Annotated in this window: 51 protein-coding genes and 1 pseudogene (1 of these 52 only partly in view); 27 read left to right on the forward strand and 25 right to left on the reverse strand. The window is 74.0% G+C overall.

The window, feature by feature from the left end; genetic code table 11:
• The coding region (locus ACFXAM_RS07035) for a L,D-transpeptidase family protein (protein WP_380288216.1) at positions 1 to 807 on the forward strand (807 nt) is incomplete at its 5' end.
• Between the two features lie 163 nt (positions 808 to 970).
• Positions 971 to 1915 (forward strand): beta-ketoacyl-ACP synthase III, encoded by a 945-nt coding sequence (locus tag ACFXAM_RS07040; RefSeq protein ID WP_380288218.1) that lies wholly within the window; start codon positions 971 to 973, stop codon positions 1913 to 1915.
• A gap of 261 nt (positions 1916 to 2176) precedes the next feature.
• On the opposite strand, the gene ACFXAM_RS07045 is transcribed toward ACFXAM_RS07040, so the two are convergent.
• Complete coding sequence (locus ACFXAM_RS07045; RefSeq protein ID WP_266311629.1) at positions 2177 to 2824, reverse strand: TetR family transcriptional regulator; 648 nt, start codon at positions 2822 to 2824, stop codon at positions 2177 to 2179.
• A gap of 457 nt (positions 2825 to 3281) precedes the next feature.
• On the opposite strand from ACFXAM_RS07045, the gene ACFXAM_RS07050 reads away from it, so the two are divergent.
• Positions 3282 to 5615: a PQQ-binding-like beta-propeller repeat protein gene (locus tag ACFXAM_RS07050; protein WP_380288220.1), complete on the forward strand. Its 2334-nt coding sequence runs from the start codon at positions 3282 to 3284 to the stop codon at positions 5613 to 5615.
• 46 nt (positions 5616 to 5661) lie between these two features.
• Here ACFXAM_RS07050 and galE read toward each other — a convergent pair whose 3' ends face one another.
• Entirely contained in the window at positions 5662 to 6645 is a 984-nt protein-coding gene (gene galE, locus ACFXAM_RS07055; protein ID WP_380288222.1) for a UDP-glucose 4-epimerase GalE, read from the reverse strand.
• 297 nt (positions 6646 to 6942) lie between these two features.
• Here galE and ACFXAM_RS07060 point away from each other — a divergent pair, with 297 nt between their 5' ends.
• The gene (locus ACFXAM_RS07060) at positions 6943 to 8022 is read left to right on the forward strand and encodes a S1C family serine protease (RefSeq protein WP_380288348.1); all 1080 of its coding nucleotides are present in this window, start codon (positions 6943 to 6945) and stop codon (positions 8020 to 8022) included.
• A gap of 108 nt (positions 8023 to 8130) precedes the next feature.
• On the opposite strand, the gene ACFXAM_RS07065 is transcribed toward ACFXAM_RS07060, so the two are convergent.
• Complete coding sequence (locus ACFXAM_RS07065; RefSeq protein ID WP_380288224.1) at positions 8131 to 9354, reverse strand: sensor histidine kinase; 1224 nt, start codon at positions 9352 to 9354, stop codon at positions 8131 to 8133.
• 300 nt (positions 9355 to 9654) lie between these two features.
• Between ACFXAM_RS07065 and ACFXAM_RS07070 the strand changes: the two genes are divergently transcribed.
• The 11 genes from ACFXAM_RS07070 (at position 9655) to htpX (ending at position 20766) form a co-directional block, all read left to right on the forward strand.
• Complete coding sequence (locus tag ACFXAM_RS07070) at positions 9655 to 10071, forward strand: NADH-quinone oxidoreductase subunit A (RefSeq protein WP_380288226.1); 417 nt, start codon at positions 9655 to 9657, stop codon at positions 10069 to 10071.
• The gene (locus tag ACFXAM_RS07075; protein ID WP_380288228.1) at positions 10062 to 10769 is read left to right on the forward strand and encodes an NADH-quinone oxidoreductase subunit B; all 708 of its coding nucleotides are present in this window, start codon (positions 10062 to 10064) and stop codon (positions 10767 to 10769) included. Before ACFXAM_RS07070 ends, ACFXAM_RS07075 begins: the two co-directional genes overlap by 10 nt.
• Entirely contained in the window at positions 10766 to 11866 is a 1101-nt protein-coding gene (locus tag ACFXAM_RS07080; RefSeq protein WP_380288230.1) for an NADH-quinone oxidoreductase subunit C, read from the forward strand. The genes ACFXAM_RS07075 and ACFXAM_RS07080 overlap by 4 nt, the downstream gene beginning before the upstream one ends.
• On the forward strand, positions 11863 to 12822 hold the full coding sequence (gene nuoH, locus ACFXAM_RS07085; RefSeq protein WP_380288232.1) for an NADH-quinone oxidoreductase subunit NuoH: 960 nt from the start codon (positions 11863 to 11865) through the stop codon (positions 12820 to 12822). Before ACFXAM_RS07080 ends, nuoH begins: the two co-directional genes overlap by 4 nt.
• The gene (locus ACFXAM_RS07090) at positions 12819 to 13430 is read left to right on the forward strand and encodes a NuoI/complex I 23 kDa subunit family protein (RefSeq protein WP_380288234.1); all 612 of its coding nucleotides are present in this window, start codon (positions 12819 to 12821) and stop codon (positions 13428 to 13430) included. Before nuoH ends, ACFXAM_RS07090 begins: the two co-directional genes overlap by 4 nt.
• Positions 13427 to 14143, forward strand: a complete 717-nt coding sequence (locus ACFXAM_RS07095) for an NADH-quinone oxidoreductase subunit J (RefSeq protein WP_380288236.1) — start codon at positions 13427 to 13429, stop codon at positions 14141 to 14143. Before ACFXAM_RS07090 ends, ACFXAM_RS07095 begins: the two co-directional genes overlap by 4 nt.
• Positions 14143 to 14520, forward strand: a complete 378-nt coding sequence (gene nuoK, locus ACFXAM_RS07100) for an NADH-quinone oxidoreductase subunit NuoK (protein ID WP_380288238.1) — start codon at positions 14143 to 14145, stop codon at positions 14518 to 14520. The genes ACFXAM_RS07095 and nuoK overlap by 1 nt, the downstream gene beginning before the upstream one ends.
• Complete coding sequence (locus tag ACFXAM_RS07105) at positions 14517 to 16538, forward strand: NADH-quinone oxidoreductase subunit L (protein ID WP_380288240.1); 2022 nt, start codon at positions 14517 to 14519, stop codon at positions 16536 to 16538. Before nuoK ends, ACFXAM_RS07105 begins: the two co-directional genes overlap by 4 nt.
• 53 nt (positions 16539 to 16591) lie before the next feature.
• Entirely contained in the window at positions 16592 to 18148 is a 1557-nt protein-coding gene (locus ACFXAM_RS07110; protein WP_380288242.1) for a NuoM family protein, read from the forward strand.
• A gap of 47 nt (positions 18149 to 18195) precedes the next feature.
• A complete protein-coding gene (locus tag ACFXAM_RS07115) occupies positions 18196 to 19740 on the forward strand; it encodes an NADH-quinone oxidoreductase subunit N (RefSeq protein WP_380288244.1) in 1545 nt (514 codons plus the stop codon).
• 162 nt (positions 19741 to 19902) lie between these two features.
• Complete coding sequence (htpX, locus tag ACFXAM_RS07120; RefSeq protein WP_380288246.1) at positions 19903 to 20766, forward strand: zinc metalloprotease HtpX; 864 nt, start codon at positions 19903 to 19905, stop codon at positions 20764 to 20766.
• A gap of 20 nt (positions 20767 to 20786) precedes the next feature.
• Here htpX and ACFXAM_RS07125 read toward each other — a convergent pair whose 3' ends face one another.
• Positions 20787 to 22241: a PLP-dependent aminotransferase family protein gene (locus ACFXAM_RS07125; protein ID WP_380288247.1), complete on the reverse strand. Its 1455-nt coding sequence runs from the start codon at positions 22239 to 22241 to the stop codon at positions 20787 to 20789.
• Here ACFXAM_RS07125 and ACFXAM_RS07130 point away from each other — a divergent pair.
• Positions 22240 to 23202, forward strand: a complete 963-nt coding sequence (locus ACFXAM_RS07130; protein WP_380288249.1) for a DMT family transporter — start codon at positions 22240 to 22242, stop codon at positions 23200 to 23202. The genes ACFXAM_RS07125 and ACFXAM_RS07130 overlap by 2 nt on opposite strands.
• Positions 23203 to 23258: 56 nt before the next feature.
• Here the strand turns inward: ACFXAM_RS07130 and ACFXAM_RS07135 are convergent, their stop codons facing one another.
• A complete protein-coding gene (locus ACFXAM_RS07135) occupies positions 23259 to 23735 on the reverse strand; it encodes a hypothetical protein (protein ID WP_380288251.1) in 477 nt (158 codons plus the stop codon).
• A 211-nt stretch (positions 23736 to 23946) separates the two neighbouring features.
• Between ACFXAM_RS07135 and ctaD the strand changes: the two genes are divergently transcribed.
• The 5 genes from ctaD (at position 23947) to ACFXAM_RS07160 (ending at position 28370) form a co-directional block, all read left to right on the forward strand.
• On the forward strand, positions 23947 to 25665 hold the full coding sequence (gene ctaD / locus ACFXAM_RS07140; RefSeq protein WP_380288253.1) for a cytochrome c oxidase subunit I: 1719 nt from the start codon (positions 23947 to 23949) through the stop codon (positions 25663 to 25665).
• A 36-nt stretch (positions 25666 to 25701) separates the two neighbouring features.
• Positions 25702 to 26121, forward strand: a complete 420-nt coding sequence (locus tag ACFXAM_RS07145; RefSeq protein WP_380288255.1) for a BlaI/MecI/CopY family transcriptional regulator — start codon at positions 25702 to 25704, stop codon at positions 26119 to 26121.
• A 10-nt stretch (positions 26122 to 26131) separates the two neighbouring features.
• Positions 26132 to 27082 carry a M48 family metalloprotease gene (locus ACFXAM_RS07150; protein ID WP_380288257.1) on the forward strand — a complete coding sequence of 317 codons (951 nt, stop codon included), beginning with the start codon at positions 26132 to 26134 and terminating at the stop codon, positions 27080 to 27082.
• 109 nt (positions 27083 to 27191) lie between these two features.
• Positions 27192 to 27851, forward strand: coding sequence for a hypothetical protein (locus tag ACFXAM_RS07155; protein ID WP_380288259.1), 660 nt, complete (start codon positions 27192 to 27194; stop codon positions 27849 to 27851).
• Positions 27852 to 27965: 114 nt separating this feature from the next.
• Complete coding sequence (locus tag ACFXAM_RS07160) at positions 27966 to 28370, forward strand: YccF domain-containing protein (protein ID WP_380288261.1); 405 nt, start codon at positions 27966 to 27968, stop codon at positions 28368 to 28370.
• Positions 28371 to 28434: 64 nt separating this feature from the next.
• Here the strand turns inward: ACFXAM_RS07160 and ACFXAM_RS07165 are convergent, their stop codons facing one another.
• Entirely contained in the window at positions 28435 to 29103 is a 669-nt protein-coding gene (locus tag ACFXAM_RS07165) for an FMN-dependent NADH-azoreductase (protein ID WP_380288264.1), read from the reverse strand.
• A gap of 75 nt (positions 29104 to 29178) precedes the next feature.
• Here ACFXAM_RS07165 and ACFXAM_RS07170 point away from each other — a divergent pair, with 75 nt between their 5' ends.
• Positions 29179 to 30099 carry a sigma-70 family RNA polymerase sigma factor gene (locus tag ACFXAM_RS07170; RefSeq protein ID WP_380288266.1) on the forward strand — a complete coding sequence of 307 codons (921 nt, stop codon included), beginning with the start codon at positions 29179 to 29181 and terminating at the stop codon, positions 30097 to 30099.
• Here ACFXAM_RS07170 and ACFXAM_RS07175 read toward each other — a convergent pair.
• Complete coding sequence (locus ACFXAM_RS07175) at positions 30080 to 31966, reverse strand: FtsX-like permease family protein (RefSeq protein ID WP_380288268.1); 1887 nt, start codon at positions 31964 to 31966, stop codon at positions 30080 to 30082. The genes ACFXAM_RS07170 and ACFXAM_RS07175 overlap by 20 nt on opposite strands.
• Before the next feature lie 127 nt (positions 31967 to 32093).
• On the opposite strand from ACFXAM_RS07175, the gene ACFXAM_RS07180 reads away from it, so the two are divergent.
• Together ACFXAM_RS07180 and ACFXAM_RS07185 are read left to right on the forward strand one after the other, a co-directional pair.
• Complete coding sequence (locus tag ACFXAM_RS07180; protein WP_380288270.1) at positions 32094 to 33362, forward strand: sensor domain-containing protein; 1269 nt, start codon at positions 32094 to 32096, stop codon at positions 33360 to 33362.
• Positions 33363 to 33373: 11 nt separating this feature from the next.
• Positions 33374 to 34006 carry a response regulator gene (locus ACFXAM_RS07185; protein WP_380288350.1) on the forward strand — a complete coding sequence of 211 codons (633 nt, stop codon included), beginning with the start codon at positions 33374 to 33376 and terminating at the stop codon, positions 34004 to 34006.
• A gap of 4 nt (positions 34007 to 34010) precedes the next feature.
• Here ACFXAM_RS07185 and mug read toward each other — a convergent pair whose 3' ends face one another.
• The 7 genes from mug to ACFXAM_RS07220 all read right to left on the reverse strand — a co-directional run bounded on the left by mug (position 34011) and on the right by ACFXAM_RS07220 (position 41941).
• Complete coding sequence (gene mug / locus ACFXAM_RS07190; RefSeq protein WP_380288272.1) at positions 34011 to 34574, reverse strand: G/U mismatch-specific DNA glycosylase; 564 nt, start codon at positions 34572 to 34574, stop codon at positions 34011 to 34013.
• Positions 34571 to 35650 (reverse strand): phosphatase PAP2 family protein, encoded by a 1080-nt coding sequence (locus ACFXAM_RS07195; protein ID WP_380288274.1) that lies wholly within the window; start codon positions 35648 to 35650, stop codon positions 34571 to 34573. Before ACFXAM_RS07195 ends, mug begins: the two co-directional genes overlap by 4 nt.
• 181 nt (positions 35651 to 35831) lie before the next feature.
• The gene (locus tag ACFXAM_RS07200) at positions 35832 to 36950 is read right to left on the reverse strand and encodes an aminopeptidase P family protein (RefSeq protein WP_380288276.1); all 1119 of its coding nucleotides are present in this window, start codon (positions 36948 to 36950) and stop codon (positions 35832 to 35834) included.
• Positions 36951 to 37008: 58 nt separating this feature from the next.
• Positions 37009 to 38361, reverse strand: a complete 1353-nt coding sequence (locus ACFXAM_RS07205; RefSeq protein ID WP_380288278.1) for a dipeptidase — start codon at positions 38359 to 38361, stop codon at positions 37009 to 37011.
• A 35-nt stretch (positions 38362 to 38396) separates the two neighbouring features.
• Complete coding sequence (locus ACFXAM_RS07210) at positions 38397 to 38834, reverse strand: hypothetical protein (protein ID WP_380288280.1); 438 nt, start codon at positions 38832 to 38834, stop codon at positions 38397 to 38399.
• A complete protein-coding gene (locus tag ACFXAM_RS07215) occupies positions 38831 to 40447 on the reverse strand; it encodes an APC family permease (RefSeq protein WP_380288282.1) in 1617 nt (538 codons plus the stop codon). The genes ACFXAM_RS07210 and ACFXAM_RS07215 overlap by 4 nt, the downstream gene beginning before the upstream one ends.
• A gap of 177 nt (positions 40448 to 40624) precedes the next feature.
• The gene (locus ACFXAM_RS07220) at positions 40625 to 41941 is read right to left on the reverse strand and encodes an MFS transporter (RefSeq protein WP_380288284.1); all 1317 of its coding nucleotides are present in this window, start codon (positions 41939 to 41941) and stop codon (positions 40625 to 40627) included.
• A gap of 136 nt (positions 41942 to 42077) precedes the next feature.
• Between ACFXAM_RS07220 and ACFXAM_RS07225 the strand changes: the two genes are divergently transcribed.
• Both ACFXAM_RS07225 and ACFXAM_RS07230 read left to right on the forward strand, forming a co-directional pair.
• The gene (locus ACFXAM_RS07225; protein WP_380288286.1) at positions 42078 to 42812 is read left to right on the forward strand and encodes an ArsR/SmtB family transcription factor; all 735 of its coding nucleotides are present in this window, start codon (positions 42078 to 42080) and stop codon (positions 42810 to 42812) included.
• A 41-nt stretch (positions 42813 to 42853) separates the two neighbouring features.
• Positions 42854 to 43351: a hypothetical protein gene (locus ACFXAM_RS07230; RefSeq protein WP_380288288.1), complete on the forward strand. Its 498-nt coding sequence runs from the start codon at positions 42854 to 42856 to the stop codon at positions 43349 to 43351.
• Between the two features lie 303 nt (positions 43352 to 43654).
• On the opposite strand, the gene ACFXAM_RS07235 is transcribed toward ACFXAM_RS07230, so the two are convergent.
• From ACFXAM_RS07235 to ACFXAM_RS07250, 4 genes and pseudogenes are all read right to left on the reverse strand, one after another.
• Positions 43655 to 43903, reverse strand: a complete 249-nt coding sequence (locus tag ACFXAM_RS07235) for a hypothetical protein (RefSeq protein ID WP_380288290.1) — start codon at positions 43901 to 43903, stop codon at positions 43655 to 43657.
• Positions 43904 to 44320: 417 nt separating this feature from the next.
• Positions 44321 to 45487 carry a glycoside hydrolase family 1 protein gene (locus ACFXAM_RS07240; RefSeq protein ID WP_380288352.1) on the reverse strand — a complete coding sequence of 389 codons (1167 nt, stop codon included), beginning with the start codon at positions 45485 to 45487 and terminating at the stop codon, positions 44321 to 44323.
• A 216-nt stretch (positions 45488 to 45703) separates the two neighbouring features.
• Positions 45704 to 46420: pseudogene (locus ACFXAM_RS07245) on the reverse strand (tyrosine-protein phosphatase); the annotation flags it as partial.
• Between the two features lie 289 nt (positions 46421 to 46709).
• The gene (locus ACFXAM_RS07250; protein WP_380288292.1) at positions 46710 to 48272 is read right to left on the reverse strand and encodes an ABC transporter substrate-binding protein; all 1563 of its coding nucleotides are present in this window, start codon (positions 48270 to 48272) and stop codon (positions 46710 to 46712) included.
• 219 nt (positions 48273 to 48491) lie between these two features.
• Between ACFXAM_RS07250 and ACFXAM_RS07255 the strand changes: the two genes are divergently transcribed.
• Positions 48492 to 49160 carry a TetR family transcriptional regulator gene (locus ACFXAM_RS07255; protein WP_380288294.1) on the forward strand — a complete coding sequence of 223 codons (669 nt, stop codon included), beginning with the start codon at positions 48492 to 48494 and terminating at the stop codon, positions 49158 to 49160.
• 21 nt (positions 49161 to 49181) lie between these two features.
• On the opposite strand, the gene ACFXAM_RS07260 is transcribed toward ACFXAM_RS07255, so the two are convergent.
• The 7 genes from ACFXAM_RS07260 to ACFXAM_RS07290 form a co-directional block, all read right to left on the reverse strand.
• The gene (locus tag ACFXAM_RS07260) at positions 49182 to 49346 is read right to left on the reverse strand and encodes a hypothetical protein (protein WP_380288296.1); all 165 of its coding nucleotides are present in this window, start codon (positions 49344 to 49346) and stop codon (positions 49182 to 49184) included.
• A gap of 273 nt (positions 49347 to 49619) precedes the next feature.
• A complete protein-coding gene (locus ACFXAM_RS07265) occupies positions 49620 to 50147 on the reverse strand; it encodes a hypothetical protein (protein ID WP_380288298.1) in 528 nt (175 codons plus the stop codon).
• 522 nt (positions 50148 to 50669) lie between these two features.
• The gene (locus tag ACFXAM_RS07270) at positions 50670 to 53237 is read right to left on the reverse strand and encodes an ABC transporter permease (RefSeq protein WP_380288300.1); all 2568 of its coding nucleotides are present in this window, start codon (positions 53235 to 53237) and stop codon (positions 50670 to 50672) included.
• 53 nt (positions 53238 to 53290) lie between these two features.
• Complete coding sequence (locus ACFXAM_RS07275) at positions 53291 to 54064, reverse strand: ABC transporter ATP-binding protein (RefSeq protein ID WP_380288302.1); 774 nt, start codon at positions 54062 to 54064, stop codon at positions 53291 to 53293.
• A 703-nt stretch (positions 54065 to 54767) separates the two neighbouring features.
• Positions 54768 to 55070, reverse strand: a complete 303-nt coding sequence (locus tag ACFXAM_RS07280) for a DUF202 domain-containing protein (RefSeq protein ID WP_380288304.1) — start codon at positions 55068 to 55070, stop codon at positions 54768 to 54770.
• Positions 55067 to 55462 (reverse strand): YidH family protein, encoded by a 396-nt coding sequence (locus ACFXAM_RS07285; RefSeq protein ID WP_380288306.1) that lies wholly within the window; start codon positions 55460 to 55462, stop codon positions 55067 to 55069. The genes ACFXAM_RS07280 and ACFXAM_RS07285 overlap by 4 nt, the downstream gene beginning before the upstream one ends.
• Positions 55459 to 56175, reverse strand: partial view of a formylglycine-generating enzyme family protein gene (locus ACFXAM_RS07290; protein WP_380288308.1) — the 3' portion only. 294 nt of this gene lie beyond the right edge of the window; 717 of the gene's 1011 nt are visible here — the last part of the coding sequence; the start codon falls outside the window, past its right edge — the gene reads right to left on this strand; the stop codon is at positions 55459 to 55461. Before ACFXAM_RS07290 ends, ACFXAM_RS07285 begins: the two co-directional genes overlap by 4 nt.

Genomic DNA, 56175 nt, shown 5'->3' on the forward strand with positions numbered 1-56175 from the left:
GGCTGGTACACCGTCGGCCAGGACGCCGCCAAGCCCGGGGTGACCACCGCCGACGGCCCCGGCCCCGAGGGCGTCGCCACCCCGGACCTCGCCCCCGCCGCGCAGCCGGCGGCCGACCAGGCCTCGCCGACCGCCGCCCCGGCCGCCCGGGCCGCCGACGCCCGGCAGGCCGAGACCCCCGCCGCCGGCCGCAGCGAGGCCCGCGCCGACGGCTCGGTCGAGGCGATCCCCGGCCTCGGCGCCGCGTTCACCGGCCGGATACCCGCCGACACCACCCAGGTCGTGGTGGCCACCGGCGAGGGCAAGGACACCAACCGGACCGGTGTCACGCTGTGGACCCGCACCGCCGACGGCCGCTGGCTGGCCGGCGAGACCTGGCAGGGCCACAACGCGTTCAAGGGCTGGACCACCGACCACAACGAGGGCGACCTGCGCAGCCCGATCGGCGTCTTCTCGCTCACCGACGCCGGCGGCCGCAAGGCGGACCCGGGCAGCCGGCTGCCCTACGACAAGGACGCCAACTTCGTGGTCTCCGGGACGGGCTTCGCCGGCGAACAGCTGGCCGGGTCCTTCGACTACGTCGTCGCGATCAACTACAACCGGGTGCCCGGCAACTCCCCGCTCGACCCGCGCCGCCCGAACGGCTCGACCAAGGGCGGCGGGATCTGGATCCACGTCGACCACGGCGGTCCGACGCACGGGTGCGTCTCCATCCCGGAGGAGAAGATGGCGCAACTGATCCGCACCCTCGACCCGGCCGCCCGCCCGGTGATCGTGATGGGCGACGCGGCCTCGCTGGCGGCCTGACCGGCCCCGCGAGGGCGGAATCGTCCGTCCGCGTCGCATCCGCGCGCCGGTCGGCGACCCGTCTGCCGCAACGCCCCTTGTCGGCCTCCTACAGCATCCCGGCGTGGATCCTGTAGCCGGTCGCGACCCGCTGACCAGCGGGTAACCGGGTTGAGTTGGCAGTATGAGCGGTTCGCGCATCGTGGCACTCGGCCACTACCAGCCCCCCAAGGTCCTCACCAACGACGACCTGGCCAAGCTGGTCGACACCGACGACGAGTGGATCCGCAGCCGGGTGGGCATCCGGACGCGGCACATCGCGGAGGGCGAGACCGTCGTCGACCTCGCCGCCGAGGCGGCGCAGAAGGCGCTGGCCAACAGCGGCCGGTCGGCGTCCGAGGTCGACCTGGTCGTGGTCGCCACCTGCACCGCGGTGGAACGCAGCCCCAACACGGCCGCCGCCGTCGCCGCCCGGCTCGGGGTGCGGGCGCCGGCCGCCTACGACATCAACACGGTCTGCTCGGGCTTCTCGTACGCGCTGGCCACCGCGGACCACGCGATCCGCGCCGGTGCGGCCCGGACGGCCCTGGTGATCGGCGCCGAGCGGATGTCGGACACCCTCGACTGGACCGACCGGTCGACCTGCGTGATCTTCGGCGACGGCGCCGGCGCGGCGCTGGTCGAGGCCCAGGAGGAGGGCGCCGAGCCGGGGATCGGCCCGGTGGTCTGGGGCTCGGAACCGGAGAAGGGCGACGCCGTGGTGATCACGGGCTGGGACCCGGTGATCAGCCAGCAGGGCCAGTCGGTGTTCCGCTGGGCGACCACCCAGATCGCCCCGCTGGCCCGCCAGGCCTGCGAGCGGGCCGGGATCGACCCCTCCGAGCTGAAGGGCTTCGTGCCGCACCAGGCCAATCTGCGGATCATCGACGCCATCGCGACCAGGCTCGGGGTCACCGACGCGGTGGTGGCCCGGGACGTCGTGGAGTCCGGCAACACCTCGGCGGCCTCCGTGCCGCTGGCCTTCTCCAAGCTGGTCGAGCGCGGCGAGCTGTCGCCCGGCGACCCGGTGCTGCTGTTCGGCTTCGGCGGCGGCCTGGCCTACGCCGGGCAGGTCGTCCGCTGCCCCTGAGGCTCCTGGCGCGCTCCTGGCGCTCCCGGCGCTCCTGGGGCCTCCGAGGCCCCCGGGGCGCCCGAGGACGGCCCCGGCCGCCCCTCCGCCTCCCGGCATGCCTGTGGGCGGTCACCCGACGTGGGTGACCGCCCACAGGCGTGTCATGGCGCGCTGCGGACCGCCGGCGGACCTCCCCCGAGGACACGGCCGCCGTCCGTCGTACCCCGGACAGGAGGCCGGGGCGCACGCGAAGCGGAAGGTGGGTCGGAGCGGATCGGTCTACTTGGGCGCCTTCTTGCCGGTGACGCCCAGGTACACCAGGGGAGCGAGGTTGGGCTTGAGGTCCTTGACCTTGACGCCCCAGGAGGTGAAGGCCTTCTGGTGCTCGGCCGCCGAGGCGAGCAGCGAGACCAGTGACCCGGCGACGGCGGCCGGATCCAGCGACTTGTCGGCCTGGCCCTTCGCCTGGAGTTCCTTGACGGCCTCCGTGAGCGGCTTGGCGACCGCGTTGAGGACGGTCATGCGGATCTTGAAGAACCGCTTGTCCCCTTCGGCGGCACCGAGCGTGACCACGCGGAGAATGGCGTCGTTCTTGCGCCAGAAGGCGAGGAATCCGTCGACCAGTTCTTCCGAAGTGGCCGTGCCGGACTTCCCTGCCCAGGACTTTCCGGCCACCAGCTCTTTGAGCGTGTCGGCGTCCTTGGCCATTTCCTCGGCGATTTCGAGGACGGCGCCCTCGACATCCGGGAAGTACTGGTAGAAGGTCGCGGGGGAGGTACCCGCCATACGGGCGACGTCGATGACCTTGACGTCCCGATAGGGCGACGTGCTGAGCATCTCGCGGAGGCAGTCGAGCAGCTTCTGCCGCGTCTCCTGTCCGCGTCGCCCGGCGACGCGACCGTCGACGGTGCGAACTTGTCCTGTCATGCCGTCAGCTTACCGTGGCCCGATCTTGGCGCGATTCGGTGATGTGACAATTACTCCGCCCGGGGGTTGGTATAGCCGTCCGGGAGGCTTCCGAGGGATATTCATTCGGCCCCCGCGGCCCCTCTTGACGCCCCCCCGTGCACCGGCGACCCCACAGGGTGACGAACCCTTCGCTGAGGGGTTGTCGAGTAACGGAGCGTGACGACCCGATCGGTGGTGTGACCTGCCCCTCCCAGTACTCCCGGGCGTGTCGGGCGCAAGCCGGAGCCGGAGCGGACGTCAGAATCCGGCCGTTCCGGAGCCGCTGACCGGGCGGTGGAGCCTCCCCCCGGGCGGACACCGCTCTGGGCGGGGGAGGTTGGAGATGCACCGGGCGGCATTGGAGAATCGGGTCCGGCACCACGCGGCGGGTGTCCGGCACCCGCGGGCGGTGCACAAGACGGGGAGGTGGCAGCGGGTGGACCAGCTGACGGCGCACGATCCGAGGCGGATCGGGCCCTTCGAGGTGCTGGGGCGGCTCGGGGCGGGCGGCATGGGCCTGGTCTACCTGGCACGATCGCCCGCCGGCCGGCGGGTGGCGATCAAGACGGTCCGGGGGGAACTGGCCGAGGACGAGCTGTTCCGGGTCCGCTTCGCGCGGGAGATCGCGGCCGCCAAGACGGTCGGAGGCTTCTACACGGCGGCCGTGGTCGACGCCGACCCGGACGCCCGGGTGCCCTGGCTGGCCACCGCGTACGTCCCGGCGCCGTCCCTGGAGGACCTGGTCACCGAGTGCGGGCCGCTGCCGGTCGGGGCGGTGCGCTGGCTGGTGGCCGGCATCGCCGAGGCCCTGCAGTCCATCCACGCCGCCGGGCTGGTCCACCGCGACCTCAAGCCGTCCAACGTGCTGGTGGTCGAGGACGGCCCCCGGGTGATCGACTTCGGCATCGCCGCCGGGGTCTCCAGCACCCGGCTCACCATGACCAACGTCGCGGTCGGCACCCCGGCGTACATGTCGCCGGAGCAGGCCCGGGACAGCCGGGGCGTGACCGGCGCCAGCGACGTCTTCTCGCTCGGCTCGCTGCTGGTCTTCTGTGCCACCGGCCACCCGCCGTACCGGGGCGCCAACCCGGTGGAGACGGTCTTCCAGCTGCTGCGCGACCAGCCCGACCTCTCCGGCCTGCCGGTGGAGCTGGCCGACCTGGTGCGCGCCTGCATGCGGCCGGCGCCCGAGCACCGGCCGACCCCGGAGCAGATCCAGGCCGAGCTGGCCCCGCACCTGTTCTCCCGGGACGACGCCTCGGGCGAGGCCGGGGACTGGCTGCCGCCCGACGCCCTCGCCCTCATCGAGCACAAGCGGGGCCGCCGCCAGCCGCCGCCGGCCGTCCCGCCGCAGCCCGCTCCGCCGCCGGTCCCGCAGCCGCACCCGGCGCCGCACCCGGCCCAGGACGACCCGCGCACCCGGGCGGTCGCCGGGCACGCCCCGCCCGCCGGCCCGGTGCACACCCGGCCCCCCGGACCGGACACCGAGGCCGCCACCGAGAAGCTGGCCGCCCCCAGCCGGCACCGCCGGCCGGCCGTCGGGGAGGGCGACGAGGTACGGCTGCCCGGCGCCTCGGTCCGGATAGGGCCGGGGCCGCGCGCGGAGCAGGCCGGCCCGGGCGCGGCGCCCGCCGAGACCGACTGGGTCCGGCGGATCACCCCGCCCCCGGCCCGGGCCGCCCGCTGGCGCCCGTGGCGGTTCCGGATGTCCAACGAGGTCTGGGGCACCCCGGTGGTCGCCGACGGCACCCTGTTCGTCTCCAGCTTCGAGGTGCACGCCCTGGACATCGCCTCCGGGCAGCGCCGCTACAAGACCAGGGACGTCGCCTGGGCCCTCGCGGTGGACGCCGGCCGGGTGCACGCGGCCGACGGCCCGCACCTGTACACGGTGGACGTCGCGGACGGCACCGAGCGCTGGCGGCACTCGCTGGACGGCTGGGTGTACTCGCTGGACGCGGCCGAGGGCGTGCTCTGCTGCGGTGTCCGCGGCGGCGGCGTCCAGCTGCGCTCGGCGGCCACCGGGGCCGAGCTGTGGCGCGCCGACGACGCCCAGCAGGACTTCGAGAACCCGCAGTCCGGCCCCGCCCTGGTGGGCGGCTCGGCGTACTACTACGGCGGACGGCGGCTGCGCTGCGTGGACCCGCGCGGCGCGGGCCTGCGCTGGTCGGTCCCGGTGGGCGAGGACGTGCCCTCCCGCCCGGTCGAGCGCTCCGGCGTGCTGTACGTGACGGCCGGCACCCGGGTCTACGCGCTGGACGCGGCGAGCGGGGCCGAGCGTTGGCGCTTCGAGGCCCCGGTGGTGCTCTTCACCCCGCCGGCGCTGGACGGCGACGCGGTCTACGTCGCCGACTACCTCGGCACCGTGTACGCGCTGGACGCGGCCACCGGCCGGGACCGCTGGCGCGCGGTCACCGGCACCCGGCAGGGCGCCGAGCCGGTGGTGGTCGGGGACGGCATGGTGCTGGTCGGCAGCGGCGAGGTGCTGTACGCGTTCGAGGCGGGCAGCGGCCGGGAGCGCTGGCGCTACACCGCGCGCGGCGAGATCGTCGGCTCCCCGGCGGTCGCGGACGGGCTGGTCCACCTGGGCAGCCGGGACCACTCGCTGCACACCGTGGACCTGGCCAGCGGTCAGCTGCGCTGGGAGCTGGGCACCAAGGGCGAGCTGACCGGCTCACCGGTGGCGATCGGCGGGAAGGTCTTCGTCGGCAGCAAGGACCGCTGCGTCTACGCGCTGGACGCCTTCTACGGCACGGCGGTGCCCTCGCACTGACCCGGGGTACGGGCGGCGGGAGCCCGGGGCTCCCGCCGCGGACGCGCTACTTCCGGGCCTCCGGGTGGCGGCTGCACCAGCCCTCCCAGGCCGAGGCGACCATGGACTCCACGCCGTGCCGGGCGGTCCAGCCCAGCTCGCGCTCGATCAGCTCGGCCGAGGCGACCACCCGGGCCGGGTCGCCGGCCCGGCGCGGGGTGATCTCGGGGGTGGTGTCGTACCCGGTGACCTTGCCGATCACGTCCAGCATCTCGCGGACGCTGACGCCCTCGCCGCGGCCGATGTTGAGGACCAGCGAGGTCTCCCCGGCCGGGTCGGCCGCCAGCCGCTTCGCCGCGGCCACGTGGGCCGAGGCGATGTCGGAGACGTGGATGAAGTCACGGACGCAGGTGCCGTCCGGGGTGGGGTAGTCGTCGCCGAAGACCCGCGGGGCCTCGCCGGCGGTGAGCCGCTCGAAGACCATCGGGATCAGGTTGAACACCCCGGCGTCGGAGAGCTCCGGCGAGGCGGCGCCGGCCACGTTGAAGTAGCGCAGGGCGACGGTGGACATCCCGTGGGCCTTGCCGGCCGCGGCCACCAGCCACTCGCCGGCCAGCTTGGTCTCGCCGTACGGGCTCATCGGGGCGCACGGGGTCGACTCGGTGACCAGGTCGACGTCGGGCATGCCGTAGACGGCGGCGGAGGAGGAGAAGAGGAAGCGCTTCACGCCGCCCTCGGCCGCGGCCTCCAGGACGGTCTGGAGGCCGATCATGTTCTCCCGGTAGTACAGGAAGGGCTGCTCGACCGACTCGCCCACCTGCTTCTTGGCGGCGAAGTGCAGGATGCCCTCCACCCGGTGCTCGCGGATGGCCGCGTCCAGCGCGGCGCGGTCCAGGGTCGACCCCTCGACCAGGGCGACCCCCTCGGGCAGCCGGGTCCGGTCTCCGGTGCTCAGGTCGTCCAGGACGGCCACGCGCTCGCCCGCGTCGAGGAGCTGCTGCACGACGTGCCCGCCGATGTATCCGGCACCGCCGGTGATCAACCAAGTCATGGCCGAATCCTAGGGCCCGCCCTCGAACTCCCGTCGTCCGCCCGGAGGGCGGGTGGGAGTTCGAGGACGGGCCCTGGGGGCGTGGGGATTTCGCGGTGGTGCCGTGGGCGCGTCGGAGCCGGGAACCCGGACATTTCGGTGAAATGCTGACAAATATCTCTGCGTCGCGTTCGGGCGGCCCTCCGCGGCCGCGCGCTGAGGAACCCGGAGGCCGTCACGGTGAACCGCACGAAGGAGCCCACCCGTCCGATCCCGGCCGGATCGCGCCCGACCGGGCCCGGGACGTCCGGCGCGCGGCTGCTCGCGCCGGGCACCCTCGCCGTGCTGACCGCACTCGCACTGGCCGGGTGCAGCAGCGGGTCGTCCTCGGACTCCTCCTCGCCGCAGAGCGGCTCCCCGGCCGTCACCGCCGCGGCCACCGGCAGCCCCTCCCAGCCGGGCGGGGCCAACCAGCTCCAGTCCGACTACCAGCGGGTGATCGGGGACGTGCTGCCCTCGGTGGTGCAGATCACCACCGGCAGCGGCCTCGGCTCCGGGATCGTCTACGACGACAAGGGCGACATCGTCACCAACGCCCACGTGGTCGGCACCGCCACCACCTTCACCGTCACCCTGGCCGGCAGCACCAAGCCGCTGGACGCCACCCTGGTCGCCAGCTACCCGGACTCCGACCTCGCGGTGATCAAGCTGAGCAGCCCGCCGGACGGCCTCAAACCGGCCGCCTTCGGGGACTCCACCAAGGTCGAGCTCGGCCAGATCACCCTCGCCATGGGCAGCCCGCTCGGACTCTCCAGCAGCGTCACCCAGGGCATCGTGTCGGCCACCGGCCGGACCGTCTCCGAGCCGGGCACCCAGGGCTCACCGGGCGCCGTGATCGGCAACATGGTGCAGACCTCGGCCGCGATCAACCCCGGCAACAGCGGCGGCGCGCTGGTGAACCTGGACAGCCAGGTGATCGGCATCAACACGCTGGCCGCCACCGAGCCGGAGTCCAACGGCGCCGCCGCCCCGGGCATCGGCTTCGCCATCCCGGCGTCCACCGTGACCAGCATCGCCGACCAGCTGATCAAGGAGGGCAAGGTCACCAACTCCGGCCGGGCCGCCCTCGGGATCACCGCCCGGACCTACTTCGACCAGAACTTCCGCCCGGCCGGCGCCGTGGTGGTGGCCGTCGCGCCGGACGGCCCGGCCGGTTCGGCGGGCCTCCAGGTCGGGGACGTGATCACCAGGATCGGCGACACCCCGGTCGACTCGCTGAACTCGCTCACCACCGCGCTGGCCTCGCTCGCGCCGGGCAGCAAGGTGACCGTCACCTACACCCGGGACGGCCGGAGCAGGAGCGCCGACGTCACCCTCGGCACCCTGGAGACGCCCTGACCCCACCAGCCCCCGGACGGCGGGCGGCCCGCACAACCGCGCAAGGGTTCCGCGGGGCCGCCCGCCGTCCGGGCCCGGGGGGTCGTCGACGAGGGGGCCGCGCCGGCGTCAGCGGCGGGCGGCGCGGGTCCGCCAGGGGAGCTCGACGGTCACCGTGGTCGGTCCGCCGTCCGGGCTCTCCACCAGGAACACCCCGTCCACCGCGCGGATCCGCTCGGCCAGCCCGGCCAGCCCGCTGCCCGGGTAGGGGGCCGCGCCGCCCCTGCCGTTGTCCTGGACCAGCAGCATCAGCTGCTCGTCGGCCCGCCAGACGTCCACCGTGGCGGAGCGGGCGCCGGAGTGCTTGGAGATGTTGGTCAGCAGCTCGCTGACCGTGAAGTAGGCGATGCCCTCCACCGCCGAGTCCGGCCGGTCGGTGCTGCCGTCCCGGGCCTTCAGGTCGACGTGCACCTTGACCCCCTCCGGCACCGTGCAGCGCGCCGCCACCGAGGAGAGCGCCGCGTCCAGGCCGCGGTCGGTGAGCACCGCCGGGTGGATGCCCCGGGCCAGGTCGCGCAGCTCCTGGAGGGCCAGCTTCACCTCGCCGTGGGCGTTGTCGACCATCTTCGCGGCGACCGCCACGTCCTCCGGGGTCTCGGTCTCCTGCAGCCGCTCCTTGGCCATGCCGAGGTCCATCGCCAGCGCCACCAGCCGGGCCTGGGCGCCGTCGTGCAGGTCGCGCTCGATCCGGCGCAGGTCGGCGGCGGCGGTGTCGACCACGGTGCCGCGGTCGTCCTCCAGCTCGCGGACCCGCTCGGACAGGGCGCCCGGGTACAGCAGGGTCTCCACCAGCATCCGGTCCACCGCCGACTGGGCGCGGACCGCCCACGGCAGCAGCGGCCAGCCGACCAGCACGAAGACCAGGGTCAGCGCGAAGCTCAGCACGCCCCAGGGCAGCATCAGCACGTTGTAGAGGGCCGAGCGCCAGGACAGCGCGTCGGTCAGGTGGGCGATCGCGTAGCCGGTGATGCCCGGCCGGCGGCGCTGCACCGGCTCCGGCTCGGGCACCTCGGAGCCGTACAGCGCCCGGGCCCGGCCGCGGGCGAAGCCGCCCATCGACCGGCAGCCCGCCAGTCCGGCGGCGAGCAGCGGCAGGCCGATCACGGTGATCGACAGGGCGAGGCCGATCGACAGCGTCGCGATCGTGAAGAGGAAGCCGGCGATCCCGAGCGGCAGGTTCAGCAGCAGCTGCCCGACCTGCCGCCACATCCGGGCGCCGTACAGCGGGGTGGGTCCGGCGGCCGTCGCCGGCTCCTGGCCGGCGCCCTCGGCCGTGCCGTCCGTTCGCGTCATCTCGGTCTACCGTCCTTCTCCGGTCAGGCTGTGCTCCTAGCTTGGCCGGTCGGGGGCGGGTGGGGCCATGGGGGTGATACGTCTCCCCGTGCGGGGGTTATCCCCACCCCGCCCGGGGTGCCTCCGGCGGGGCGTGCGGTGTCCACCGGCTGTCCACCGGGTGTCTTGCGGATCGGGCAGGATGCGGGGTACCCATGCCGTGCACTTAGACTCACGCACTGGCGATGGTTATGAGCGTGTAAAGGAACGTCGTAGAACCGGCCCGAGGGCGGGTTCCGTGGCCGATGTGGAGGCGAGGGCATGGTGGGGCAGCGGGCGGCTTCGGTCGCGGCCGACCCGGCGGCCGGCAGCGGCTACTTCGACGCGTACGCCGCGATGGGCCTGCTCGCCGTCGTCGGCGTGCTCTTCGTGACGGTGGCGTTCACCGCGAACCGCCTGCTGCGGCCGGTGGTGTACTCGCCGGAGAAGCTCCTCGCCTACGAGTGCGGCGTGGACCCGGTGGGGGAGGACTGGGCCCACACCCAGATCCGCTACTACGTCTACGCCTTCCTGTACGTGATCTTCGCGGTCGACGCGATCTACCTGTTCCCGTGGGCGACCGTCTTCGCCTCCGCCGGGTACGGCGCCGGGACGCTGGTCGAGATGTTCGTCTTCATCGGCTTCCTCGCGGTCGGACTGCTCTACGCCTGGAAGAAGGGCGTTCTGGAATGGACGTGACGCACACCCACTCGCACGGGCACGACGCCTCCGGCGGCCCGGTTCCGCTGGGCGTGCCGGACCCGTCGCGCCCCGGTGCCGCCGTCGAGCGGCGGAGCATCGGCCCGCTGGCCCGGCTGGCCCCGGACCCGGTGAAGGTCGTCCTCAACTGGGGACGCCGCTACAGCCTCTGGTGCTTCAACTTCGGCCTGGCCTGCTGCGCGATCGAGTTCATCGCGGCCTCGATGGCCAAACACGACTTCATCCGGATGGGCGTGATCCCGTTCGCGCCGGGTCCCCGGCAGGCCGATCTGATGATCGTCTCGGGGACGGTGACCGACAAGATGGCGCCCGCCGTCAAGCGGCTCTACGAGCAGATGCCCGAGCCGAAGTACGTCATCTCCTTCGGCGCCTGCTCGAACTCGGGCGGGCCCTACTGGGACTCCTACTCGGTGACCAAGGGCGTCGACCAGATCATCCCGGTCGACGTCTACGTGCCCGGGTGCCCGCCGCGCCCGGAGGCGCTGCTCCAGGGCATCCTCAAGCTCCAGGAGAAGATCGCCGCCGAGTCGCTGCCCGGCCGCTACACCGCGCCCGCTGCGGCGCTGCGGCGTCCGCCGGTGGCCGGGCCCGGTGCGGCCGGTGGCGGTGCCGATGCCGCCGGTGCCGCCGGTTCCGGTGCCGCCGGTTCCGGTTCCGTCGAGGGAGGGGTCTCGTGACCACGGCCGAGCAGTACGCGGCGTCGGTCGGGGAGTGGGCGACCGGCGCCGAGGCGTACGGGCTGATCACCGTCGACGTGCCGGCGGAGCACTGGACCGAGGCGCTCACCGCCGCCCGGGACACCCTGGGCCTCACCTTCTTCGACTGGCTCAGCGCCGTCGACGAGCTCGCCGACGGCTTCTCGGTGGTCGCCCACCTCGCCGCGGTCGACGCCCCGGGCGTGCGCCACCTGGCGCTGCGCACCCGGGTGCCGCGCGACGCGGCCGCGCTGCCGAGCGCCGTCACGGTGTACGCCGGGGCCGCCTGGCACGAGCGCGAGACGCACGAGATGTTCGGCATCGACTTCCCCGGGCACCCCCACCTGGTCACCCTGCTGCTGCCGGACGGCTTCGAGGGGCACCCGCTGCGCAAGGAGTTCGTGCTCGCGGCGCGGGTCGCCAAGGCCTGGCCGGGAGCCAAGGAGCCTGGCGAGTCCGACCACGGCGACGGGCCGGCGCGGCGCAAGATGCAGCCGGCCGGCGTGCCGGACCCGAACGAGTGGGGACCGCTGAAGGGCACCCTGCCGCCGGTCGCCGAGCGGCCGGCCCGCGGGGCCCGGGCCGCCGGCGCGGCCCGGACGCCGCGGGCGGCCGCCGCAGGTGCGGCCGGTGCCGGCGGTGCCGAGGGCACCGCTGCGGTGCGGGCGGACCGGCCGCGCCGGACGCGTTCGGTCTCCGAGGGGTCGGCGAGCCAGACGGCCGGCGAGACGCCCGCCGAGGCGCCCGCCGAGACGCCCGCAGCGGCGGCCGCCGCGGAGGAGAGGCCCGCGGTGCGGGCGGACCGGCCGCGCCGGACGCGTTCGGTCTCCGAGGGATCGGTGAGCCAGGCACCCGGCGAGGCCGCCCCGGCGTCGGCCCCGGCCCGCACGCAGTCCTCCGACGCGCCGTGGCACAACCCGGTGCCGGCGCACGACGAGCCCGCGAAGCCGGCCGCCGAGGAGCCGGTCGCGGAACGGCCCGCCGCCGAGGAACCCGCCGCGGAGCGGCCGGCCGCCGAGGAGAAGACGAGCGAGACGCCGCCGGCCGAGTCGGCCGGCCAGGACGGAGACGGCGCGTGAACCTGTTCGACACGGTGCTGCGCTGCGTCGCCACACTGGTCGTCTTCCTCGTCCTCCCCCTGGTCATCGGCCAGACCGAGCACAAGGTGATGGCGCACATGCAGGGCCGCCTGGGCCCGATGTACGCCGGTGGCTTCCACGGCTGGGCGCAGCTGATCGCGGACGGCGTGAAGTTCGCGCAGAAGGAGGACATCGTCCCGGCCGGCGCGGACCGGCGGATCTTCCAGCTGGCGCCCGCCGTCTCGCTGCTGCCGTACCTGCTGGTGCTGCTGGCGATCCCGGTCGGACCGGGCGGTTTCGTCGGGCAGGCGGTGGACGCCGGCCTGTTCTTCGTGCTGGCCGTCATGGGCGTCGGCGTGATCGGCAAGCTGATGGCCGGCTGGGCCTCGGCCAACAAGTTCTCGCTGCTCGGCGGTCTGCGGACGGCCGCGCAGCTGATGTCCTACGAGCTGCCGATGGTGCTCGCCGCCGCCTCCGTGGCGATGGCCGCCGGGACGCTCTCGCTGCCCGGGATCATGGACGCCTGGGAGTGGTACTGGATCCCGTGGCAGCTGATCGGCGGTTTCGTGTTCTTCACGGCCGGCCTGGCCGAGCTGCAGCGCCCGCCGTTCGACATGCCGGTCGCCGACTCCGAGATCATCTTCGGCGCGTACACCGAGTACACCGGTCTGCGCTTCGCGCTGTTCCTGCTCTCCGAGTACGCGGGCATCCTGGTGGTCTCCGCGCTGACCGCGGTGCTGTTCCTCGGCGGCTGGCACGGCCCGCTGCCGGACCAGCTCGGCTGGCTGTGGACCCTGCTGAAGACCTTCGCGCTGGCCTTCGTGGTGATCTGGCTCCGGGTCACCTACCCCCGGCTGCGCGAGGACCAGCTGATGCGCTTCGCGTGGACCGTGCTGATCCCGCTCGCCCTCGTCCAGCTGGCCCTCACCGGCATCATCAAGGTGGCGATCTCATGAGTTTCCCCGGAGCGGGCCTGGCCAAGGGCCTGGCCGTCACCCTGCGGACGATGACGAGGAAGAGCGTCACCGCGCAGTACCCCGACGTCCAGCCGAGCCTTCCGCCGCGCTCGCGCGGTGTGATCGCGCTGCTGGAGGAGAACTGCACGGTCTGCATGCTCTGCGCCCGTGAGTGCCCGGACTGGTGCATCTACATCGACTCCCACAAGGAGACGCTGCCGGCCGCCGACCCGAACGCGCGCGCCCGCACCCGCAATGTGCTCGACCGGTTCGCCATCGACTTCTCGCTCTGCATGTACTGCGGGATCTGCATCGAGGTGTGCCCGTTCGACGCGCTGTTCTGGTCGCCCGAGTTCGAGTACGCGGAGACCGACATCCTGGAGCTGACCCACGAGCGGGACCGGCTGCGGGAGTGGATGTGGACGGTGCCGGTGCCGCCGGCGCTGGACCCGGCGGCCGAGGAGCCCAAGGAGATCGCCACCGCGCGCAAGGCCGCCGACAAGCTGGTGGCCGCCGCGGCCAAGGCGGCCGCCGAGGCCGCCGAAGCGTCGGAGGCGTCGGAGGCGCCGGCGGCGCCGGACGCGCCCGAGGGCGGTGGTGACGCGTGAAGGGCGCAGCCACCCTGCTCGCCGCGACCGGGTCGCTGGACCCGGCCGCGCGCTCGTTCCTCTCCCCGACCGGGGTGGAGATCGTCTTCCTGCTGGTCGGCATCGCCGTGCTCGGCTCGGCCCTGGTCGCCGTCACCACCAAGCAGCTGGTGCACGCCGCGCTCTGGCTGGTCGTCGCGCTCGGCGGGCTGGCGGTGGAGTTCCTGCTGCTCACCGCCGAGTTCATCGCCTGGGTGCAGGTGCTGATCTACCTCGGCTCGGTGGTCGTCCTGGTGCTGTTCGGGCTGATGCTCACCAAGGCGCCGATCGGGCGCTCGCCGGACGCCGACTCCAAGAACCGCTGGGTCGCCCTGGTGGTCGCGCTGGCCTCGGCCGGCACGCTGGTGACGCTGGTCGTGGACGCCTTCCGGACCTCCTGGATCGACCTCGGCGCGGGCGGCGGCTCCGCCTCGGTGACCGGCGCGAGCCTGTTCCGGACCTGGGTGCTGCCCTTCGAGGCGCTCTCGGTGCTGCTGCTGGCCGCGCTGGTCGGCGCGATCGTGCTCTCGCGCGGCGACCGGCGGAAGGTCCCGGCGCCGCGGGCCGGACGGATCCGGGCCGGACGGCCGGTGGGCTCCAACGGGACGGTCGCGCAGAGTGCGCCGCCCGCGCCCGTCGCCGCTCCCGGGGCCGGGCCCGCGACTGCTCCGACCACCACCGAGCAGGAGGGCTGATGCACCTCGCCTACCCCGTCGTCCTCGCCGCGCTGCTGTTCAGCGTCGGCGTCTACGGCGTGCTCGCCCGGCGCAACGTCGTCCTGGTGCTGATGTCCGTCGAGCTGATGCTCAACGCCGTCAACCTCAACCTCGTCGCCTTCGACGCCTGGCTGCGCGACTCGCTGCACGCCGGGCAGGCGCTGACCCTGTTCACCATCACCGTCGCCGCCGCCGAGATCGGCCTCGGACTCGCCATCGTCCTGCTGCTGTTCCGGGCTCGGGGCACCGCGGACATCGACCGGGTCACCGCGCTCGGCGATCCGGCCGAGTCCACCGCCGACACCGGGCCGGCGCCGGCCGGAGCCGAGGCGCTGAAGGGCCGGGCCACCGCATGAACCTCGCCCTGCCCGCCCTCGTCCCCGCGCTGCCCGCGCTCGGCGCGGCGGCCACCCTGGCCACCGGCAAGCGCGCGCCCGGCCTCGCCCGGCCGCTGGCGATCGTCCCGGTCGCCGTCTCGGCGGTGCTCGCCCTGGTCGTCGCGATCCAGCTCGGCAGCGGCCAGGCGCTGGACGCCGCCACCCGGCTCACCCCGACCGGCGGGCCGGACATCGCGCTCGCGATCCACCTGGACGGCTTCAGCTCGCTGATCTCGGTGCTGGTCGGCCTGGTCGCCACCTGTGTGCAGGTCTACTCGACCGCGTACCTCAAGGACGACCCGCGCTACCCCTCGTACGCGGCGCTGGTCTCGCTGTTCACGGCGGCGATGTTCCTGGTCGTCTACTCCGGCGACCTCGTCGTGCTGCTGGTCGGCTGGGAGGTCATGGGCATCTGCTCGTACTTCCTGATCGGCCACCACTGGGAGACCGAGGACGCCCGCTCCGCCTCGCTGAAGGCCTTCCTGGTCACCAAGCTCGGCGACGTGCCGTTCCTGTTCGGCGTCTTCCTGCTCGGCGCCGACGCCGGGAGCTTCCGGATCGAGGACGTGCTGCGGGCCGCCACCGAGGGGCGGCTCGGCCACCCGACGCTGGTCGCGCTGCTGCTGCTGGCCGGTGTGGCCGGCAAGAGCGCGCAGTTCCCGCTGCACACCTGGCTCCCCGACGCGATGGCCGGTCCGACGCCGGTCTCCGCGCTGATCCACGCCGCCACCATGGTCGCGGCCGGCATCTACCTGGTGGCCCGGCTGCTGCCGGTCTTCCTGCTCTCCGGCGCGGCGCTGGTCGTGCTGGCGGTGATGGCCGCCGTGACGATGATCGGCTCGGCGCTCTGCGCACTCGCCCAGGACGACCTCAAACGGGTGCTCGCCTACTCGACCGTCGGCCAGCTCGGCTACATGGCCGGCGCGCTGGCCGGCGGCGACCGCCAGGCCTCGGTCTTCCACCTGGTCAGCCACGGCGCGTTCAAGGCGCTGCTGTTCCTCGCGGCCGGTGTGGTGATCCACGCCGCGCACACCAACTCGATCTCCGCGATGTCCCGGATGCCCGGGCTGCGCAAGCGCGTCCCGGACGCCTACTGGACGATGGGCATCGCGCTGGTCGCCCTGGTCGGCCTACCGCCGTTCGCCGGCTTCTTCAGCAAGGAGGCGGTGCTGACCGCCGCCGAGCACGCCGCCAACGGCGAGGCGCTGACCAACGGCCTCGGCCCCGCCTCGGCCGTGCCGCAGGCGGCCGGCTGGATCGTGCTGATCTCGGCCGGACTCACCGCGCTGCTCACGGCGGCGTACGCGGCCCGGCTGTTCCTGGTGGCCTTCCACAGCCCGGCGGGCGCGGCCGCGGCGGCGCCCGCGGTGCTGCCCGCCGAGGACCGGGGCACGGTCGTCGGCGACCACGAGGCCGGCGCCCCGTACTCGCCCGAGCTGGACGAGGCCGACCCGGCCGTCGCCGAGCCGCCCGCGATGCGCTGGCCGCTGTGGGTGCTGGCGGTGCCGACCATCGGCTTCGGCGTCGCCGGCCTGCGCTCGGACTGGCTGCCCGCGCTGCTGGACGGCGGCTCGCTGCGGCCCTCCGCGGTCACCGCCGTCATCGGGACCGGCCTCGCCGTGGTCGGCGCACTGCTGGCCTACGGCGCCTGGCGCTCGGCCACCGCCCGGGTGCCCGGGCAGGTCGGAGCCCCGGCCGACGGGACCGTCGTCGCCGATCCCGGCCGTGCCCTGCTCGGTCCGCTGTTCGGCCCGGCCCGGCACGGCTTCGGCGTCGACCGGCTCTACGCCGCGCTGTTCGTCCGCCCGGTCGAGGCCGCCGCCCGGCTCGTCCGCTTCCTCGACCGCGAGGTCGTGGAGACGTACGTGCGCGGTGCCGGCGCCGGGGCGGGCCTGCTCGGCCGCGCGGTGCGGCTCGCCCAGACCGGCAACGCGCAGACCTACCTCAGCGCGCTGCTCGCCGGCGTCGTCCTGCTGGCCGTCCTGGTGGCGGTGTAGCCGATGCCGTACCTCCCTTCCCCGTCCGCCGCCCTGGTCGTCAGGAGCCCCCGATGAACGCGGTCCTCATCGCCCTCCTGGTGCTGCCGCTGCTCGGCGCCGCGCTCACCCTGGCCCCGGTGTTCGGCGCGGACCCGGCCGCCGCCGACCGCCGCGCGCTGCGCTTCAGCACCGTGGTGACCGGCGCCGTGCTGGTGCTCACCGTCGTCCTGGCCGCGGGCTTCGACCACGACGAGCCCGCCCGGATGCAGGCCACCACCGATGTGTCCTGGATCCCGGCGATCGGCGTGCGCCTCCACCTCGGCGTGGACGGCGTCTCGCTGCCGCTGGTCGTCCTGACCTCGCTGCTCACCTTCCTCTGCGCGCTGTACTCCGAACGGCGCCTGCCGTCCGGCGAGGGGGTGCCCTCGGCCCGGGCCTTCGCCGGGCTGTTCCTCCTCCTCGAAGTGGGCATGCTCGCCACCTTCGCGGTGCTGGACCTCGTGCTCTTCTTCCTGGCCTTCGAGATCGTGCTGATCCCGATGTACTTCCTGATCGCCCGCTGGGGCAGCGGGGCGAAGGTGCCGGCCGCCAACCGGTTCATCCTCTACACGCTGCTCGGCTCGGCCGTGATGCTGCTCGGCTTCCTGCTGGTCGGGGTCCGGGCGGGCACCTTCGACATGCAGGCCCTCGCCGCCGCCCACGGCTCCGGCCTGAGCCACTCCACCCAGGTGATCGCCGCCCTGGCGATCATGATCGGGCTCGCGGTCAAGGCCCCCGCCTGGCCGCTGCACAGCTGGCTCCCGGACGCGCACACGGCGGCCCCGACGGTCGGCTCCGTGCTGCTCGCCGGCGTGCTGCTGAAGATGGGCACCTACGGCCTGGTCCGCGTCCTCCTCCCGGTCGTCCCCGACGGCACCACCACGCTCGCCCCCTACCTGGGCGCGTTCGCCGCGGTCGGCATCGTCTACGGCTCGCTGGCCTGCCTCGCGCTCGCGCGGCGCGGCGCCAAGGGCGACCTCAAGCGCCTGATCGCCTACTCCTCCGTCGGCCACATGGGCTTCGTCCTGCTGGGCATCGCCTCCCTCACCCCGGTCGGCGTCAACGGGGCGCTGTTCGCCAACATCGCCCACGGTCTGATCACCGGCCTGCTGTTCTTCGTCGTCGGGGCGCTCAAGGACCGCTACGGCACGGCGGACCTCGACACCCTCTCCGGCGCCACCGGCGCCGCCCTCTACGGACGGGCACCCCGGCTCGGCGCACTGCTCGCCTTCGCCGCCGTCGCCAGCCTCGGCCTGCCCGGGCTGGCCGGCTTCTGGGGCGAGCTGCTCGCGATGTTCGGCGCGTTCGACCCGGCCGACGGCCTCTCGCGCCCCGCGTTCGTCACCTACATGGTCCTGGCCGGCCTCGGCACCCTCCTCACCGCCGCGTACCTGCTGATCGTGGTCAAGCGCGTCTGCATGGGCGACCCGAAGCAGCCCGCCCCGGTGGCCGAGCTCGCCGACCTGCGCCCGTACGAGGCCGTCAGCTGGACGCCGCTGGCCGCCCTCACCCTGCTCGCCGGTCTCTGGCCCGCGCTGCTGCTCGGCCTCTCCGACCCCGCCGTCAAACACCTCCTCGGGGGTGGCTGATCATGCTCGGCACCGCACTCGGACCTCACTCCACGGGGCAGACCACTGTGACCTCCCTCGCCGTCGCCAACCCGGGCAGCCTGATCCAGTCCGTGGACTGGGTGGCGATCGCGCCCCCGCTGATCGCCGCCGTGGCCGCCCTGGCCGTGCTGGTCACCGACCTCTTCCTGCCCGCGCCGCACAAGAAGTGGCTGGGCCGGCTCACCGCCGCCGGACTCGCCCTCGCGCTCATCTCGCTCCTCCCGCTCACCGGCGGATCACCCCGGGCCACCTTCTGTGCGCAGAACGTAACAGGAGCCACCGACAACGCGGGCTGCTCCTACGTCGCCGACCACTTCGCGCTGGTCTTCCAGCTGCTCGCGCTCGGCGGCGCGCTGATCGCCGCGCTGCTGTCCGCGCACACGGTGGACGAGGAGGAGCTGCCCCGCGGCGAGTACTGGTTCCTGCTGCTCGCCAGCGCCTGCGGCGCCGCCCTGCTCCCCGCCTCCCGCGACCTCGCCACCCTGGTGATCGCCCTGGAGGTGGCCTCGCTGCCCGCCTTCGCCCTGGTCGCGCTGCGCCGGGACGGCCGGGGCGCCGAGGCCGCGCTGAAGTTCTTCCTCTCCTCCGTCACCGCGACCGCCGTGATGCTGCTCGGCATCGGCTTCGTCTACGCGGCGAGCGGCAGCCTGCACCTGGGCGCCGTCGCCACCGGCCTGGAGCACGCGCCCGGACAGCTGAAGCCGCTGGCCGAGGCGGGCGCCGTGCTCACCCTGGTCGGCTTCGCCTTCAAGGTGGCCGCCGTCCCGTTCCACTTCTGGGTGCCGGACACCTACACCGGCGCCCCGCTGCCGGTGGCCGGCTACCTCTCGGTGGTCGGCAAGGCGGCCGGCCTGGCCGGTCTGGCGCTGGCCACCACGATCGCCTTCCGCCCGTACGCGCACACCTGGGGCCTGGCGCTCGCGGTGCTGGCCGCCGTCACCATGACGGTGGGCAACGTGGGCGCGCTGCGCCAGCGCTTCGACACCCGGTTCAGCGCGGTCCGGCTGCTCGCGTGGTCCTCGGTGGGCCAGGCCGGCTACCTGCTGGTGCCGCTGGCCGCGGCCGGCTACGCGCCCACCGCGACCGACCCGCTGGGCGCCACCGCCGCGTACGCGCTGATCTACGGCGTGGTCAACCTCGGCGCCTTCGGCGTGGTGGCGGCGGTCGGACGCCGGGCCGGGACCAGCGTGGACGACTTCCGCGGCCTGTTCGGGCGCAACCGCTGGACGGCGCTGGCGCTGGCGTTCTTCCTGCTCTGCCTGGCCGGACTGCCCCCGGGCGTGATCGGCCTGTTCGGCAAGGTGGTGGTCTTCCGCGCCGCCGTCGACGCCGGTCTGGGCTGGTTGGCCGTGGTGATGGCCGTCAACGTGGTCGTCGCCCTGTTCTACTACCTGCTCTGGACCGCCCGGCTCTTCGCCCCGGCGGAGGAGGGGGCCGCCGCGGCCCCCGCCGCCGAGCGGCGCCTGCCGGTGTCGCTGACCGCCACCCTGGGGCTCACCGCCTCGGCGGCGGTGGTGCTCTCGGTGGCCCCGCAGCTGGTCCTCCAGGTGGTCGGCGGCTCATTGTTCTGACCCTCCGCGCGGCGTGTGCCGAGGTGACGGGCGGTGCGGCCCCGGTCACCCGGCCGGGTGTCACGCCGGTCACAAGGGAACAAGGCCCACGTCCCCGCCCGTTGAGCGGGCAGGAGGGACGAGGCAGAAAGGGCTTCCCCACGCACCATTGGAGGGCCAGCCGTGCACCGCCGGCACAACGGACTGAGGACCGCCGCCCTGCTGGGCGGCCTCTCGGCGCTGATCCTGGTGATCGGCAGCTTCTTCGGCCGCACGGGCTTCGTGATCGCCCTGCTGGTCGCCCTCGGCACCAACGCCTACGCCTACTGGAACAGCGACAAGCTCGCCCTGCGCGCCATGCGCGCCCGCCCGGTGAGCGAGATCGAGGCCCCGCAGCTGTACCGGATCGTCCGTGAGCTCTCCACCGCGGCCCGCCAGCCGATGCCCCGCCTCTACATCTCGCCGACCCCGGCCCCGAACGCCTTCGCCACCGGCCGCAACCCGCGCAACGCGGCGGTCTGCTGCACCGACGGCATCCTGCAACTGCTCGACGAGCGGGAGCTGCGCGGCGTCCTCGGCCACGAGCTGAGCCACGTCTACAACCGCGACATCCTGATCTCCTCGGTGGCCGGGGCGCTCGCCTCGGTGGTGATGTTCCTGGTGAACTTTGCCTGGCTGATCCCGTTCGGCCGCAGCGAGGACGACGACGGCCCGGGCCTGTTCGGCATGCTCGCGATCATGATCCTCGGCCCGGTCGCGGCCTCGCTGATCCAGCTGGCCGTCAGCCGCTCCCGCGAGTACCAGGCCGACGCCGACGGCGCCCGGATCACCGGCGACCCGCTCGCCCTGGCGAGCGCGCTGCGCAAGCTGGACGCCGGCACCCGGCAGCTGCCGCTGCCGCCGGAGCCGCAGATCCAGACCGCCAGCCACATGATGATCGCCAGCCCGTTCCGGCCGGGCGAGGCCGGGGCGAAGCTGTTCTCCACCCACCCGCCGATGGGCGAGCGGATCGCCCGGCTGGAGCGGATGGCCGGCTACGGGCGGTAGCCCGCGCGCGGCCGGTGCCGTCAGCCCGTGAGCTCCTCGAAGGCCCGCCGCAGCCGGTGCACGCCCTCCACCACCTGGGCGGAGCTCTCGGCGGCCGCGTAGCTCAGCCGCAGGTGCGGGGCCGGGGGTTCGGCGGCGTGGTACGGGCGCCCGGGGGTCACCTGGACGCCGGCCCGCAGGGCGGCGGCGGTGAGGGCGCCGTCGTCGACGCCGTCCGGCAGCCGCAGCCACAGGTGGTAGCCGCCGGGCCGGTACGTGCCGAGCAGGCCCGGCAGCTCGCGGTGCAGGGCCGCGACGGCGGCGGTGCGGCGGTCGCGCAGCTCGGTGCCGAGGGCGCGCAGATGACGGGCCCAGCCGGGGTCGGCGACCAGCTCCAGGGTCGCCTCCTGCAAGGGCCGGGGCACGAAGAAGCTGTCCACCACCTGGGTGGCCCGCAGCCGGGCGAGCGCCGGCCCGCGCGCGGTGAGCGCCCCGACCCGCAGGTTGGGCGAGGCGGCCTTGGTCAGCGAGCGCAGGTGCACCACCACCCCGTCGCGGTCGTCGGCGGCGAGCGGACGCGGCAGCGCGGGGGCGTCCGCGTGGACCAGCAGCCGCGAGAAGTCGTCCTCGACGACGAACGCGCCCGCCGCCCGGGCGATCCGCAGCACCTCGGCCCGGCGCTCGGGGGAGAGCACCGCGCCGGTCGGGTTCTGGAACAGCGGCTGGCAGACGAAGACCCGCGCCCGGGTGGCCGCGAAGGCGTCGGCCAGCAGGTCGGTGCGCACCCCGTCGGCGTCGACCGGCACCGGGACCGGACGCAGCCCGGCGGCCCGGACGACCGCGAGGATCCCGGAGTACGTCGGTGACTCCACCAGGACCGGCGCGCCGGGGGCGGCGAGCGAGCGCATCGCCACGGTGAGCCCGCCCTGCCCGCCGGAGGTGATCAGGACGTCCCCGGTGGCGATCGGCCCGCCGTGGCCGCCGATGTCGCGGGCGAACCAGCCGCGCAGCTCGGTGAGGCCGTCGGTGGGCGGGCGCTCCCAGGCGCCCGGCCGCCGCCCGGCCCGGCCGAGGGCGGCGGCGAGCAGCCGTTCGGGCAGCAGCGAGGCGTGCGGGTAGCCGCTGTTGAGGTCCACGACGCCGGGCGGCGGAACGCGCAGGGTGGCGAAGACCGGGGCGGCCAGCAGGTCGCGCGGGCCGGTGTCGGTGCTGAGCGCGATCTCCTGCCAGGAGAGGTCGCCCGGACGCGCGGCGGCGGGCACCCCGGCACCCGGAGCGCCCGCGAAGGCCGCCGCCCGGAACACCCCGGCGCCCGGCCGGGAGACCACCAGCCCCTCGGCGGCCAGGACGGCGATGGCACGGGAGACCGTCCCCGGGCTGACCTGGTGGCGCTCCATCAGCATCCGGCTCGACGGCAGCTTCCGCCCCTCCGGGTAGCGCTCGACCTCCCGGCGCAGACTGTCGGCGAGTTCGGCCACACTGCTACGCTCGTTCATGAGAGCACAAGATAGCGCTACCACCTCCCCGACGGTAGCGGCCCGGCCCGCTACGGCCGCCGGCTCCGCCCCCGCCCCCGCCGCGACGGGCTCCACCGGCACGGCACTGGCCGCCCTGGGCGTCCTCTCCTTCTCCTTCAGCTTCCCCGCCACCGCCTGGGCCCTGACCGGCTTCGGCCCCTGGACGGCCACCGGCCTGCGCGGCCTGCTGGCCGGCCTGCTCGCCGCGCTCTGCCTCGCGGCCGCCCGCGTCCCGCTGCCCGCGCGCCGGCACCGGCCCGGCCTGCTGGTGGTCGCGGCCGGCTGCGTGCTCGGCTTCCCGCTGCTCACCACGCTGGCGCTGCGCACCTCCTCGACCGCCCACTCGGCGGTCGTCATCGGCCTGCTGCCGCTGGCCACCGCCGCCTTCGCCGCCGTGCGCGCCCGCCGGGACGGCCGCCGTCCGTCCCGGCTGTTCTGGGGCGCGGCGCTGGCCGGGGCCGTCGCGGTGCTCGGGTTCACCCTGGTGCAGAGCCACGGGCGGCCCGGCCTCGCCGACCTCCTCCTGTTCGCGGCGCTGCTGGTCTGCGCGGCCGGGTACGCGGAGGGCGGACGGATCTCCCGGGAGCTGCCCGGCTGGCAGGTGATCGGCTGGGCGGTGGTCGCCGCACTGCCGGTCACCGCGCTGACCACGGCCCTGGCGCTGCCCGCCGAGCCGCTTCCGGCCGGCGGCCCCGGCGCGAAGGCGGTGGCCGGGCTGCTCTACACGGCGGCGGTCTCGCAGTTCGGCGGGTTCGTGGTCTGGTACCGGGGGATGGCGCTGATCGGGGTCCCGAGGGCGAGCCAGCTGCAGCTGGCCCAGCCGCTGATCACGCTCGTCTGGTCGGTGCTGCTGCTCGGTGAGGACCTGCCGGCCGCGGCGCCCGTGACGGCGATGGTGGTGCTGCTCTGCATCGCGCTCACCCAGCGGGCCCGCGCCTGACGCCGCGGTGCCCGGTCCCGTACCGAGGACGGGACCGGGCACGGCGCGGCCGGGGATCAGTGACCGGCCTCCGCGGGCCGGTAGACGCAGAGCGCCCAGATGATGAAGACGTCCAGGGCGATCACCACGATCGACCACCCCGGGTAGTACGGCATCGCCAGGAAGCCGTCGATGGCGCTCACCGCGGTGAGGACGATACCGGCGTACCGCGCCCAGGGGGCGCCCTTGAGGAGGAAGGCGCCGACCACCGCGACCAGCACGCCGACGACGATGTGGATCCAGCCCCAGCCGGTGAGGTCGAAGCGGAAGACGTAGCGGTTGGTGGTCAGGAAGACCTCGTCCTCGTGCACCGCCATGATCCCGCGCAGCACCTCCATGATGCCGTTGATGAGCATCAGGACACCGGCGAACACCACGAAGCCGGGCGCCCACTCGCGGAACCGGTGGTGCGAGGGCGGCGGCGGAGGCTGGCCGGTGCCGTGGCGCCAGGGCGGGGGCTCCTCCGGCGGGGGAGTCGACGACGTACTGCTCATGGGTTCCTCCAGGACCGGACGCCGGGGCCGGACAGGCCCTCCGGACAGGTGGGCGGAGAGACGTGCGGACTTCGACCGTCCGGCCCCGGCCGGTGCCGGGCAACCGGGCCGCGCCTGTTCGGGTGACCCTCCCCGCGCGTCCCCGCCCGGTGCGGCCGGCCGGCCGGTACTGGTGGTCCGACCCCTGCCCCGGACCCGGAAGGCGCAGCGCGTGACTCTCCTGCCGCAGGACACCGCGGAGCAGCAGCCCCCGCACCCGTCGCGCGCGTCCCGGCCGGAACGCCGCCGCGCCGCCCGCCGCCGGCGCGGGCGGGCCCTGGTCGGCTGGCTCACCACCACCGACCACAAGCGGATCGGCACCCTCTACATCACCACCTCCTTCCTGTTCTTCCTGTTCGGAGGGCTGATGGCGATGCTGATGCGGATCGAGCTGGCCCGCCCCGGGCTGCAACTGCTCTCGCCCGAGCAGTTCAACCAGCTCTTCACCATGCATGGCACGATCATGCTGCTGATGTTCGCGACCCCGCTGTTCGCCGGGTTCGCCAACTGGATCATGCCGCTGCAGCTCGGCGCCCCCGACGTCGCCTTCCCCCGGCTGAACGCGATCGCCTACTGGCTGTACCTGTTCGGCTCGCTGATCGTCGTCTACGGCTTCCTCACCCCGGACGGCGCGGCCGACTTCGGCTGGTTCGCCTACGCGCCGCTGAACGGCCTGCAGCACTCCCCGGGTGTGGGCGCCGACCTGTGGATCATGGGCCTGGCGCTCTCCGGCTTCGGCACCATCCTCGGCTCGGTCAACTTCATCACCACGATCGTCTGCTTCCGGGCGCCCGGGATGACGCTGTTCCGGATGCCGATCTTCGTCTGGAACATCCTGCTGACCGCCGTCCTGGTGCTGTTCGCCTTCCCGGTGCTGGCGGCCGCGCTGCTCTGCCTGGAGGCGGACCGGCGCTTCCACACCCACGTCTTCGACGCGGCCAACGGCGGGGCGCTGCTCTGGCAGCACCTGTTCTGGTTCTTCGGGCACCCGGAGGTCTACATCATCGCGCTGCCGTTCTTCGGCATCATCACCGAGATCATCCCGGTGTTCAGCCGCAAGCCGATCTTCGGCTACACCGGGCTGATCGGCGCGACCGTCGCCATCACCGGCCTGTCGATCACCGTCTGGGCGCACCACATGTTCGTCACCGGGCAGGTGCTGCTGCCGTTCTTCTCGATCATGACGATGCTGATCGCGGTGCCCACCGGGGTGAAGTTCTTCAACTGGATCGGCACCATGTGGCGGGGCTCGCTCAGCTTCGAGACGCCGATGCTGTGGGCCGTCGGCTTCCTGGTCACCTTCCTGTTCGGCGGCCTCACCGGCGTGCTGCTGGCCGCGCCGCCGATCGACTTCCACGTCTCCGACTCGTACTTCGTCGTCGCGCACTTCCACTACGTGGTGTTCGGGACGGTCGTCTTCGCCATGTTCGCCGGCTTCCACTTCTGGTGGCCCAAGTTCACCGGCCGGATGCTCGACGAACGGCTCGGCCGGATCCACTTCTGGACCCTCTTCGTGGGATTCCACACCACGTTCCTGGTGCAGCACTGGCTCGGCGCCGAGGGCATGCCCCGCCGGTACGCCGACTACCTGGCCTCCGACGGCTTCACCGCGCTCAACACCGTCTCCAGCATCGGCTCCTTCCTGCTCGGGATCTCCACCCTGCCGTTCCTCCACAACGTCTGGCACACCGCCCGGTACGGGGAGGAGGTCACCGTCGACGACCCGTGGGGCTACGGGCGCTCGCTGGAGTGGGCCACCTCCTGCCCGCCGCCGCGGCACAACTTCGTCACGCTGCCCCGGATCCGCTCCGAGTCGCCCGCCTTCGACCTCCACCACCCCGAGATCACCGCGTTCGACCGGCAGCAGAACGCCCGCGCACCACAAGCCTGATTCCCGGTCCTTTACCTTCTCGTTAGGATGACCGGCATGGCAGAGGACACCCACACCCCGGTGGCCGGCGACCCGCGGGCCCGGCGGCGCGGCCAGGGCGAGCTGGAGGCGCAGGTGCTGGCCGTGCTCCAGCGGGCACCCGTCCCCGTCACCGCCGGCTGGGTGCAGGAACGCCTCGACGGCGGCCTCGCGTACACCACCGTGATGACCATCCTCTCCCGGCTCCACGCCAAGGACGCCGTCACCCGCACCCGCTCCGGCCGCTCCTACCTCTGGCAGGCGTCCTCGGACGCGGCCGGCCTCGCCGCCCTGCGGATGCGCCGCGTCCTCGACGGCGAACCCGACCGGGACGCCGTGCTCGCCAGCTTCGTCACCGCGCTCCTCCCGCACGACGAGGAGCTGCTGCGCACCCTGCTCGACAGCGCCTCCGCCCCCGCCACCGACCGCGAAGGCTGACGTCCTCACCGTGGGTGTCTTCGTCTTCCTCCCCCTCGTCCTGCCGCTGACGGCGCTGCCCATCGCCCGCCTCACCGAGCAGCACCTCCACCCGCGCGGCGCCGCCCGGCTGCTCACCGCGATCAGCATCGTGATGGCCCTCTGCAGCGCGCTCTGCCTGGCCCTGATCGGCGTCGTCGGCACCGCGCAGATCCCCGGCAACCCGCTGCCCGACAGCTGGTCCGACCCCGAGGTCCGGGCCGCCCTGCCGTACCACGAGACGGTGGGCACCGCGGCGCTGCTCGTCCTCGCCGTCGTCCTCGCCGCCGTCGGCCGCACGCTCGCCCGCCACCTGCGGATCCGCGCCCGCGCCCGGCGCGCCCTCGGCCGCGCCCTGCCCGCCTCCTCCGACGTCGCCCTGCTCCCCGACCCGGCCCCGTACGCCTACGCGCTCCCCGGCTCGCCGCGCTCGCCCGGCCGGGTCGTCGTCTCCACCGGCATGCTGGCCGGCCTCGCCGAGGACGAACGCGCCGCGCTGCTCGCCCACGAACGCGCCCACCTGACCCACCGGCACCACCGCCACCTGCTGGCCACCCAACTGGCGGGCTGCGTCAACCCGTTCCTGCGCCCGCTGGAGCGCGCCGTCTCCTACAGCGCGGAGCGCTGGGCCGACGAGGAGTCCGCGCAGGCCGTCGGCGACCGCCGGGTCACCGCCCGCGCCGTCGCCCGCGCCGCCCTCGCCTCCCACCGCCCGCCCGCCGCGTACGCCGCCTTCCCCGCCTTCGCGGCCCCGGGCCCCGTTCCCCGGCGCGTCGCCGCTCTCCTCGGTCCCGTCCCCACCACCCGCAACTGGCCCCCCGCCCACACCCCCGCCGGCCTCGCCGCGCTCGTCGCGGCCCTCGGCACTGCCGCCTCCGCCCTGTCCGCGCTCAACGCCGCCGTCGCGCTCCTGCTCGTCCTCAAGGCCGTCACGCCGCTGTGACCCGCGCACCGGACGGCGCAGCATCCCGAGCGCTCCCGTCCGGGCTGCCGCATGCTCGGTGAGCAGGGCGTCGGGCCCGGGACCGGAGGCAGGCCGAAGAGGTGGTGGCGTGGCCGCAGCGGGTTCGATGAACGTCGGGAACAGCGCGCTGGTGGCGGCGGTCACGGCCCTGGTGGCCTCGCTGGTCGGCGCGGCCGGGCTGTGGTTCCGCGAATGGAACGCGCGCCGGAGTGCCGAGGCGAGACGACAGCGGGAGCTGGACGAGGCGCGGGCGCACCTGGGCTTCCTCACCGAGTGGTTCGGCGCCTACGAGGCGGTCGCCCCGGGGACGGACATCGCTCCGGTGCGGGCGTGGGCGGCCGACCACCTGCAGAGTCAGCTGGCGGTCCTGCGGGCCTCCCGGGCCGATGAGCAGGTGGCGGACGGTCTGTCGTTCCTGGACCGATTCCGGGTCGTCCTGCTGTGGTTTCCGCTGCATTCCCGGTCGGGTTCGCTGGTTCGGGTGTTCTTCTTCTTCGTCCTCCTGTTCATGGGGTATGTCCTGGGGATCGCCGTGCTGGCACAGGGGGACGTTCTCGGCACGATCGTCATCGTTCTCCTGCTCATCGGGACCGGCATCGCGCTTCTCTACGGCCTCTGGACCCTGACCGTGCGGCTCGCGCACCGGACCGCCGATCCCCGGCTGCTCCGCGCGGCCCGCTCGCCGCGCGCGGAGCGGGCTCCGGAGCGGGTGGACTGGACCTCGGGCCCGGGGCGTTCTCCTCCCTGAGGAGTGCCGCTACCCGGAGTGATCCCTGAGGTGTGCTGCCCGGGGGCGTAGATCCGCAGGTCGGCGGGCATCGGTGGTCGTAGGGGAAGGTTCGGACGTGAGAGGGTGCCAGGCATGAAGGTGATCGGATTCGTACTGAATGTGCTCTGGCTGGTCTTCTGCGGATTCTGGATGGCGATCGGTTATGTGATCGCCGGCATCATCTGCTGCATTCTGATCATCACGATTCCCTTCGGTATCGCGTCGTTCCGCCTGGCCGGGTTCGTGATCTGGCCGTTCGGGCGGACGGCGGTCGAGCGGCCGGACGCGGGGGCGCCCTCGTGCATCGGGAACGTGATCTGGCTGATCTTCGCGGGGTGGTGGCTGGCGCTGATGCACCTGGTCACCAGCATTCCGCTGTTCCTGTCGATCATCGGAATTCCGTTCGGATGGGCGAACCTCAAGCTGATTCCGGTGTCGCTGATGCCGCTGGGGCGCGAGATCGTCTCGACGGACGAGCCGTGGGGCGGGCGGCGGTAGGCGAGGGGCGGTGAGCGGGGGGCGGAGCAGGGCCGGCGGGGGTTCCCGCCGGCCCTCGGTGTTCTCAGGCGGCGGCCAGGCGGGCCAGCTCGGCGCGGGCGGCGGCGAGGGAGGCGGTGGCGAGGTCGCGGTAGGGGGCGAGGGCTGGGACGTCGGCGGCGCGGGTGAGCTCGGCGTGGACGAAGCGGAGCCCGGCGTCCGCGACGCCGAGGTGTTCGGTGAACCAGGCGCGCAGGTACGGGGTCTGGAAGTCGAAGGGCTCGCGCGGGGTGCCCGGGCCGTAGCCGCCGCCGCGGGCGGTGACGACGATGACGCGGGTGGCGGCGAGGCGGCCGGTGTGGACGCCGGGGAAGGTGATCCGGTCGATCCAGGCCTTCAGGGCGGCGGGGACGGTGAGGTTGTACATCGGGACGCCGAGCAGGAGCGTGTCGGCCGCGTGCAGCTCGGTGACCAGGGGGTGGGTGAGGGACCACTCCTGCCGCTCGGCCGGGGTCGTGGCGAACGCGGGGACGTCGGCGGGCGCCACGGGGCCGCCGTGGCGCTCGACGCGCACACCGAGGGAGGCGTAGCCGGCGCCGATGAGCGGGACCGGGTCGGCGGCGAGGTCGCGGTAGCCGTAGCCGGCGCCGGGGTGGCGGGTCCGCCAGGCGTGGGCGAAGCGGGCGGTCAGACGGCGGCTGACGGACTGGTCGGCCGGACTCGCGCCGGAGTCGAGGTGGAGCAGGCTGGGCATGAGGGGGCTCCCGGTCACCTTCGGGGGGTGGGCATCGTCACCCCCGTGACGGGGACGCGGAGGGAAAGGTGACCGGTGGACGGGCGTGCGGAACTGGCGGTGCGGTTCGAGGCCGAGCGGGGGCGGCTGGGAGCGGTCGCGCGGCGGATCCTGGGGTCGGCGGCCGAGGCCGAGGACGCCGTGCAGGAGGCCTGGCTGCGGCTGGAACGGGTCGACGCGGCGCGGCTGGACAACCTGCCGGGGTGGCTGACCACGGTGGTGTCGCGGATCTGCCTGGACGTGCTGAGGACCAGGAGGACCGTGGGCGTGGCGGTCGAGGACGCGGTGGCCGGGGACGTGGTGGACGGGCCGGAGGCGGAGGCGGAGCTGGTCGAGGAGGTGGGCCGGGCGATGCTGGTGGTGCTGGACCGGCTGGGACCGGCGGAGCGGGTCGCCTTCGTGCTGCACGACGGGTTCGCGGTGCCGTTCGACGAGATCGGGCCGATCGTCGGGCGGAGCACGGTGGCCGCGAAGAAACTGGCGAGCCGGGCCCGGCAGCGGGTGCGGGGGACGGCAGAGGCGGTGGGTTCGGCGCAGCGCGAGGTGGTGGACGCGTTCCTGGCCGCCGCGCGTGGCGGCGACCTGGAGGCGCTGCTCGCGGTGCTCGCCCCGGACGTGGTGCGCCGGGCCGACCCGGCCGCGCTGCCCGCCGGCCGGCCGGCGGTGCTGCGCGGCGCCGACGCCGTGGCCCGGGAGACACAGGTGATCGGGCGCCGGGCGCGGTTCGGCGTGCCGGTGCTGGTGGACGGCGGGGCCGGGGCGGCGATCGCACCGGACGGGCGGCTGCGGCTGCTGCTGACGTTCGACGTGCGCGACGGGCGGGTGGCCGGGTTCGAGGTCGTCGCGGATCCGGCGCGGCTGGCGGCGGCCGGGGTCACCCTGCCCGGCCGGGGCGGCCCGTCGGCGACCCCGGCGCCCGGCGGCCCGGAGCCGGGACTCAGCGCGCCGCGGCGGTGACCGGACGGGAACGCAGTGCCCGGGCGGCGGCCGGGGCGGCGCAGACCGCGGCGAGCAGCAGCGCGCCGGCGCTCACCGCGGCGACCGGGCGCCAGGGCAGGACGAGCGGCGCGGGCACCCGGAGCACGGCCAGCGCGGCGTACAGGGAGCCGAGCTGGAGGGCCGCGACCGCGCAGCCGAGCACCGCGCCGACCGCCGTCACCAGCACCGATTCGGCGGTCACCAGCCGCACCACCTGACCGCGGGTCGCCCCGGCGAGGCGAAGCAGGGCGAGCTCACGGCGGCGGTCGGCGGTGGCCATGAGCAGGGTGTTGGCGAGCGCGATGCCGGTGTAGACGAGGGCCGGGCCGAGGACGAGGGCCATCCGCAGCCAGGTGATCCGGGTGGGTGCCCCGTCGGCGAACCACTCCTGCCGGGTCAGCACGGTGGCGCCGTACGGCCGGGCGGCGGCGCGGACCTCGGTCACCCGGGCGGCGGGCCCGAGGCGGACCTCGACCCGGTCGACGCGGGCGCCCGGGGCGTGGGCGGCGGTCACGTACAGGCCGTTGTCGCCGAGTCCGTCCCGCAGCACGGCCGCCACCCGCAGGGTCGTCCGGCTGCCGTCGGCGCGCACCACCGGGACCGGTTCGCCGACCGTCCGGTGCCCCCACTCGGCGGGCAGGACGAGCGAGTGGTCGTCCAGGCCGGCCGTCGAACCGGCCAGCAGGGGCAGCCGGGTGAGCGCGGCCAGTGCGGCCGGATCGGTGGTCGCCCGGGCCTCGGAGCGGACCGTCACGCCGTCCGGCTCGACGAGGCCGAGGACGGTCGGCGCGGTGGGGAGGAGGGCCACCACGCCCGGGACGGCGCCCAGCGCGGCGAGCAGCGGGCCGTCGCCGCCGGGCGCCGGGACGACGACCAGGTCGGCGGCACTGCGGGCGCGCGCCTCGGCGGTCCGGGCGGCGGCCACCGCGGCCGGCGCGCCCGCCAGCGAGCCGGTCAGCGCGACCGAGACCAGCACCGGTGCGGCGACCGCGCCCGTGCGGCGCAGCGCGGCGGCGGCGCCCGCGGGCACCAGGCGGCCCGCGTACCCGGTGAGCCGCACCGGGAGGGCGCGGCCGAGGAGGCGGATGAGCGGCGGGGCGAGCAGCGGGGAGAGCAGACCGGCCGCGCAGATCAGCCACATCGGCCGGGTGGTGTACGTCTTGCGGTGCAGCAGGTCGGCGGGGTCGGTGGCGAGCGCGGTGCCGGCCAGGACGGCGGCCGTGAGCAGCAGGCCGAGCCCGGTGAGCAGCCGCCCGGCCGTCAGCACCCCGGTGTCGAGGTCGGCCGCGCGCAGGGCGTCCAGCGGCCCGACCCGCCCGGCCCGGCGCGCGGCCACGGCGACGCCGGCGAGCGCGACCAGCAGCCCGGTGGCGAAGGCGGTCGGCAGCGGCCAGCCGGCCGGGGCGAGGGCGAAGCCGGGCGGCGCCATGCCGACGTCGGCCAGCCGCCCGACGAACGCCGGGGCGCCGAGCCGGCCGAGCAGGCAGCCCGTCGCGGAGGCGGCCGCGCCGAGCAGCAGCGCCTCGGCGAGCACCGTACGGCGGACCTGCGCACGGGTGGCGCCGGCGAGGCGGAGCAGGCCGAGCTCACGGCGGCGCTGGGCGACGGCGTAGGAGTAGGTGGAGGCGACGACGAACGCCGCGACGAACGCGCTCACCCCGCCCGCGGTGCCGAGCGCGGCGACCAGCGACACCAGGTCCTCCCCGCCGGGCGCGCCGACGGCGGAGGCGAGGCCGAGCAGCATGACGGCGGTCATCGCGACACCGAGGGCGAGCGCGAGGAAGGCGCCGAGCAGGGAGACCCGGCGGGCCTTCAGGGACCGGAGTGCGATCCGCAGCATTCTCATGCGCCCAGCGAACCGCTGCGGCAGGGGGCGCCGCAGCAGGCCGGGGGCCACTTCGGACGGTAGGGCAGGCTCTACCGACGGACCGCCGGCAGCGCCCTAGGGTGGGCACGACCGGGGGAGGGACACGATGGACAAGCTGCTGCGGCCGGGCCTCCTGCGCTCGGCGGCCCCGTGGCGGGCGGCCGGGTACCTGCTGGCGACCGGCCTGACCGGGCTGCTGCTCTGCGCCGGCCTGCTGCTGTCCGTGACGGCCGCCGGAGTGCTGGCGGTCCTGCTGGTCGGGCTGCCGCTGCTGGCCGCGCTCGCCCTGGTCGGGCTGCCGGTCGCGGCCTGGGAACGCCGGCTGGCCCGGTTCCTGGACGGCGGCCGGGTGCCGGACCCGCACCGCGTCCCCGACCGCCCCGGCCTCGCGGCCTGGCTGCGGCTGCGCTACCGCGAGCGGGCGACCTGGCGCGAACTGGGCTTCACCGCGCTCGCCGCGTTCGTGCTCTGGCCGGTCGACCTGGCCGTGGCCGGCTGCGCCCTGGCCGTCCCCGGCTGCCTGCTGGCCGCCGTCCCGCTGCTCCTGCTGGACGGCGAGCAGGTCAACGTCCTCAAGGTCTGGCAGGTCCACTCGACGGGGACGGCCGCTCTGTGCGGGCTGGCCGGCCTCGTCCTGCTGCCGCTGCTGAGCCACCCGCTGGTCCTGGCGGCGGACGCCCGGGCGGCCCTGGTCCGGCTGCTGCTCGGGCCCGGCCGGCAGGAGCGGCGGATCGGTGAACTGGTCCGCTCCCGGGCCCGGCTGGTGGACGCCTTCGAGGCGGAGCGGCGCCGGATCGAGCGCGATCTGCACGACGGCGCCCAGCAGCGGCTGGTGGCCCTGCGGATGACGCTCGGCCTGGCCCGGCTGGACGCGCCGCCGGACGGCCCGCTGGCCGCCCGGCTCGCCGCGGCGCACCGCGAGGCGGGTGACGTGCTGGCCGGACTGCGCGAGCTGATCAACGGCATCCACCCCCAGGTGCTCACCGACCGCGGCCTGCCGGAGGCCTGCGCGGACGCCGCCGACCGCTCGCCCGTCCCGGTCGTCACCCGCTTCGCGCTGCCCGCCCGGCTCCCGGCACCGGTCGAGTCGGCCGGCTACTTCGCCGTCACCGAGGCCCTCGCCAACATCGCCAAGCACAGCCGCGCGCGCACGGCGAGCGTCGAAGGGCGCTACGCGGACGGGCGGCTGACCATCGAGGTGGCCGACGACGGCCGCGGCGGCGCCGACCCGGGGCGCGGCACCGGCCTGACCGGGCTGGCCGACCGGGTCGCCGTCGTGGACGGCACCCTGACGGTGAGCAGTCCGCCCGGCGGACCGACCCTGGTGCGGGTGGAGATCCCGTGCGTCCCGGCCGGCGGAGGGGCCCGACGATGAGCCTGAGGATCGTGCTCGCCGAGGACGGCGTGCTGCTCCGCGAGGGGCTGGTCGGCCTGCTGGCCCGGTTCGGGCACCGGGTGGTGGCCGCAGTCGGCGACGCCGGGGCGCTGCGCACGGCGGTCGAGGAGCACGCGCCGGACCTCGTCGTCACCGACGTCCGGATGCCGCCCGGCCAGACCGACGAGGGGCTGCGCGCGGCCGTCGCCCTGCGCGAGCGGCGCCCGGGCCTGCCGGTCCTGGTGCTCAGCCAGTACGTGCAGCGCTCGTACGCGGCGGAACTGCTGGACTCGGGCGACGGCTCCGGGGTCGGCTACCTGCTGAAGGACCGGATCGGCCAGATCGAGGAGTTCACGGCGGCGGTCGCCGAGGTCGCGGCCGGCGGGACGGTGGTCGACCCGGAGGTGGTCCGCCAGCTGCTGCGCCGCCGCCGGGACCCGCTGGAGCGGCTGACCCCGCGCGAGCGCGAGGTGCTGGCGCTGATGGCCGAGGGGCGGTCCAACGCGGCGATCTGCGGGGAGCTGGTGGTGTCCGAGGCGGCGGTGGGCAAGCACATCGGCAACATCCTGATGAAGCTCGACCTGCCCCCGGCGGGGGAGACCCACCGCCGGGTGCTGGCGGTGCTGGAGTTCCTGCGTGCCTGACCGGCTAGGAGAGCGCCTCGCGCAGCCCGGCGAACTCCGCCGCCAGCGCGTCCAGGGTGTAGTGGGCGTTGAGGCCGCTGGGGTTGGGCAGCACCCAGACCTCGGTGTCCCCGATGGTCCGCTCCTGGCGCCCGGTCGACGCCGTCCGCAGGCCGAAGGCCGTGCGGTAGGCGCCGATGCCGAGCACCGCCAGCACCCGGGGGCGCAGCCGCAGCACCCGTTCGGTGAGCGCGGCGCCGCCCGCCCGCAGCTCCTCGGCGGTCAGCTCGTCGGCCTTGGCGGTGGTGCGCGGGGCGACGTTGGTGATGCCGAGGCCGAGGTCGAGCAGCTGCCGCTGCTCGTCCGGCCGGAACTGGCGCGGCGTGAAGCCGGAGCGGTGCAGGGCGGGCCAGAACCGGTTGCCGGGGCGGGCGAAGTGGTGGCCGGTGGCCCCGGACCAGAGCCCGGGGTTGATCCCGCAGAACAGCACGCGCAGACCGGGGGCGGTGACGTCCTCGATCGTCCTGTCGCGGGCGGCGAGCAGTTGCTCGGCGGTCGGCCTGGGGGCCGGGGTCGGCTTCTCGGTCACCGCTCCAGTGTGCCGCCGGCCACCCCGGCCGCCACGCCCGCCCCCGGCTCCGCGGGCTCCACCGGCGCCACGGCCGCCCGGCTCGCCGCCAGCGACCTGGTCCGCCGCCGCTCGCGCAGCCACCGCACGCCGTACACCGCCGCGGCCGCGTACGCCCAGCCGACGAAGACGTCCACCAGGTAGTGCTCCGCCCCGTACACCAGGGCGAAGGTCATCGCGAGCGGGTACGCGACCAGCAGCACCCGCAGCCACCGCGCGGCCGTCGGCCAGAAGAAGAACAGCAGCATCGCCGGGTACGCCGAGTGCAGCGAGGGCATCGCGGCGACGTCGTTGGCGAACTGGCTGCCGTTCTCGAACACCGACGCGGCCCGCGGCAGCCCGCTCTCGGTGAGCACGTCCGAGACCACCCGGGTCAGCTCCGGCAGGTGGCCCTCCTGGGAGGAGAGCCACGGCGGCACCGCCGGGTAGAGGATGTACGTGGCGAAGCCGGCGAAGGTCAGCACCAGGTAGCAGGTGAGCAGGTGCCGGAACCGGTCGTGGCGCCGGCGCCAGAGCACCGCGAGGATCACGAAGACCGCGAAGAAGTGCGACATGTAGACGGTGACCGCCGCGTAGTCCCACCACTGCGGCGAGCCGGGCGTGTAGAGCCCGTGCTGCAGCCGGACGGTCAGCGTCTCGCCGAAGCCGATGACCTCGTCGGCGCGCTGCTGCGGCCACAGGTACGGGCCCCAGGGGGTGTGTGCGCCGTAGCCGCGCAGCAGCGAGTACGTCCAGACGACGGCCATCACCGGCACCCAGTCGCGCAGCACCAGCAGGAAGCCGCGCGCGCCGTGCCCGCTGTGCACGCCGGCGGCCACCAGGGCGCCCATCAGCCAGAGGAAGACCAGGTCATTGGTGTACGGCAGGCCGTACGTGCCCAGGTACCACAGCAGGGCGGTGAGGTAGAGCGGCCACGCCAGCAGCCGGAGCCGGGCCAGGGCGCCGGAGCGCGTGCCGGTCCGGGAACCGGTCGCCGGACGCAGCCGCCCGGCGCTCTCGGAAGGGGTGGGCGGCGCCGGGCGGAGCATTCTGGTCATGCCGGTCGAAGCTAGCAAGGCATTCTTGGAGAACTCTCGGTGCGAACGGCGGTCCGTTCAGGAAGGGCTCAGAATTGCCCCGGGCGGCGCAGCGCACACACCGGGCCGGGTGATCCGGGAGACGGCCGGGACGCGGCGGGGGCGTTCCCGGCGGTGACCCCGGACACGGCCCCGGGGTGACTCAGGACACGATGCCCAGCTCGTGCGGGGTGTTGTTGAACCGCCGCCCGCCCTGTTCGGTGACGGTCACGATGTCCTCGATCCGCACCCCGAACCGGCCCGGCAGGTAGACGCCCGGCTCGATCGAGAAGCACATCCCCGGCACCAGCGGCCGCTCCTCGCCCTCGACCAGGTACGGCGGCTCGTGCGTGGTGATGCCGATGCCGTGGCCGGTGCGGTGGATGAAGTACTCGCCGTACCCGGCCTCGGTGATGACCCGGCGGGCGACCCGGTCGATCTCCTGGCAGCCGATCCCGGGCCGGACGGCCTCGAACGCGGTCTGCTGCGCCTGCCGGACGACCTCGTGGACCCTGCGCACCTCGTCCGGGACGTCGGCGCCGACGTGCACGGTGCGGGTGGTGTCGGAGCCGTAGCCGTCCTTGAGCCCGCCGAAGTCCAGCACGACGGTGTCGCCGGGCTCGATCACCCGGTCGCCGGCCTCGTGGTGCGGGTTGGCGCCGTTGGGGCCGGAGCCGACCACGGTGAAGTCGACCTGGCTGTGGCCGTACTTGATGAGCAGGGCGGCGAGGTCGGCGGCGACGTCGGTCTCCCGGCGCCCGGCGAAGGTGACCTCCAGGATGCCCCGGTAGGCGGCGTCGGCGGCCCCGCCGGCCGCGGCGAGGCGCTCCAGCTCGTCCGTGTCCTTGACCGCGCGCAGCATCGGCAGGGTCTCGGTGAGCGAGGTCCAGCCGGTGGCCGGCAGGGCGGCCTGGAGGCCGAGCAGGTGCATCGCCCAGGCGTTGTCGGAGATCCCGTACCGGCCGGCCCGGTCGATCAGCGGGACGGCGGCGGCGTACGGGTCCTGGCCGTCGGTCCAGTCGACCAGGCGGACGGCGGGGGCGCCGGCCGCCTTCTCGGCGTCGGGGCGCTCCAGGGTGGGGACGATCAGCGCGGGATCGCGCCCTGCGGTGAGAACGAGCGCGGTGAGCCGTTCGGTGATCGCGGTCGGCTGGTAGCCGGTGAGGTACACGAGGTCGGGGCCGGGGGCGACGACCAGGCCGGACAGCCCGGCGCCGGCCGCGGCGGCGGTGGCCCGCTCCAGGCGGGAGCGGTAGTCCTCGGTGGTGAACTCTCGGGGCATGCGGGTCTCCTGGTGGGGGAGCTCGGCGCGGCTGGAGGCTGGGTGCGCGTCAACTTCATCACGAACGGCGCGAGTTGGCGTAGTGCCGGAGGAACAGCGCCTCGACGTGGGCCATGTGCTCGATCTCGCCGGGGTCGACGCTCTCGTTGGGCGCGTGGATCAGGCAGCGCGGCTCCTCGACGCCCATCAGGATGATCTCCGCCGCCGGGAAGGTCGTGGCGAACACGGTGCAGAGCGGGATCGAGCCGCCCTGGCCGAGGAAGGACATCGGGCGGCCGTAGACCTCCTGCACGGCCTTGTCGAGCGCCGCGTAGGCGGGCCCGCCGGTGGCGGCGCGGAACGGCGAGCCGACGCTCTCGGGCTCCACCGCGATGTGCACCCCCCACGGTGCGGCGGCCTTCAGGTGGGCGGTGAGCGCGGCCTGGGCGGCGCGCGCGTCGGTGCCGGGCGGGACGCGCAGGCTGACCCGGGCCCGGGCGGTGGCCGGGATCGCGGCGGCGGAGCCGACCACCGGCGGGCAGTCGATGCCGAGCACGGTGACGGCGGGCCGGGCCCAGAGCCGGTCGGCGACGGTGCCGGAGCCGGTCAGCCGGACGCCGTCCAGGACGCCCGCGTCGGCGCGGAACCGTTGCTCGTCGTAGCCGACGCCGCTCCAGGTGCCGTCGTTGTCCAGGCCCTCGATCCGGGTGCCGCCGTCGGCGTCCCGCAGTGAGTCGAGGACGCGGATCAGCGCGGCCAGCGCGTCCGGGGCGGGGCCGCCGAACATGCCGGAGTGCATGTCGCCCGCGAGCGCGGAGACGGTGACCACCACCGTGGTGACGCCGCGCAGCGAGGTGGTGGCGGTGGGCAGGCCGACCGCCGCGTTGCCGGTGTCGCAGATCAGCAGTGCGTCGGCGTGCAGCTCCCCGGCGTGCGGCGGGACGTAGGCCTCCAGTCCGCCGGTGCCCTGCTCCTCCGAGCCCTCGACGACCAGTTTGAGGCCGACCGGCAGGTCGTCGCCGAGCGCCCGCAGCGCGGTGAGGTGCATGACGATGTTGCCCTTGCAGTCGGCGGCGCCGCGCCCGTACCAGCGGCCGGCGCGCTCGGTGAGCTCGAACGGCGGGGAGGTCCAGGCGGCGTCGTCGAGCGGGGGCTGGACGTCGTAGTGGGCGTAGAGCAGGACGGTCGGCGCGCCGGACGGGGGCGGGCGGTGGCCGACCACGGCGTGGCTGCCGTCCGGGGTCTCCTCCAGGTGGACGTCGCGCAGTCCGGCGTCGGCGAAGGCGTCGGCGACCCACTCGGCGGCCTGGCGGCACTTCTCCGGCGGGTACTGGCGGGGGTCGGCGACGGAGGGGATGGCGACCAGCTCGGCCAGGTCGGCCCGGGCGCGCGGCATCAGGGCGGCGATCCGGCGGGCGAGTTCGTCGGTCATGGTGACGGCTCCTCTGGGGACTGTGGGCCGGGGCGTCAGTTGCGGACGGTGTTCTCCAGCTTGAGGTCGTCGATCTTGTCCTTGATGGCGGCGAGCTTGTCCGGGCAGTACACCGAGAGCACGATCGTCTCCGCCAGGACCACCTCGCGGTCGGAGAGCACCGGACGCTGGCCGGGGCCGGCCGCGCCGGTGGACATGCCGTACTTCCACTGCGCCTGCTGGAGCGCGCCGGCCGGGTCGTCGCAGACGGCGCCGCCGTCCTCGCCCAGGGTGTGCACGATCTGGTCCTGCGACGGCACCGGGTAGCCGGCGGCGGCCAGCGCCTCGGAGAGCTGCTCGGCCTTGCGGTTGGCCTCGTTGGTCTTGTGCAGCTGGCTGTAGGTGAGCAGGCCGGTCACCAGCATGGCGATCAGCAGGACGATCGCGCCGAGGTAGATCCAGCGATGCCGGGAGGCCATCAGGCTGCGGGTCATGCCGCACCTCCGTGCGTCGGGCCGTCGTCCGCACCCGGTCCGTGGTGCCCCGGTCCGTCCGGCCCGGGGTCGGTCGCGTGGCGGAGCTCGGCGGCCTCGATCGCCTCCGCCTCGGCGCGGGCCTGGGCCGAGCGCCAGCCCGGCTTGCGCAGCCGCAGGAACAGCACGGGGATCACCAGGCCCAGCACCAGCAGACCGCCGCCGACGATCGCCACGTACGACCAGACCGAGCCGCTGCCGAACTGCGAGGAGGGCACGAACCCGATCGCCATCGCCGCCGCCGAGGCCACCAGGCCGGTGACCGCGATCGGCACCAGCGCCGGTGCCCGGTAGCCGCGCGGGTGGTCCGGCTGGAGACGGCGCAGCCGGATCGCGGCGGCGAACATCAGCAGGTAGACGATCAGGTACACCTGCGTGGTGATCACCGAGAAGATCCAGTAGGCGCTGGAGACGTTCGGGATCAGGGCGTACGCGAGGGCGATGACCGTGGTGACCACGCCCTGGGTGACCAGCAGGTTCTGCTGGACGCCCGCCCGGTTGAGCCGCTGCAGGAACGGTGGGAGGTAGCCCTCCTGGCGGGAGATCATCAACAGGCCCTTGGACGGCCCGGCGAGCCAGGTGAGCATGCCGCCGAGCGAGGCGGCGACCAGCGCCACCGCGATCACCGGGGTCAGCCAGCCGATGTGGAAGTACTGGAAGAAGGCGTCGAAGGCCTGCATCACACCGGCCGTCAGGCTCAGTTCGCTGGACGGCACCACCCAGCTGATCGCCAGCGCGGGCAGGATGAAGATCGCCAGCACCAGCCCGGAGGCGGTGAACATCGCGCGCGGGAACTCCCGGGCCGGGTTGCGCAGCGAGGAGACGTGCACCGCGTTCATCTCCATGCCGGAGTAGCTGAGGAAGTTGTTGACGATCAGCACCAGGCTGGCCAGGCCGGTCCACTCCGGGAACAGGTGCGCGGCGTCCATCGGGGCGGCGGAGCCGTTGCCCTGGCCGAGGAAGACGAAGCCGAGCACGACGAGCAGCGTGCCGGGGACCAGCGTGCCGATGATCAGGCCCATCGAGGAGAGGCCGGCCACCGCCTGGGTGCCCCGGGCGGAGACCCAGACGCCGGTCCAGTACAGCACCATGATCACGAGTGCGGTGTACGGGCCGTTGCTCGCCAGGGAGGGGTTGACCACGTAGGCGATGGTGGACGCCACGTACGCCAGCAGGGACGGGTAGTAGAAGATCGTCATCGCGAACTGGCACCAGACGGCCAGGAAGCCCAGCGGCTTCGACAGGCCCTCCGACACCCAGCGGTAGACGCCGCCCTCCCAGCCGGACGCCAGCTCGGCGGAGACCAGCGCGGTCGGCAGCAGGAAGACCACGGCCGGCAGGAGGTAGAGGAAGACGCAGGCGAGGCCGTAGACCGCCATGGTCGGGGCGGAGCGGAGGCTGGCCACCGAGGCGGTGGTCATGAAGGCGAGCGTCAGCCAGGACATCCGGGGCGCGTTCGCCAGGGTGGCGGCCGCCGAGCCGGTGCGTTCCCGGGTGGCGGACTCCTGGCCGCCGCCCCCCTGGCCTCCGCCAGGACCGCCCTGGCCGGACGACGGTATGTCCATCGAACTCATGCGTCCTCCTGCGGTGGCCCCGCCGGCGCCGGGCCGTACCCGGTCAGTTCACCCGGTTGGCGAGGGAGGCGCATGCGGCGTGCACCCGCACGGGTGAGCGGAGGATGAGCGGGCGGGCCGTGGGGTGCGGGCGGCGGGCCTGGTCCCGGCGACGGGCGGTGAGCGGGCGTCAGGGCGTCAGGGCGACGGGGTGGCCGCCGGTGTCCGCTCGGGCCAGCCGGAGCGGCGCAGCGTCCGGCCGGCCGTCGCCGGGACCAGGCCCGCCGCGAGCAGCGCCGCCACCGTGCCGAGCGCCGCCGCGGGGGAGAGGTGGTCGAGCAGCAGCCCGCTGCCGACCGTCCCGGCAGGCATCCCGACCGTGAACATCGTCAGCGTCGCGGAGATCACCCGCCCGCGCAGCGCGTCCGGGACCCGGCTGAACACCAGCAGGTCGATCATCACCCGCAGCGTCGGGATCCCCAGGCCCACCATGAACAGCGCCGCGAAGACGGTGACCGGCCCGCCGGGCAGCAGCGGCGCCAGCAGCACCGGGACGGTCAGCCAGGACACCGCGAGCAGCAGCACCCCGGGCCCGGCCGTCCGGTGCAGCCGGCTCACCAGCAGCGCGCCGGCCAGCGCCCCCACGGCCTCCCCGGCCAGGGCCAGCCCGATGCCGGCGCTGGACGTGCCCTGGCCGCGCAGGATCACCATCACCGGCAGCAGCATCGCGGCTCCCGCGACGTTGATCAGCAGGACGACGGCGAGGACCGGGCGCAGCAGGGCGTTGGCTGCCAGGTAGCGGTAGCCGGCCAGCGCGCCGCCGTCCGCGCCGCTGTCCGCGCCGCCGTCCGCAGTGCCGTCCGCGGTGCCGGCCCGGCCCGCCCCGGATTCCGGCCGGCCCGGGAACCGCACCACGAGCGCGGCGGTGAGCGCGAGCAGCGAGGCGACCGCGGTGCCGACGAACGGCGCCGCCCGGCCGAGCCCGAACAGCGCGCCCGCCAGCGGCGGTCCGATCAGACCGGCCCCGCTCATCCGGGCCTCGTCCTGCGCCAGCGCCTGCCGCAGCTGCTCCGGCGGCACCACCGAGCGCACCGCGATCAGCCGGATCGGGCCGGTGTAGGCGATGGTCGCGCCGATCACCACGGCCACCAGCAGGGTGTGTGCGAGGGTCAGCCGGTCCAGCGCCATGGCGGCCGGGACGCTGGCGCAGGCGACCAGCCGGACGCAGTCGCCCGCGATCAGCAGCCGGCGGCGGTCGCAGCGGTCGGCGACCGCGCCGCCGTGGAGGCCGAACAGCAGGGAGGCGCTGATCTGCAGGGCCCCGAACGCCCCGGCGAGCGTGGAGGAACCGGTGAGCGCGAGCAGCAGCAGCGGGTAGGCGGTGTCGGCGATCTGCAGGCCGAGGGTGGCGCCGGCCTGGCCGGCCCAGAGGGCCTGGAAGCGCCAGTTGCGCCGCAGCGGGACGGGCGCGGCGGCCTGCGGCGGGCCGGTCGTGGTCGCGGTCTCCGTACTCATCGGCCGTCTCCCCCTTCTCGACGCTCACTGCAGCGTCACCATTCACGAATGTGTGAATGGTGACGTGAGTGTGACCGGTCGCGCAAGGGTGAACGCTCGATTGCCCGGGTCGGCGGCCATCTGCGAGGGTGGGGCCGTGGTCGAGAACACCGAGAGTGCCGAGAACGCCGACGAGGAGCCCGCCGCCCCGGGCCCCGCCACCCCCGGCCCCGGCTCCGGCCCCGGCGCCCTCAAGGAGCGCCGGGTCGAGGACGCCGCCACCCTCAAGGCCCTGGCCGACCCGCTCCGCCTGGCGATCCTCGACGTCCTGATGGCCGCCCTCGCCTCCGGGCCGCTCACCGCCAAGGAGATCGCGGCCGCGCTCGACGAGCCGCAGACCAAGCTCTACCGCCACATCAAGCAACTGGAGAAGGCCGGACTGGTCCGCGTCGCCGGCACCCGCCTGGTCTCCGGCATCGTCGAGAGCCGCTACGCCCCGGCCCAGGACTCGCTGCGGCTGGCGCCCGAGATCTTCTCGCCCGGCTCACCGACCCGCGCCCACGCCTACGGGGCCATCCTCGCCGCGATGGACCGCGTCCGCGGCGAGTTCCACGCCCGCGCGATGGCCGACCGCGTCGATTTCACCACCTCGCGGGAGGCCTCGGCCCCCGGCCTGCCCGGCATGTTCTCGCACTTCACGTTCCGGCTCACGCCCGACCGGATGCTCCGGCTCCGCGGCCGGCTCGACGAGATCCTCGACGAGTTGCGCGCGGAGGGCGAGAGCGACGCCGACGACGCGGTGGAGGCGACCCTGTTCACGCTGCTGTACGGCGTCCGCCCCGGTCCTGCGGGCGACTCTCGGACTGATACCCGACCGGGCACGGAATCGTAAACGACGGGCGCACCGTCGGTGTCATGGTTCACGATGACTGAATGTCATACGAACTTCAGGCGCTGATCGGCCCGGCGGAACTGGTCGCGGTGGCGGCCGCCGAGGTTTCGGCGGCCCGCCCGCGACCGCTCGCCCAGGGCCTCGCGCTGATCCCGGCCACCCCCGGGTTCCTGACGGCCCTCCGGTTCGGCGACGAGGAGCCGGCCTCCCCGGGCGTCGCCGGCTTCGACTGGTTCTCCGACGGCCTGGAACGCCGGCTCGCCGCCTGGTCCAAGGCCGGCCCGATCGCCTGCGTGGAGGCCGACTACTTCGGCGGCACCGGCATCCAGCGCGCCGCCCTCTGGGCCGACGGCCGGCTCGACCTCGGCCCGTTCACCAGTGGCCCCCTCGAAGCCTTCCCGCCCGAGGGCGGCCCGATCTCCCGCGTCCTGCGCCGCCTCGGCGTCCACGTCCCGGCCGGCACCACCGCCCGCGACGAGTTCGACGCCGCCGGCCTCGACGCCCACCGCACCACCGCCGCCTGGGCCGCCACCCCCTGACGCCCCACCGGACGACGGCGCCCCCGGAAACGACGGCGGCCCCGGTCGGAAGCCCTCTCCAGAGCTCCCGGCCGGGGCCGCCGACCGGCTCAGCGGTAGTTCACGTACTGCATGAGCGCCGCGCTGACCTGCGGATTCATGGCGATCACGGCGCTGACCTGGGAAAACTCATGTCACGAGTTTTCACTGGTCAGCGCCGTTTTCCGCCCGCATGTGCCCTGGATGTGCCCTCGTTTCGCACCTGCGTGCAGTGCTGGGCGCCGAGAGCACGGCCAGTGTGGCGGCGGCTCGGCCAGTGGTTGGTCAGCCGTTGCCGCGCCGGTCGTCGAGGATGATGCGGCGGAACTGCAGTTCAGCGGCCGCCTCGAGTTCGGTGCGCAGGTTCTCCGCCGGCGCGGCACGCAGTGCCTCGATCCCCTCCTCGACGGACGACGCGGCGCCGGTGACGGTGAACAGGTCCAGGACGGTCTCCCAGAAGAGGGACGAGGCCGGAGAAGCGCTGGGGCCGTCCCCCGTGCCGGGTCGGCGGTGGGGTCGGGTGCCGCCGGGCACGGTCCGGCCGGACTCGCTGCCACGCGTTGCCTGCGTCCTGCGGCCGCCGTCAGCCGGGCCCGGCCACCCCGCCGACGTCCTCACCCTGCTGCGCCCGGCTGCGGCCCGGGGAGGAAAGGAAGCCCGCTGGAGCCTGGTGCGGTCGGGTTCCAGCCCCTTCAACACGACACCGGTGCCCACGCCCACGCCCATGGCGATGTCGGGGCAGGGGCTGAAGACATGGTGTACTTCGCGGCTTGTCGGACACGCAGTGAGCCTGGTGTCGAGTGCGGTTCTCGGTGGGGTGGTCCACCCGCTCGGGTGCCGAAGGCGGCTGCCGGGGCGGGGGCGTCGGTGGTGGCGGCGAGGAAATGTGTGACGGCCGGGCCGGTTGGCCGGCCGGGTATCGGCCGGCCAACCGGTGCGCGCGGGTGCCGGTCAGGCTAGGCGGCCCTCGCGGGCGAGGGCGCCGAGCCAGTGGGCGGAGGGCTTCGGGGTGCGCGCGAAGGTCTCCGGGTCCACCGCCACCAGGCCGAAGGTCGGCCGGTAGGAGCCCCACTCGTAGTTGTCGAGCAGGCTCCAGTGCAGGTAGCCGCGGACGTCCACGCCGTCGCGCAGGGCGTCGGCGAGACCGGCCAGCGCCTGCGTGGTGTAGGCGATCCGCTCGGTGTCGTCGGCGGTGGCGATGCCGTTCTCGGTGACCAGCAGCGGCACCTCCGGGCCGACCGTCCCGGCGGTGCGGCGGACCGCCTCACCGAGCGCCTGCGGGTAGTACTCCCAGCCCTTGATCGTGGTGCGGACGCCGTCGGCGACCGGGACCGGGCCGTCCACCCCGACCGGTGCGCGGGTGTAGGCCTGCACGCCGATCCAGTCGTCACCGCGGGCGGCCTCGACGAAGACGTCCTCCCGTCGGCGGGCCAGGGCCGCGACGGTGGCCTCGGCGCCGGGCTCCACGGGGTAGAGGCAGAGGCTGGCGACCGTCCAGCCGATCAGCAGGCGCGGATCGGCCTCGCGCAGCGCGGCGCTCGCCGCGCGGTGGGCCCGCACCAGCGCCTCGGTGATGTCCTCGCCGGGCTCGATCCGGTCGATGTCGCCCTCAACAGCGCCGCCCTCGGTGAACCGCTGCCTGACGGAGTGCATCCGGGCGAGGATGTTCGGCTCGTTGACGGTGGCCACGTACCGGACGCCGTCGAGCACCTCGGTGGCGGCGGTGGCGGCGTACCGGGCGAACAGCTCGGCCGCGTCGGGGGCGAGCCAGCCGCCGGCCTCGGCGAACCACTGCGGCAGGGTGATGTGCTGGAGCGTCACCACCGGGGTGAGGCCGCGGGCCAGCGCGCCCTCCACCATGGCCCGGTAGTGGGCTAGCGCGGCCCGCGAGTACCGGCCCCGCACCGGCTCGATGCGGGCCCACTCGATGCTGAACCGGTAGGCGTTGAAGCCGAGTCCGGCGAGCAGGTCCATGTCCTCGGGCCAGCGGTGGAAGCTGTCGGCGGCGTCGCCGCTCGGCTCGGGGATGAACGAGTTGGTGCGCTGTTCGAAGGCCCACCAGTCGCTGGTGGTGTTGTTGCCCTCGATCTGGTGGGCGGCGGTCGAGGCTCCGAACAGGAACCCTTCCGGTAGGGGGGCACCGCTGACGCGGTCGCCCGCGTGAGCGTAGGCCTGGTGGCTGCAGCAGGAGGGCGGGTCCTCGGTGTCGAAGGGGACGTCCTCGCGGGCGGCCTCGGTGCCGGACTCGCCGGCCGGCCGGGGTGCGTGCGGCTCCGACGGGGCGAGGTGTGCGGGGGTTCCGGAAGGGGCGGTGGCGGTGGCGTTGGTGCGGAAGGCGCGGAGGTCGGCCGGGTCGACGCCGCAGTGCAGGAGGAACTGCTGCGAGCTGCCGTGGCGTGCCCGGATGCCTTCCAGGAACGCCAGGATCGCCTCGGGCGGGGCCTGCAGCAGGAGCGGGGGGAGCGTCGGCTTCCGGTCGGCCGCATCCGGTGCGCGGTTGAGCGGGATGGCGCGGGGGCGCTGGGCCAGTGCGGCGAAGACGTGTGGTACGGCGTCGGCGGAGCGGGCGTAGTCGGCCGCGATGCGTTCGGCGGGTACGTCGAGCAGGTCGAGCAGGAGTGCCACGAGGAGGCCGGTGCGGTCCTTGCCCGCCGCGCAGTGCACCAGCGCGGGGCCGTGCCGCACGATGGTGTGCACGGCGGTGGTGATCGCGGTCGGCGAGGACTCGGCCAGGGCGAGGTAGAAGGCGCCGAGGTCGGCATCGGTGCGCATGGTTGTCATCAGGCGGTCCACGGAATCCGCCGCGGGGGCCAGGGACGCGTCGACGACGGTGATCCCGGCGGCTTCGACGGCTGTCCAGTCGGCCGGCTCGCGTTCGCCGGCGGAGCGCAGGTCCACGACGGCGCGGATTCCCGCGTCGCGCAGTTGGGCGACGGTGTCGGGCCCGGCGCTGGGGAACGCCTGGGCGGAGCGGAAGAGGACGCCGGGCTGGATCCAGGTGTGGTCGGGGTCCGACTGCCGGGCGGGATCGCGGAAGTTGAGCAGGGACATGAGGACCTTTCGGTGGTGCGGGGGCACTGTGTAGTAGAGGGACGGCGGCGTCCGTGTGTCGTCTCGGCGGGCGAGGCGCTGGGGACGCTCTTGGCGCCGGGGTGTCAGGGACGCCGCGGGGTACGGGGGTCGAGAAGGGCGGTGTCCGGCCGGTTCGGGCCGGGGCCGGACCGGTTCAGGGAGTAGGGGCGCTTGTTCGTGGCCGGGTTCCCCCGGCGGTGTGCGGGCTGCCGGCGGTGGGTGGCGGTGCCCGGGCCGCCCGGCCCGGTGGGGCTTGGGGCGGGCGGTGTCACGGCTTTAGCCAGAGGGTGGCCGGGGAGACGTTGACGACGGTCCGCTCGGAGAGGTCGGGCAGGCCGCGGACTTTGGTGGTGGCGATGAAGCCGACCGGGTTCTCGGTGAGGAAGAGCATCGGGGCCTGCTCGACGACGGCCTTGGCGGCCTCGTTGTAGGCGGCGGCCCGCTGGGCCCGGTCCAGTCCGGCGCGTCCGGCGGCGATGGCCTGCTCGGTCTTCGGGTCGCTCCAGCCGGTGAAGTTGTAGGGGGAGCCGGCGCTGAACAGGGTGCTCAGCGCGGTGTCGGTGTCGCCGAACATGCTGGTGACGAAGTCGTGCACCTGGAACTTGCGCTGCACCAGCGAGGTGCCCAGGGCGGCCGGGTCCATCGGCTTGATGGTCACCTTCACGCCGACCTCGCCGAGCATCTGCTGGATGACGGTGGCGCGCTGCTGGCCCTCGGGGCTGTTGCCGATCTGGTACTCGAAGGAGAGGTCGGGGTGGCCGGACTCGGCGAGCAGGGCGCGGGCCCTGGCCGGGTCGTGGGCCGGGTAGCCGGCGGCACCGGCGGCGCGGTAGGGGGAGGTGGAGCTGATCGGGCCGTCCGAGATCTTGCCCTGGCCGAGGTGGACGACCTTCTTGACGGCCTCGCGGTCGATGGCGTACTGGAGGGCCTGGCGGACCCGGGGGTCGTCGAAGGGCGCGGCTTTGGTGTTGAACAGGATGGTGGAGGTGGAGCCGGGGCCGGTGGCGACCCGCAGTCCGTCCTGGGGGGCCTGCTTGAGCTGGGAGGGTGTTTCGGACCAGCTCAAGTCGAGGTCGCCGGAGCGCAGCGACTGGTAGCGGCTGTCGGCGTCGGGCAGCACCCGGTAGACGATCTTGTCGGCGTGGGCCTTGTCGCCCCAGTAGGAGGGGTTGCGGGCGACGGTGACCGAGACGCCCGGCTGGACGCTCTCCACGGTGTAGGGGCCGGAGCCGACGGCGGGTGCGTCGCCGGCCGGGGTCCGGGAGATGTAGCCGAGGGAGCGGGTGAACAGGTTGGGGAAGGCCGCGTTCGGCGTTTTGAGGGTGAAGACGAGGGTGGTGGGGCTGTTCACCGTGGTTCCGCTGATGGTGGCGGCGTCGGCGGCGCAGGAGCACCTGCTCTCGGGCTTGGACAGGCGGGCGACGTGGTCGGCGACGGCCTGGGCGTCCAGCGGGCTGCCGTCGCTGAACGTCACGCCCTCGCGCAGCTCCAGTGTCCAGGCGGTGGCGTCGGTGTTCGGGGTGAACGCCTTGGCCAGGTACGGCTTCACGGTGCCGTTGTCGCCGTTGACCATCAGGGGGTCGTACAGCGCGTTGGCCAGGACCAGCACGGGCTGCGTGGTCAGTGTGCCGTCGGCCGGGTCGAGCTTGGTGAACGGGCGGTCCAGGCCGATTCTGAGTGTGCCGCCGTCGGTCGCCGGGCCGTCGGCGCCCGGGGCCGCCTGGGCGGAGCCGCCGGACAGCGCGTCATCGGCGGCCGAGCAGGCGCCGGCGGTGAGTGCGAGGGCGACGGTGCAGATGGCCGTTGCCAGAACGTGCTTGTGCCGCTTCATGGTTCCTCGGTCTCCTCGGAGGCGTGCCCGTTCGGCTGCCGTCGCGACCCACCATAGAGAAGTGGCACTAGTGCCAAGTGGCACTAGTGCAAACTTTTCGTGGCGAAACACCGACGCCCCGACGCCCGCCTTGAGCACCACCGGCCACCCGTGATTACGTGACCCCGGCCGGGCGGCGCAGCCCCGCCGGACGGTACGGGGCCGGGAACGGGACAAAACATGGACGAACCGGGAGCAGTACCGGTCGCGGTCGGGATGCGCGACCGCAAGAAGGCGCGCACCCGCGAGGTGATCCGGGCGGCCGCACTGGACCTGTTCGAGGAGGAGGGCTTCGAGCAGACCACCATCGAGCACATCTGCGAGCGCGCCGACGTGGCCCGCCGCACTCTCTTCCGCTACTACGCCGCCAAGGAAGCACTCCTCTTCGGCTGGGGCTTCGGCGAACCCATCCTCGACGCCTTCGCCGCCGCCCCCGCGAGCCTCGGCCCGTGGGAGGCCCTCGTGCACGCCCTCGACGCCACCCAGGGCCGGCTCGAGGAACCCGCCGAGGACACCGAAAGACGCCGCGGGCTGCGCCGACGATTCCTCGGCATCCGCACCGTGCACGACTACGCGATCCTTCAGATCGACAACCTCGCGCAGCGCGCGGCCGACATCACCGCCACCCGGCTCGGCGTCGACCCCCTGCGCGACCTGCGCCCGTTCGCACTCGGCGGGGCGCTGGCCGCAATGACACGCCGTCAAGTTCTCCTCGGCGACGACCACGCCCTTGAGGGAAGCTGGGCGGACGCGTTCCGCGACATCCTGTCCACCACGGCCCAGAGCGGCCGGACGAGCGGCGACGGCACGGACGCAGCCTCGCCCGTGCTTCGCCGCGTCCGGCCGTAGCCCGGACCTGGCACGCGTCGGTCAGGAGTGGGCCAGGGCGTCGGCCCGCAGGAAGTCGAACAGGGCCCTCGCCTCGGTCTCGTCGTCGCCGTCGCCGGTGAAGGAGAGCATGGCCTGGAGGACGGCACGGGCGAGGTCACCGACCGCCTGGGCATCGGACCCGGCGCCGCGCGGCTCGCCGAGCACGGTGTGGAGTGGGCGTAGCGGCTGAGTGGCCGGTGGCGGTAAGTAGCTGGGCCCGCGAAGGTCAGGAGCCCGTCACTCTGTGGGGTGACGGGCTCCTGACCGCTGTTCTCTACAAGGCGGCCGAGCCACTCCGCGATGTCGTGGATCTCTGCGAGGTGCGTCCGACGTCCTGATCTCCCGAGTTTCGCCGAGGTGTCCGGGTGGGCCGGGGGCCGGTCGGGACAGCTGCGGCCGCGTGGCGCGGGGTCTTGGCTCGGGTCGGACGGTGGGGGCTCACAGCAGGATCTGCAGGCTGACGGCGGCGGTCAGGGAGGTGTAGCCGGTCGTCAGGCAGATCAGGGGGTTGGGCGCGGGGGCGGTGGCGACCTGGAGGACCGTGGAGCCCGTGAAGCGGCCTGCGGTGACGGTTCCGGAGTTGGTGACCACCAGGGTGCCGGCGATGTTGGACACCGCCCTGGTGTAGGCGTACGTGGTGGTCGAGCCGTCCGCCCAGGTGATGGTCTGCGTGCCGGGGGCGGTTGACAGGAGGTCGATGCAGGAGTAGTCGGGCACGGTGACCTGCACGTGGGCGCTGCCGGGCAGGATTTCTTCGTGGCCGGGTGCCACACAGCCGATGTTGTAGGAGGAGTCGACGGTGACCTCGGTGTCCCGCGGCGTGGCGGTCAGAGGCGGGTCGTAGGCGTTGCGCACCGTGCCTTCGCAGGACACCTGGAGGACGTGGGCCTGTGCCGTCGCGGGCGCGGCGAGGCCGATCAGGGCGAGCAGGAGTGCGACGACGAGCAGTTGCCGTTTTCTGGACACGTTTCCCTCCGGAACCGTGAATGATTCGCACGCTGTGCGAACCGTGGTCCGCCCCGGCATGAGGCGGGGCTGAGGGAAGTATGAGTCGTGACGGTTCCACATTCCAGGGCTGGCGTTTTCCGCTTGGGGTGGGGAGGTGCGCACGGAGCGTGTTGCCGGTCCGCGCGCCTTTCGTGCGGGCCGGGCGCGCCGCCCGCGAAGGCGGGGCATGTGTTGCCGGTCGGACTCGGCGTGAACACCGGGGTGCCGTGGTGGGGCGCGATGTGCGGTGGTCGTGCGCGCTCACCTGCGCTACGGCGGGCGGTACCTGAGGGGGAGTGTTTCCAAGGACCGCTGCGGCGAGAAGCCAGTTCGGCCGGGGCCCGTATGGCGTCGTACCGGCTGTCGGCTGGGAGTGTCCGCGCGGATCGACCGGGCGGTCCGCCAGGTTGTTCGGTGTGCGGTGGTCGGCAACGCGCACCGCCCGCCGGGAGCTTCCCGGCGGGCGGTGTCGGTGACGGGGCGGTGCGGTGCGGGCGGTGGCTACTGGCTCTTGATGGCGCCCAGGATGTCCATCCGGGCCGCGCGGTGGGCGGGCCAGAGGGCTGCGAGCAGGCCGGTCACCGCAGCGGCGACCAGGAAGAGCAGGACCTGTGCCGAGGGCACCACCATCGTGATGTTCTTGAAGCTGTCCTCCAGGGTGCGGGTGCCGGCCCAGGCGGTGACGATGCCGAGCAGGACGCCGATCACGCCGCCGAACAGGGCGATCATCAGCGACTCCAGCCGGACCATCCGGCCGATGCCGGAGCGGTCCAGGCCGATCGCCCGGAGCATGCCGATCTCGCGGCGGCGCTCGAACACCGACATCGCCATGGTGTTGACGACGCCGAGCACGGCGATCACCACGGACATGCCCAGCAGGCCGTACATCATGCTCAGCACGGACGTCACCATCCGGCGGTCCTCCGCCTTGATGTCCTTCTCGCCCTTGACGCTGATCAGCGGGTTGCCGCCGGTGGCGTCGCGCAGCGCCTGCTGGAGTTCCGGGGTCGCGCCGCCGGTGCCCTTGACCAGGGCCTTCGTCAGGCCCGTGCCAGGTTCGGTGTGCGGGCCGACCACGGCGTCCGGGGCGATGAGGCCGGCCACCATGCTGCTCGGCTCCACCACGGCGCCGACGCTCAGCGTGCCCGGGGTGCCGTCCGGGTAGGTGACGGTCATCGTCGAGCCGACCGTCAGCCCGTTGCGCTCGGCGTAGCCGGTGGTCACCAGCAGCTTGCCCTGCTTCAGGGCGTCGGTGGTGCCCTGCGTCGCCTTCAGGGCGACCAGCTGGTCGAAGGTGGAGGCGTCCACGGCGGTGAGCCACTCGCGGTCCCCGTCCACGCCGGTTGTGACCGGGATGTCGCGCATCGCGCTCATCGCGGCAACCCCGGGAGCCTTGGCGATCTGGCCGGCGACCTCGGGGGCGAGCATGGAGAAGTTCTCCATGGCGACGGCGTAGTCGGCCTTCAGGTCGTTCGCGGTGGCCTCGTCGACGGCCTTGTTCACCGAGGCGCCGACCACGGTCAGCGCGGTGATCAGGGTGACGCCGATGGTGAGCGCGGAGGCGGTGGCGGCGGTGCGGCGCGGGTTGCGCACGGCGTTCTCGCGCGCCAGCTTGCCCGGGGTGCCGAACAGTTTGCGCAGTGCCGGGGCGAACAGCGCGATCACCGGACGGGACAGCAGCGGGGTGAGCACGAAGACGCCGATCATCAGCGCGCCCGCGCCCGCGCCGACCAGGTTGACCTCCGCGCTCGCCGCGCCGGCCAGCAGCCCGCCCACGCCGAGGGCGGTGAACGACGAGCCGATGACGTTGCGGACCAGCAGGGACTTGTGGGTGGCCGGCTGCTCGGCCGAGCTCATCGCGGCGACCGGCGCGATCCGGGAGGCGCGGCGTGCCGGCAGCCAGGCGGCCAGCACGGTCACCACGACTCCGACGGCGAGCGAGCCGATGACCGTGGAGGGGCCGACCAGCAGCGGGCCGTCCGGCAGGTTGGCCTCCCCCGGGCCGTTGAGCAGGGCACGCAGGCCGGCGGCGATGCCGATGCCGGCCACCAGGCCGCCGAGGGAGGCGCTCACGCCGACCAGCAGGGCTTCGGCCAGCACGGAGAGGGTGATCTGCTTGCGGCTGGCGCCGATCGCGCGCAGCAGCGCCAGCTCCTTGGTGCGCTGAGCGACGAGCATGGTGAAGGTGTTGGCGATGATGAAGACACCGACGAAGAGCGCGATGCCGGCGAAGACCAGCAGGGCGGAGGACAGGCCCTTGGTCGTCGCGGTGATCATCCGGTCCTGCTCGTCGGCGAGTTCGCGGCCGGTGCGGGCCTCGATGTCGTCGGAGGCGGGCAGGGTCTGCCGGACGGCGGCGAGCAGCGCGTTGTCGTCGATGCCGGGCTCGCCCTTGACGTCGATCTCGGCGAACCGGCCCGGGGCCAGGTAGAGCTGCTGGGCGGTGGCGGTGTCGAAGGCGGCGAGCGAGCCGCCGGAGATCACCCGCGGGTCGTTGGTAGTGACGGTCCCGGTGAGCTTCAGGTCCATGACCGGCCCGTTGACGGCGACCCGCACGGTGTCGCCGACCTTGTAGCCGCCCTTGTCGGCGGTCTCGGCGTCCAGGGCCACCTCGCCGGAGGTGCGAGGGCCGCGGCCGTCGACCAGCGGGTAGCGCGGGTCGGTGCCGTCAGCGCCCGGGACGTAGTTGGTGCCGGTGGTGGAGAAGCCGTTGCCGATCAGCGCGCCCTTGCGGTCGGCGATCCCGGCGAAGCCGCTGACCACGCCGCGGGCATCGGCGGCGCCGGGAAGCGCGGCGATCGCCTCGCGGGTGTCCTCGGTGAGGGAGGGGCCGCCGGACGTCCGGTTGCCGTGGTCGTACCCCCTGCTGATAGCGCCGGCATCGGCGTCGCTGACGGTGACGGTGATATCGGTGTAGCTCTTGCTGCTCTGGGAGCGCAGGGCGTTGCCGAGCGTGTCGGTGAACACGAGGGTGCCGGCCACGAAGGCGGTGCCGAGCAGGACGGCGAGCGCCGTCATCAACAGCCGGGCCTTGTGGGCCAGCACATTGCGCAGTGCGGTGCGGTACATGAGGTGGTGTCAGTCCTCTGGTCGACGGAGGGTCGGACGGCTGGCGCGGGGCGTCAGCTGGTGCGGCCCTTGGCGTCGAAGCGGCGCATGCGGTCCAGGACGGCGTCGGCGGTCGGGTGGGTCAGTTCGTCGACGATGCGGCCGTCGGCGAGGAAGACGACGCGGTCGGCGTAGGAGGCGGCGACGGGGTCGTGGGTGACCATGACGACGGTCTGGCCGAGTTCGCGCACGGAGTTGCGCAGGAAGGCGAGGATCTCGGCGCCGGAGCGGGAGTCGAGGTTGCCGGTGGGTTCGTCGGCGAAGATGATGTCGGGCTTGCCGGCCAGGGCGCGGGCGCAGGCGACGCGCTGCTGCTGGCCGCCGGAGAGCTGGCTGGGGCGGTGGGAGAGCCGGCCGGAGAGGCCGACGGTCTCGACGACCTTGTCGAGCCACTGCTTGTCGGCCTTGCGGCCGGCGATGTCCATCGGGAGGGTGATGTTCTCCAGGGCCGTCAGGGTGGGGAGCAGGTTGAAGGCCTGGAAGATGAAGCCGATGTGGTCCCGGCGCAGCTGGGTGAGCTGCTTGTCCTTGAGGCCGACGAGTTCGGTGTCGCCGATGGTGGAGGAGCCGGAGGAGACGGTGTCCAGGCCGGCCATGCAGTGCATCAGGGTGGACTTGCCGGAGCCCGAGGGGCCCATGATCGCGGTGAACTCGCCCTGCGGGAAGGTGACGCTGACGTTGTCGAGGGCGACGACGCGGGTCTCCCCCTCCCCGTAGACCTTGTTCAGACCGGTGGCGCGGGCGGCCGCCCGGCCGGTGCGGACGGCGGTCGTGGTCGACGTGGTCACGGGGGACTCCTGAAGCGTGAGGGAAGAAAAACGGATCACCGAATTCCGTTCAATTCTCGCAACTGACACGAGTCGGACTTATCGGTCCGCGGTAGGGCCACCCGCCACCCTTTCGGATGAACGGCGGGGGGCCTTCTCGTCCTCAGGTATGACGCATACCCTGATTCTTGCGACTAAAGTTTCTCTCCTTATCGGTCTGCCGATCCGCCCCGCTTCCCCGGCCATCCGGGGACCGGAGGGGTATGCCCGCGGCCCGGCCCACGAGCGGCGGGTCTGGTGCGGTGACCCGCCCCGGGTCGACGACGCGCCCATGCACGCGAGGCCGGACCGGCCGCCCGCCCGTGGCCGAACGCGGCGATCGCGGCGCCGACGGCCATCAGCGGGCGAGGCCTGCGGGTGCCGAAGTCGCCGGCCTCTCCGATCAAGCGGCACGAAGACCCGTGGCGGGCAGGACAGTGCCGGCTGCCACCGCCGGTGACGGGTTGGCCGGGGAGGTTGCCGAGCGGTCGATGGACCACGCGACGCCTGCGGGGGTGGCCGCGCTGGGCAAAGGAGGGTCGGCCGCGCAGGCCCCGGGCCCTTCCGCAACGATCCCTGGATGCAGAGCAGACCGAACACCTCGGCCAAACGAAGCCTCATCTCACCTATGGATCAAGCGCCCAAGCCGGTCCCCGAGGCGGCGGAGAGGCCCCGCCCCTCCGCCTCAGCCGTCGGCCGGGTGGATCACCATGGTCGCCGCGAGCACGGCGAGCGCGATCGTGCACGCCGCTGCCGTCAGCGCGCCGCGCGGGGACAGCGGACGCGGCCGCGACACCCCCACCCCGAGCACGCGTCGATGAGCCGTGCGCAGGAAGCCCAGCCAGGTGAGGGCGATCAGCGGGATCACCGACAGCGGGACCTGTTTGACCGCCAGCAGCGCCGCCACCGTGTACGACAGCGTCGTTCGCCGCCAGGCCAGCCGGGTGCGCTCGGGTTGGAGTCCGGGATCCCGTCCCTCCGTCGTCACGGACCCTCCCAGCCGAAGAGGACCACCACCGCCATCGTCACGGCCACGGTCGCCACGCCCAGGCCGAGCACTGTCGGGAACCGCGAGACCGGAAGGTCCTTGCCGAGACGCATCGCCCGCTCGCATCGCACCCAGTGGTTGACCGCCCGCAGTGCGCAGAGAACCCCTGCGGCCAGGAGTGCGAGCGCCAGTCCGGCGCGGACACCGCGGGCCAGCTCCGGCAGGAACTGGTCGACGGCGAACCCGCCGCCGATCAGCGCCAGCGCCGTCCGGATCCAGGCGAGGAAGGTGCGCTCATTGGCCAGCGAGAACCGGTAGTCGGGGGTGTCCCCCTCGTCGTGGATGCGCTGCGGCGCGAACCACAGCCGCAGGATCCGTATGCGTTCGTTCATGGGGAGACCGTGCGGAAGCCGGCGTTGGCCATGGACGAGTCGGGGGTGTTCGAGGTTCGGGCCGCGTTGCGGTAGCGGTTGCAGTAGCTGTCGTGGCAGAGGAAGGACCCGCCTCGCATGACCCTCGGCGCATCGGGCATCGGGCCGGCCGGGCCGGTGGGATCGTGCACGGTCCCTGCCGCGAAGTCCCGGGAGTAGGTGTCCACGGCCCACGCGTCGGCGCACCATTCCCAGACGTTGCCGACGGCCTGCCAGAGTCCGTAGGCGTTGGGGGCGTAGGTGCGCACGGGGGCCGTGGTGAGGAAGCCGTCGTCCATCGTGTTCTCCGCGGGGAAGGCGCCCTGCCAGATGTTCAGCCGCCAGCCGGAGCGTTCGCCCTCCTGCGCGCCGAGGTCGTCGCCCCAGGGGTAGCGCCTGCCGTCGAGTCCGCCGCGCGCGGCGGCCTCCCACTGGGCTTCGGTGGGCAGGGCGCGGCCGGCCCAGGCGCAGTAGGCCTGGGCGTCGTTCCAGGAGATGTGGACCGCGGGGTGCTCGTCCAGCCCCTCGATCGACGATCCTGGGCCGCCCGGGTGGCGCCAGTCCGCGCCCCGGACGCCGCGCCACCACGGGGTCTGCGGCGGCTGTCCGAGGATGTCGCGGGGGTCGGCGGCGAGTGCGAGGTGGAAGACGGCGGAGAAGCCGAAGGTCTCCGCTTCGGTGCGGTACCCGGTCGC

It is taken from the genome of Kitasatospora sp. NPDC059462 (assembly GCF_042749955.1).
In the GTDB taxonomy this organism is placed as follows: domain Bacteria; phylum Actinomycetota; class Actinomycetes; order Streptomycetales; family Streptomycetaceae; genus Kitasatospora.

Excerpts from the sequence above, each read along its gene's own strand:
- ACFXAM_RS07040 (WP_380288218.1), top strand. The coding sequence starts at position 971 with ATGAGCGGTTCGCGCATCGTGGCACTCGGCCACTACCAGCCCCCCAAG.
- ACFXAM_RS07045 (WP_266311629.1), bottom strand. The coding sequence starts at position 2,824 with ATGACAGGACAAGTTCGCACCGTCGACGGTCGCGTCGCCGGGCGACGC.
- galE (WP_380288222.1), bottom strand. The coding sequence starts at position 6,645 with ATGACTTGGTTGATCACCGGCGGTGCCGGATACATCGGCGGGCACGTC.
- ACFXAM_RS07065 (WP_380288224.1), bottom strand. The coding sequence starts at position 9,354 with ATGACGCGAACGGACGGCACGGCCGAGGGCGCCGGCCAGGAGCCGGCG.
- ACFXAM_RS07070 (WP_380288226.1), top strand. The coding sequence starts at position 9,655 with ATGGTGGGGCAGCGGGCGGCTTCGGTCGCGGCCGACCCGGCGGCCGGC.
- ACFXAM_RS07075 (WP_380288228.1), top strand. The coding sequence starts at position 10,062 with ATGGACGTGACGCACACCCACTCGCACGGGCACGACGCCTCCGGCGGC.
- ACFXAM_RS07090 (WP_380288234.1), top strand. The coding sequence starts at position 12,819 with ATGAGTTTCCCCGGAGCGGGCCTGGCCAAGGGCCTGGCCGTCACCCTG.
- nuoK (WP_380288238.1), top strand. The coding sequence starts at position 14,143 with ATGCACCTCGCCTACCCCGTCGTCCTCGCCGCGCTGCTGTTCAGCGTC.
- ACFXAM_RS07105 (WP_380288240.1), top strand. The coding sequence starts at position 14,517 with ATGAACCTCGCCCTGCCCGCCCTCGTCCCCGCGCTGCCCGCGCTCGGC.
- ACFXAM_RS07110 (WP_380288242.1), top strand. The coding sequence starts at position 16,592 with ATGAACGCGGTCCTCATCGCCCTCCTGGTGCTGCCGCTGCTCGGCGCC.
- ACFXAM_RS07130 (WP_380288249.1), top strand. The coding sequence starts at position 22,240 with ATGAGAGCACAAGATAGCGCTACCACCTCCCCGACGGTAGCGGCCCGG.
- ACFXAM_RS07125 (WP_380288247.1), bottom strand. The coding sequence starts at position 22,241 with ATGAACGAGCGTAGCAGTGTGGCCGAACTCGCCGACAGTCTGCGCCGG.
- ACFXAM_RS07135 (WP_380288251.1), bottom strand. The coding sequence starts at position 23,735 with ATGAGCAGTACGTCGTCGACTCCCCCGCCGGAGGAGCCCCCGCCCTGG.
- ACFXAM_RS07145 (WP_380288255.1), top strand. The coding sequence starts at position 25,702 with ATGGCAGAGGACACCCACACCCCGGTGGCCGGCGACCCGCGGGCCCGG.
- ACFXAM_RS07160 (WP_380288261.1), top strand. The coding sequence starts at position 27,966 with ATGAAGGTGATCGGATTCGTACTGAATGTGCTCTGGCTGGTCTTCTGC.
- ACFXAM_RS07165 (WP_380288264.1), bottom strand. The coding sequence starts at position 29,103 with ATGCCCAGCCTGCTCCACCTCGACTCCGGCGCGAGTCCGGCCGACCAG.
- ACFXAM_RS07175 (WP_380288268.1), bottom strand. The coding sequence starts at position 31,966 with ATGAGAATGCTGCGGATCGCACTCCGGTCCCTGAAGGCCCGCCGGGTC.
- ACFXAM_RS07180 (WP_380288270.1), top strand. The coding sequence starts at position 32,094 with ATGGACAAGCTGCTGCGGCCGGGCCTCCTGCGCTCGGCGGCCCCGTGG.
- ACFXAM_RS07195 (WP_380288274.1), bottom strand. The coding sequence starts at position 35,650 with ATGACCAGAATGCTCCGCCCGGCGCCGCCCACCCCTTCCGAGAGCGCC.
- ACFXAM_RS07200 (WP_380288276.1), bottom strand. The coding sequence starts at position 36,950 with ATGCCCCGAGAGTTCACCACCGAGGACTACCGCTCCCGCCTGGAGCGG.
- ACFXAM_RS07205 (WP_380288278.1), bottom strand. The coding sequence starts at position 38,361 with ATGACCGACGAACTCGCCCGCCGGATCGCCGCCCTGATGCCGCGCGCC.
- ACFXAM_RS07210 (WP_380288280.1), bottom strand. The coding sequence starts at position 38,834 with ATGACCCGCAGCCTGATGGCCTCCCGGCATCGCTGGATCTACCTCGGC.
- ACFXAM_RS07215 (WP_380288282.1), bottom strand. The coding sequence starts at position 40,447 with ATGAGTTCGATGGACATACCGTCGTCCGGCCAGGGCGGTCCTGGCGGA.
- ACFXAM_RS07220 (WP_380288284.1), bottom strand. The coding sequence starts at position 41,941 with ATGAGTACGGAGACCGCGACCACGACCGGCCCGCCGCAGGCCGCCGCG.
- ACFXAM_RS07230 (WP_380288288.1), top strand. The coding sequence starts at position 42,854 with ATGTCATACGAACTTCAGGCGCTGATCGGCCCGGCGGAACTGGTCGCG.
- ACFXAM_RS07250 (WP_380288292.1), bottom strand. The coding sequence starts at position 48,272 with ATGAAGCGGCACAAGCACGTTCTGGCAACGGCCATCTGCACCGTCGCC.
- ACFXAM_RS07255 (WP_380288294.1), top strand. The coding sequence starts at position 48,492 with ATGGACGAACCGGGAGCAGTACCGGTCGCGGTCGGGATGCGCGACCGC.
- ACFXAM_RS07270 (WP_380288300.1), bottom strand. The coding sequence starts at position 53,237 with ATGTACCGCACCGCACTGCGCAATGTGCTGGCCCACAAGGCCCGGCTG.
- ACFXAM_RS07285 (WP_380288306.1), bottom strand. The coding sequence starts at position 55,462 with ATGAACGAACGCATACGGATCCTGCGGCTGTGGTTCGCGCCGCAGCGC.